The organism is Sphingobium sp. B7D2B (assembly GCF_025961895.1).
GTDB lineage: Bacteria > Pseudomonadota > Alphaproteobacteria > Sphingomonadales > Sphingomonadaceae > Sphingobium.
The window spans coordinates 2,954,046-3,010,754 of the sequence record NZ_JAOQOM010000001.1; the positions used below are offsets into that span (position 1 = coordinate 2,954,046).

The 56,709-nt window shown below is 63.8% G+C and carries 56 protein-coding genes (2 of these 56 running past the window's edge); 18 read left to right on the top strand and 38 right to left on the bottom strand.

What is annotated here, in order from left to right:
- The 4 genes from M2341_RS13630 to M2341_RS13645 form a co-directional block, all read right to left on the bottom strand.
- A protein-coding gene (locus M2341_RS13630) for a hypothetical protein (RefSeq protein WP_264585600.1) crosses the window boundary here: on the bottom strand, positions 1 to 57 show its start. Its footprint begins 1,671 nt before the window's first position; the window shows 57 of its 1,728 coding nt (coding positions 1-57); its start codon is at positions 55 to 57; the stop codon falls past the left edge of the window.
- A gap of 265 nt (positions 58 to 322) precedes the next feature.
- Positions 323 to 1,744, bottom strand: coding sequence for a hypothetical protein (locus M2341_RS13635; protein WP_264585601.1), 1,422 nt, complete (start codon positions 1,742 to 1,744; stop codon positions 323 to 325).
- Between the two features lie 95 nt (positions 1,745 to 1,839).
- Positions 1,840 to 3,288, bottom strand: coding sequence for an undecaprenyl-phosphate glucose phosphotransferase (locus tag M2341_RS13640; protein ID WP_264585602.1), 1,449 nt, complete (start codon positions 3,286 to 3,288; stop codon positions 1,840 to 1,842).
- A 24-nt stretch (positions 3,289 to 3,312) separates the two neighbouring features.
- On the bottom strand, positions 3,313 to 4,836 hold the full coding sequence (locus M2341_RS13645; RefSeq protein WP_264585603.1) for a tetratricopeptide repeat protein: 1,524 nt from the start codon (positions 4,834 to 4,836) through the stop codon (positions 3,313 to 3,315).
- A gap of 280 nt (positions 4,837 to 5,116) precedes the next feature.
- Between M2341_RS13645 and M2341_RS13650 the strand changes: the two genes are divergently transcribed.
- Genes M2341_RS13650 through M2341_RS13665 form a run of 4 tightly spaced genes read left to right on the top strand, consistent with a single transcriptional unit; the run spans position 5,117 to position 9,262 of the window.
- The gene (locus M2341_RS13650; protein WP_264571104.1) at positions 5,117 to 5,734 is read left to right on the top strand and encodes a polysaccharide biosynthesis/export family protein; all 618 of its coding nucleotides are present in this window, start codon (positions 5,117 to 5,119) and stop codon (positions 5,732 to 5,734) included.
- Positions 5,731 to 6,924: a hypothetical protein gene (locus M2341_RS13655; RefSeq protein WP_264585604.1), complete on the top strand. Its 1,194-nt coding sequence runs from the start codon at positions 5,731 to 5,733 to the stop codon at positions 6,922 to 6,924. The genes M2341_RS13650 and M2341_RS13655 overlap by 4 nt, the downstream gene beginning before the upstream one ends.
- Positions 6,924 to 8,426 carry a GumC family protein gene (locus tag M2341_RS13660; protein ID WP_264571106.1) on the top strand — a complete coding sequence of 501 codons (1,503 nt, stop codon included), beginning with the start codon at positions 6,924 to 6,926 and terminating at the stop codon, positions 8,424 to 8,426. Before M2341_RS13655 ends, M2341_RS13660 begins: the two co-directional genes overlap by 1 nt.
- Before the next feature lie 32 nt (positions 8,427 to 8,458).
- A complete protein-coding gene (locus M2341_RS13665) occupies positions 8,459 to 9,262 on the top strand; it encodes a CpsD/CapB family tyrosine-protein kinase (RefSeq protein ID WP_264585605.1) in 804 nt (267 codons plus the stop codon).
- A 410-nt stretch (positions 9,263 to 9,672) separates the two neighbouring features.
- Here the strand turns inward: M2341_RS13665 and rfbB are convergent, their stop codons facing one another.
- From rfbB to rfbA, 4 genes are read right to left on the bottom strand one after another with little or no spacing between them, the layout of a single operon-like run.
- Positions 9,673 to 10,743 carry a dTDP-glucose 4,6-dehydratase gene (gene rfbB / locus M2341_RS13670; protein ID WP_264585606.1) on the bottom strand — a complete coding sequence of 357 codons (1,071 nt, stop codon included), beginning with the start codon at positions 10,741 to 10,743 and terminating at the stop codon, positions 9,673 to 9,675.
- Positions 10,736 to 11,602 (bottom strand): dTDP-4-dehydrorhamnose reductase, encoded by an 867-nt coding sequence (rfbD, locus tag M2341_RS13675; RefSeq protein WP_264585607.1) that lies wholly within the window; start codon positions 11,600 to 11,602, stop codon positions 10,736 to 10,738. Before rfbD ends, rfbB begins: the two co-directional genes overlap by 8 nt.
- Complete coding sequence (rfbC, locus tag M2341_RS13680) at positions 11,599 to 12,144, bottom strand: dTDP-4-dehydrorhamnose 3,5-epimerase (protein WP_264585608.1); 546 nt, start codon at positions 12,142 to 12,144, stop codon at positions 11,599 to 11,601. The genes rfbD and rfbC overlap by 4 nt, the downstream gene beginning before the upstream one ends.
- Positions 12,144 to 13,019 (bottom strand): glucose-1-phosphate thymidylyltransferase RfbA, encoded by an 876-nt coding sequence (gene rfbA / locus M2341_RS13685; RefSeq protein ID WP_264585609.1) that lies wholly within the window; start codon positions 13,017 to 13,019, stop codon positions 12,144 to 12,146. Before rfbA ends, rfbC begins: the two co-directional genes overlap by 1 nt.
- A 237-nt stretch (positions 13,020 to 13,256) precedes the next feature.
- On the opposite strand from rfbA, the gene M2341_RS13690 reads away from it, so the two are divergent.
- From M2341_RS13690 to M2341_RS13700, 3 genes are all read left to right on the top strand, one after another.
- On the top strand, positions 13,257 to 13,514 hold the full coding sequence (locus tag M2341_RS13690; RefSeq protein ID WP_264579599.1) for an XrtV sorting system accessory protein: 258 nt from the start codon (positions 13,257 to 13,259) through the stop codon (positions 13,512 to 13,514).
- Positions 13,515 to 13,585: 71 nt separating this feature from the next.
- Positions 13,586 to 14,887 carry a UDP-glucose dehydrogenase family protein gene (locus M2341_RS13695; protein ID WP_181560424.1) on the top strand — a complete coding sequence of 434 codons (1,302 nt, stop codon included), beginning with the start codon at positions 13,586 to 13,588 and terminating at the stop codon, positions 14,885 to 14,887.
- A gap of 172 nt (positions 14,888 to 15,059) precedes the next feature.
- Complete coding sequence (locus tag M2341_RS13700) at positions 15,060 to 15,923, top strand: UTP--glucose-1-phosphate uridylyltransferase (RefSeq protein WP_264579600.1); 864 nt, start codon at positions 15,060 to 15,062, stop codon at positions 15,921 to 15,923.
- A gap of 152 nt (positions 15,924 to 16,075) precedes the next feature.
- Here M2341_RS13700 and M2341_RS13705 read toward each other — a convergent pair whose 3' ends face one another.
- The 3 genes from M2341_RS13705 to petA are packed head-to-tail and all read right to left on the bottom strand — an operon-like array spanning position 16,076 to position 18,849.
- Positions 16,076 to 16,915 (bottom strand): cytochrome c1, encoded by an 840-nt coding sequence (locus M2341_RS13705; protein ID WP_181560426.1) that lies wholly within the window; start codon positions 16,913 to 16,915, stop codon positions 16,076 to 16,078.
- 15 nt (positions 16,916 to 16,930) lie between these two features.
- Positions 16,931 to 18,271 carry a cytochrome b gene (locus M2341_RS13710; RefSeq protein WP_181560427.1) on the bottom strand — a complete coding sequence of 447 codons (1,341 nt, stop codon included), beginning with the start codon at positions 18,269 to 18,271 and terminating at the stop codon, positions 16,931 to 16,933.
- A gap of 11 nt (positions 18,272 to 18,282) precedes the next feature.
- Positions 18,283 to 18,849: a ubiquinol-cytochrome c reductase iron-sulfur subunit gene (gene petA / locus M2341_RS13715; protein ID WP_181560428.1), complete on the bottom strand. Its 567-nt coding sequence runs from the start codon at positions 18,847 to 18,849 to the stop codon at positions 18,283 to 18,285.
- Between the two features lie 298 nt (positions 18,850 to 19,147).
- Here petA and M2341_RS13720 point away from each other — a divergent pair, with 298 nt between their 5' ends.
- Together M2341_RS13720 and hemF are read left to right on the top strand one after the other, a co-directional pair.
- A complete protein-coding gene (locus M2341_RS13720) occupies positions 19,148 to 19,606 on the top strand; it encodes a tRNA (cytidine(34)-2'-O)-methyltransferase (RefSeq protein WP_264585610.1) in 459 nt (152 codons plus the stop codon).
- The gene (gene hemF / locus M2341_RS13725; protein ID WP_264585611.1) at positions 19,603 to 20,484 is read left to right on the top strand and encodes an oxygen-dependent coproporphyrinogen oxidase; all 882 of its coding nucleotides are present in this window, start codon (positions 19,603 to 19,605) and stop codon (positions 20,482 to 20,484) included. Before M2341_RS13720 ends, hemF begins: the two co-directional genes overlap by 4 nt.
- Here the strand turns inward: hemF and M2341_RS13730 are convergent.
- On the bottom strand, positions 20,471 to 21,232 hold the full coding sequence (locus M2341_RS13730; protein WP_181560431.1) for a hypothetical protein: 762 nt from the start codon (positions 21,230 to 21,232) through the stop codon (positions 20,471 to 20,473). The genes hemF and M2341_RS13730 overlap by 14 nt on opposite strands.
- A 104-nt stretch (positions 21,233 to 21,336) precedes the next feature.
- Between M2341_RS13730 and lipB the strand changes: the two genes are divergently transcribed.
- Together lipB and M2341_RS13740 are read left to right on the top strand one after the other, a co-directional pair.
- Complete coding sequence (gene lipB / locus M2341_RS13735; protein WP_264585612.1) at positions 21,337 to 22,017, top strand: lipoyl(octanoyl) transferase LipB; 681 nt, start codon at positions 21,337 to 21,339, stop codon at positions 22,015 to 22,017.
- 146 nt (positions 22,018 to 22,163) lie between these two features.
- Entirely contained in the window at positions 22,164 to 22,442 is a 279-nt protein-coding gene (locus M2341_RS13740; protein WP_264571117.1) for a hypothetical protein, read from the top strand.
- A gap of 3 nt (positions 22,443 to 22,445) precedes the next feature.
- Here M2341_RS13740 and queE read toward each other — a convergent pair whose 3' ends face one another.
- The 12 genes from queE to nadB form a co-directional block, all read right to left on the bottom strand.
- Positions 22,446 to 23,087, bottom strand: a complete 642-nt coding sequence (gene queE / locus M2341_RS13745; protein WP_264571118.1) for a 7-carboxy-7-deazaguanine synthase — start codon at positions 23,085 to 23,087, stop codon at positions 22,446 to 22,448.
- A gap of 9 nt (positions 23,088 to 23,096) precedes the next feature.
- Entirely contained in the window at positions 23,097 to 23,801 is a 705-nt protein-coding gene (gene queC / locus M2341_RS13750; protein ID WP_264585613.1) for a 7-cyano-7-deazaguanine synthase QueC, read from the bottom strand.
- Positions 23,802 to 23,971: 170 nt separating this feature from the next.
- Complete coding sequence (locus tag M2341_RS13755; RefSeq protein ID WP_264585614.1) at positions 23,972 to 24,394, bottom strand: DUF3617 domain-containing protein; 423 nt, start codon at positions 24,392 to 24,394, stop codon at positions 23,972 to 23,974.
- 123 nt (positions 24,395 to 24,517) lie between these two features.
- The gene (locus tag M2341_RS13760; RefSeq protein WP_264575141.1) at positions 24,518 to 25,438 is read right to left on the bottom strand and encodes an Hsp33 family molecular chaperone HslO; all 921 of its coding nucleotides are present in this window, start codon (positions 25,436 to 25,438) and stop codon (positions 24,518 to 24,520) included.
- Between the two features lie 47 nt (positions 25,439 to 25,485).
- On the bottom strand, positions 25,486 to 26,628 hold the full coding sequence (locus tag M2341_RS13765; protein ID WP_264585615.1) for an acyltransferase family protein: 1,143 nt from the start codon (positions 26,626 to 26,628) through the stop codon (positions 25,486 to 25,488).
- A gap of 135 nt (positions 26,629 to 26,763) precedes the next feature.
- Positions 26,764 to 27,693, bottom strand: a complete 930-nt coding sequence (gene argF / locus M2341_RS13770; RefSeq protein WP_264585616.1) for an ornithine carbamoyltransferase — start codon at positions 27,691 to 27,693, stop codon at positions 26,764 to 26,766.
- On the bottom strand, positions 27,690 to 28,889 hold the full coding sequence (locus M2341_RS13775) for an aspartate aminotransferase family protein (protein WP_264585617.1): 1,200 nt from the start codon (positions 28,887 to 28,889) through the stop codon (positions 27,690 to 27,692). Before M2341_RS13775 ends, argF begins: the two co-directional genes overlap by 4 nt.
- A gap of 116 nt (positions 28,890 to 29,005) precedes the next feature.
- Positions 29,006 to 29,521 (bottom strand): serine O-acetyltransferase, encoded by a 516-nt coding sequence (locus M2341_RS13780; RefSeq protein ID WP_264571125.1) that lies wholly within the window; start codon positions 29,519 to 29,521, stop codon positions 29,006 to 29,008.
- On the bottom strand, positions 29,518 to 30,558 hold the full coding sequence (locus M2341_RS13785) for a glycosyltransferase family 2 protein (RefSeq protein WP_264571126.1): 1,041 nt from the start codon (positions 30,556 to 30,558) through the stop codon (positions 29,518 to 29,520). The genes M2341_RS13780 and M2341_RS13785 overlap by 4 nt, the downstream gene beginning before the upstream one ends.
- Complete coding sequence (locus tag M2341_RS13790; protein WP_264585618.1) at positions 30,555 to 31,595, bottom strand: glycosyltransferase family 2 protein; 1,041 nt, start codon at positions 31,593 to 31,595, stop codon at positions 30,555 to 30,557. The genes M2341_RS13785 and M2341_RS13790 overlap by 4 nt, the downstream gene beginning before the upstream one ends.
- A gap of 86 nt (positions 31,596 to 31,681) precedes the next feature.
- Positions 31,682 to 32,905: a class A beta-lactamase-related serine hydrolase gene (locus tag M2341_RS13795; protein WP_264585619.1), complete on the bottom strand. Its 1,224-nt coding sequence runs from the start codon at positions 32,903 to 32,905 to the stop codon at positions 31,682 to 31,684.
- Positions 32,906 to 33,228: 323 nt separating this feature from the next.
- A complete protein-coding gene (gene nadB, locus M2341_RS13800) occupies positions 33,229 to 34,833 on the bottom strand; it encodes an L-aspartate oxidase (RefSeq protein WP_264585620.1) in 1,605 nt (534 codons plus the stop codon).
- A 228-nt stretch (positions 34,834 to 35,061) separates the two neighbouring features.
- Between nadB and M2341_RS13805 the strand changes: the two genes are divergently transcribed.
- Positions 35,062 to 35,730 carry a PEPxxWA-CTERM sorting domain-containing protein gene (locus M2341_RS13805; protein WP_264575133.1) on the top strand — a complete coding sequence of 223 codons (669 nt, stop codon included), beginning with the start codon at positions 35,062 to 35,064 and terminating at the stop codon, positions 35,728 to 35,730.
- An 89-nt stretch (positions 35,731 to 35,819) separates the two neighbouring features.
- Here the strand turns inward: M2341_RS13805 and M2341_RS13810 are convergent, their stop codons facing one another.
- From M2341_RS13810 to M2341_RS13845, 8 genes are all read right to left on the bottom strand, one after another.
- The gene (locus M2341_RS13810; protein WP_264573451.1) at positions 35,820 to 36,740 is read right to left on the bottom strand and encodes an ABC transporter ATP-binding protein; all 921 of its coding nucleotides are present in this window, start codon (positions 36,738 to 36,740) and stop codon (positions 35,820 to 35,822) included.
- A gap of 39 nt (positions 36,741 to 36,779) precedes the next feature.
- On the bottom strand, positions 36,780 to 37,478 hold the full coding sequence (locus M2341_RS13815) for an ATP12 family chaperone protein (protein WP_264585621.1): 699 nt from the start codon (positions 37,476 to 37,478) through the stop codon (positions 36,780 to 36,782).
- Positions 37,479 to 37,486: 8 nt separating this feature from the next.
- Positions 37,487 to 37,777 carry a purine permease gene (locus M2341_RS13820; protein WP_264575130.1) on the bottom strand — a complete coding sequence of 97 codons (291 nt, stop codon included), beginning with the start codon at positions 37,775 to 37,777 and terminating at the stop codon, positions 37,487 to 37,489.
- The gene (locus M2341_RS13825) at positions 37,774 to 38,433 is read right to left on the bottom strand and encodes an HAD-IA family hydrolase (protein WP_264585622.1); all 660 of its coding nucleotides are present in this window, start codon (positions 38,431 to 38,433) and stop codon (positions 37,774 to 37,776) included. The genes M2341_RS13820 and M2341_RS13825 overlap by 4 nt, the downstream gene beginning before the upstream one ends.
- Positions 38,434 to 38,569: 136 nt before the next feature.
- On the bottom strand, positions 38,570 to 39,160 hold the full coding sequence (locus M2341_RS13830; protein WP_264585623.1) for a nuclear transport factor 2 family protein: 591 nt from the start codon (positions 39,158 to 39,160) through the stop codon (positions 38,570 to 38,572).
- 44 nt (positions 39,161 to 39,204) lie between these two features.
- Positions 39,205 to 40,692: a carotenoid oxygenase family protein gene (locus M2341_RS13835; RefSeq protein WP_264585624.1), complete on the bottom strand. Its 1,488-nt coding sequence runs from the start codon at positions 40,690 to 40,692 to the stop codon at positions 39,205 to 39,207.
- Between the two features lie 44 nt (positions 40,693 to 40,736).
- Positions 40,737 to 41,051, bottom strand: a complete 315-nt coding sequence (locus M2341_RS13840) for a hypothetical protein (protein WP_264585625.1) — start codon at positions 41,049 to 41,051, stop codon at positions 40,737 to 40,739.
- A 140-nt stretch (positions 41,052 to 41,191) separates the two neighbouring features.
- Positions 41,192 to 41,656: a MarR family winged helix-turn-helix transcriptional regulator gene (locus tag M2341_RS13845; protein WP_264585626.1), complete on the bottom strand. Its 465-nt coding sequence runs from the start codon at positions 41,654 to 41,656 to the stop codon at positions 41,192 to 41,194.
- A 260-nt stretch (positions 41,657 to 41,916) separates the two neighbouring features.
- Here M2341_RS13845 and M2341_RS13850 point away from each other — a divergent pair, with 260 nt between their 5' ends.
- Positions 41,917 to 43,473, top strand: a complete 1,557-nt coding sequence (locus M2341_RS13850; protein ID WP_264585627.1) for a carboxylesterase/lipase family protein — start codon at positions 41,917 to 41,919, stop codon at positions 43,471 to 43,473.
- Positions 43,474 to 43,596: 123 nt separating this feature from the next.
- Here the strand turns inward: M2341_RS13850 and M2341_RS13855 are convergent, their stop codons facing one another.
- Positions 43,597 to 44,514: a hypothetical protein gene (locus tag M2341_RS13855; protein WP_264585628.1), complete on the bottom strand. Its 918-nt coding sequence runs from the start codon at positions 44,512 to 44,514 to the stop codon at positions 43,597 to 43,599.
- Positions 44,515 to 44,551: 37 nt separating this feature from the next.
- Entirely contained in the window at positions 44,552 to 45,556 is a 1,005-nt protein-coding gene (locus M2341_RS13860) for a helix-turn-helix domain-containing protein (RefSeq protein WP_264585629.1), read from the bottom strand.
- Positions 45,557 to 45,890: 334 nt separating this feature from the next.
- On the opposite strand from M2341_RS13860, the gene M2341_RS13865 reads away from it, so the two are divergent.
- From M2341_RS13865 to M2341_RS13885, 5 genes are all read left to right on the top strand, one after another.
- A complete protein-coding gene (locus M2341_RS13865) occupies positions 45,891 to 48,494 on the top strand; it encodes a TonB-dependent receptor (protein WP_264585630.1) in 2,604 nt (867 codons plus the stop codon).
- Between the two features lie 235 nt (positions 48,495 to 48,729).
- On the top strand, positions 48,730 to 50,184 hold the full coding sequence (locus M2341_RS13870) for a cytochrome ubiquinol oxidase subunit I (protein WP_264579629.1): 1,455 nt from the start codon (positions 48,730 to 48,732) through the stop codon (positions 50,182 to 50,184).
- Positions 50,181 to 51,179, top strand: a complete 999-nt coding sequence (cydB, locus tag M2341_RS13875; protein ID WP_181560456.1) for a cytochrome d ubiquinol oxidase subunit II — start codon at positions 50,181 to 50,183, stop codon at positions 51,177 to 51,179. The genes M2341_RS13870 and cydB overlap by 4 nt, the downstream gene beginning before the upstream one ends.
- Complete coding sequence (locus M2341_RS13880) at positions 51,176 to 51,298, top strand: DUF2474 domain-containing protein (RefSeq protein ID WP_264585631.1); 123 nt, start codon at positions 51,176 to 51,178, stop codon at positions 51,296 to 51,298. Before cydB ends, M2341_RS13880 begins: the two co-directional genes overlap by 4 nt.
- Positions 51,299 to 51,399: 101 nt before the next feature.
- Positions 51,400 to 51,819 (top strand): hypothetical protein, encoded by a 420-nt coding sequence (locus M2341_RS13885; RefSeq protein ID WP_181560458.1) that lies wholly within the window; start codon positions 51,400 to 51,402, stop codon positions 51,817 to 51,819.
- Positions 51,820 to 51,992: 173 nt separating this feature from the next.
- On the opposite strand, the gene M2341_RS13890 is transcribed toward M2341_RS13885, so the two are convergent.
- The 4 genes from M2341_RS13890 to M2341_RS13905 all read right to left on the bottom strand — a co-directional run.
- On the bottom strand, positions 51,993 to 52,580 hold the full coding sequence (locus tag M2341_RS13890) for an urea carboxylase-associated family protein (RefSeq protein WP_264585632.1): 588 nt from the start codon (positions 52,578 to 52,580) through the stop codon (positions 51,993 to 51,995).
- On the bottom strand, positions 52,580 to 53,263 hold the full coding sequence (gntA, locus tag M2341_RS13895) for a guanitoxin biosynthesis heme-dependent pre-guanitoxin N-hydroxylase GntA (protein WP_181560460.1): 684 nt from the start codon (positions 53,261 to 53,263) through the stop codon (positions 52,580 to 52,582). Before gntA ends, M2341_RS13890 begins: the two co-directional genes overlap by 1 nt.
- A gap of 119 nt (positions 53,264 to 53,382) precedes the next feature.
- Complete coding sequence (locus tag M2341_RS13900) at positions 53,383 to 55,476, bottom strand: M3 family metallopeptidase (protein ID WP_264585633.1); 2,094 nt, start codon at positions 55,474 to 55,476, stop codon at positions 53,383 to 53,385.
- 171 nt (positions 55,477 to 55,647) lie between these two features.
- Positions 55,648 to 56,709: the 3' portion of a porin family protein gene (locus M2341_RS13905; RefSeq protein ID WP_264585634.1), read on the bottom strand. The gene runs 225 nt beyond the window's last position; 1,062 of the gene's 1,287 nt are visible here — the last part of the coding sequence; its start codon lies beyond the right edge, outside the window; it ends in the stop codon at positions 55,648 to 55,650.

The following is a 56,709-nucleotide window of genomic DNA, read 5'->3' on the forward strand; positions in this document are numbered from 1 at the left end:
CGAACTCAGTGCCATCGCACCGATCAACCTGAGTTTCGTCTTACGCACCCGGTTCATACGCTTCAACTTCCTGCCAACCCCGTAGGGATTCATTGCGTCCCGAAGCGAACCTAGGAGAGAGCCAAAAAGCTTCGATTGCCAAGTGTGGTTAAATTCCTGCTTACCACCCCGCTGAACGCATCGCGTTACCGATCCGCTATATATTGCTCTGTAGATTATCTGCAGCCCGCCGTTGTACACCGGTTGACCGATCTTTCGGTTTTGCCAAGAGCAAAGCTACCAACAGGTTTCCATCTGCGGCGATCAGCGGCACACCATGCTGCTAGGCGCGCGACAACGCCTTTGATGGCGGGTGAATGTCGCGGGATGGCTCGCCTCCCGGCTGAGCATCGCGCGGGCCTCTCCGGGACCTTTTGTCCAAGCGCAGACCGGCGATCGCTCCCGCAACCAGCCATGTAATCGGCTGGATCGACGAATTCGGGATCAAGTCCAGCACATTATACATGTGGACCGCCACCAGCGCGAGACTGGCTGTCGGCACCGCGCTGCGGCGCAAACGGAAAGCGCGCCAGAAGGGATAGGACAGCAAACCGAAGAATAGCACATAGCCGACCCAGCCCAGCATGCCGATGACGATGATCCATGTGCCATCGGTCACCGCGACATCGAGCGTGCCGCCCCAATGCGCGACCACGATCACGCGATTCCGGCCAAATGTTCCCCAGCCGAACAAAGGCCGTTGCTCCGCTCTGTCGAGCAGCAGTTCTTCATTCCTCAGCCGGAAATCGAAGGACTCCGCCCGCTCAGCGCTCAACGAGGCAGCGGTCTGTACGATGTCCTGCAACGGCAGCAGATTGGCGCCGCGCAAGGCGGGATAGGTCACCACCATCATGGCCAAGCCGGCGATCGCGATCAGGAACATGCGCCGCTTGAGCAGCAACAGCATCGGTGCCAGCAAGGCGACCAGGACGACTGCGCCGACGGATTTGTTAAGGATCAGGATGCCCGCCAGATAAGCCGCGATGAGAGCCATCGGGAGTCCGAACAACTTCATTCGCATCTTCATCAGGCCGAGCGCGGCCAGAAGTGCCATGCCGAGCAGCGTGGACACCAGCAGGCCATGGCCGAGGAACACCATCGAGCGGAAGCCGCCGAACCGCATCTGTTGCAGGAAATATTCGGCGTCTTCGATGCCGTAGACCCATCGCTGCAAAAACGGACTGAGCCTGACTTCGAGCATGATTGGGATGGAATAGGCTAGCGCGCCGATCACCAGCGCGAGCAGGATCTGCCGATGGCCACGCTCATTGCTGAGCAGACCGGCGCCGAGCACGAACGGCGCCAGCGTGATCATATGGCCGACCGACATGGACAGGCCTTCTCTGAAACCGAGTGCCGGGAAGGCCATGCTCCCAATCATGTAGAAATCGCGGTTGGTCAGAGCCGTGGCAAAGGGCGTGAGGACAAAGCCCAACATCAGCAGGTTCAGCGCCTTGCTGCGCGGCCATTTGAACTCACCCCGCCGCGAGGTCGCCAGCGCAAGCACGAACGCTGCGAGGCTGGGAACGGTGGACTTGTCGAAGGCCGGGATGCCCGGAAGGTCGAACGCAACCCCGCGCGGCAGCAGCAGATAGCCCGCGAGCAACGTCCAGATCGTAGCCCGTCCGGCCGACATGGTCATATAAAGGACCAGAGCCACCAGAGGCCAGAGGATGAGAACGCCCTGAGCGATCAACGCCTGCATCGCTTCACCCCCTCCACGCGATGCAGTTGAGCCCACTCATCAACGCGCCGCCCATGGCAGCCCGCTCGAACGACCCTTCAGCCTGGCGGACAGCCTCAATAGGCATGCTTGTCCCAGATCAGGCGCACGACAGTCTCGAGGATGATCCGCAGATCAAGCAAGGGCGACCAGTTCTCGATATAATAGATGTCATATTCGACACGTTTCTTGGCTCTCTCGATCGTATCGATCTCCCCGCGCAAGCCCCTCACCTGCGCCAGGCCGGTGATCCCGGGCTTCACGCGATGCCGCGCCGCATATCCACGAACCGCGTCGTGATAATAGGCATCGCCCACGCGCATCGCCAAGGCGTGGGGCCGCGGCCCGACCAGAGACATCTCACCCCTGAGCACATTCCACAACTGCGGCAGTTCGTCGATGCTGGTGCGACGAATGATGCGCCCCACCGGGGTGATCCGCGGATCGCCCTTGCGCGTCCGTTCGCCGCCGCTGACATCCTGACGATCGGTATACATCGACCGGAACTTGAGAACCTCGATTTCCAGATTGTTGAAGCCGAGGCGCTTCTGGCGGAACAGGATCGGCCCCTTGCTCTCCAGCCGGATGGCGAGCGCGGTGAGGATGAGCAGCGGCGCCAGCACGATCACGCCGATGAGCGCAAGAAGGCGATCCTGGATCTCCTTCAGAACGCCGTCGAAATCCCGCATCGGCAGTTGCCACACGCTGAGCACCGGCAGGGAGCCGATATAATTGACGCTGTACCGATCCCGCAGCACCAGGAACTCGCGCGGCATGATGCAAATGTCGATCGCGCCGGCACTGAGTTGCTCAATGATCTGGTTGAGACGCTCCTGTCGCACCAGAGGCAGCGCCACGATCACCTGGTCCAGCATGCCCTGCTGCGCGAGACCCAGCATCTCGTCGAACCCGCCGAGATACGGAAACCGCCCGATCATGCCCGTCTCGACCCGAGAACGCCGGTCGTCCGCAAAACCCACGATGTTGATATGGGGCAGCCGCTCGATCTCCAGCAGTTCCAGCAGCCGGCTCGTCACCTCCCGGTCCGCGCCATAGATCGCCACGCGCTGCCCGATGATCTTGTGCTTCATCGCCACGCGAACGAGCTGCCGGAACAGCAGGCGCGAAAACACTAGAAAGATCAGGCAGACCAGCGAGAAGACGAGCGCGAAGCGGAGCGACAGATCGCCGCCTTTGCCAAACTGGACGAGGATGAATCCGGTCAGCGTCAAAGCCACGAGGAAGTCGAGGAATGTGCTGCCACCAAGATCATCGCCCTGCCCCCGGAAGCCGGAATAGGCGTCGCGGGAAATCCGGATCAGGAAAAAGTTGATCGCCATGACGACCACGACGGTCGAATGGAGGCGTGCGTCCAGATAATAGCCCAGGAAACTGCGATAAAAGGCGACCGTGATCAGATAGGACAGCAGGAAGCACAGGCTATCATTAATGATACCGCCCGAGCGCAACACGTTGGACGTGAAGCGGACATATTTGTTACGCGCAGGACGCTGAAAGCTGATCATGGTTCGCCGAATTACAAAACGGTGTCAAAAGCGACCAAACAGGCCGCGATCGGCCGGTTTGCCTGGGGGATCATCCACGAGATAGGCTGTCCGGGCATTGTCCAATCCATTCTGAGCCACGCTCGCGCAGGTCCCATCTTGTATGGCCGCGCATTGCGCCACGAGCAGGCTCCACGCCTTTTCCGACGACGGCAAAGCCCGGGCAAAATTGCGCGCGACCGACATACTCCGCGCCCTATCCCCCGAGTCATGAAGATATTGCATATAAGATTGCACCAGAGGAAAATTCTGGGGAATCTGCTTCAATCCCTCTTCGTAGATCTGGCGGGCACGCCAGTTCTCGCCGCGCGCCCGATAAAGCTGCGCCACGGCCTGATAGGCGTCGGGATTGCGCGGATCGTTCGCCAGCGCCAGCTGCGCCGCTTCCAGCGCAGCGCGTGCGTCGCCTCTTTTCGCGGCATAGTGCGCGCGCAGCAGCAGCGCGTCGACATTCTCGGGATCCTGCTTGAGCAGCGATTCGACCTGCCCCTCGACTCCCTTATCCTTACCGGTTTCCATGAGCAGGCGCAGCTTGAGCGGTGCGATCAAATCCTTGGCGCGCCCATCCGGCACGGAATTCAAAAGCAGATTGGCCGTCTCGCGATTTCCGCGCGCCAGCAGATAGCGCGAAACCGTCAGGACGGCGAGCGGGTCACGCCAATCCGTCGGCCCGCGCGCGACGTCGGGCGACAGCGGCGTGGGGTCGAACTCCCACCAGATTCGGGTGAGAACCTCATAATCCGACGGCTCTCGCAAACCCTCGCGGAGCAGCGCCAGGTTGGCCTCGCGGGCCTGCGGCAGCCGGCCCATCTTGTAGAGCAGGTTGATGCGGTCCAGCTTCATGGCCGTCCCGGCATTGCCGGTCGCGACCAGCCGGCCCAGCGCCTCAGCCATCGGCTCGGGCTTGCCCAGATAGCGGTAGAGATTGACCTTGTTGGTCAACAGCGCCGAGGAATCACCCGAGACACGCAGCGCATTGTCGATCAGGGCAATAGCCTCTTCCGCCTGCCCCCGCCGCGCCAGCACCCGCGCCTTCACGATAACGCCGGCCTCGTCCGTTGCCGAGCGCGCCAGAATCCGGTCCGCATAAGACATCGCATCGTCCAGTTGCTCGCGGGCCAGGGCGATCATGCCCTTCGTCTGGAGCGCGGGCATGGCATCGGGTTCCAGCGTCAACAGTCGGTCCGCTGCCGCTTCGGCATCTGCGATCTGCCCGAGCTGAACGCCGAGATTCGCCACATAGGCGAGGGCCAGGCGGTTCGTGGCATCGAACTCCAGCGCCCTCTGGAACGCCCGATAGGCCCCCGCAGGATCGCCCGACTGCAAGTCAATCATGCCAGCCAATTGCTGGAAATTGGGTCCATCTTCCCGCAGACGGATCGCCTCGCCAATCGCCCGTTGGGCACCGGCAAGGTCGCCCGCCTGCAGCAGCGCTTCCGCCGCCTGTGCCCGCTCGGCGGCCTGCTCACTCGGGCTCTTGCAGCCGCCCAAGGCCGCGAGGATCAGCAAAGCTCCCAAAGCGTTCGACGATAGGCCTCGGCCCGAGGCCTTCGGCATTCTGCCGCCGAAACGGGCGGCGCTGCCATGAGCGAAAGTCAGCCTGCCAAACCCGGTCATATCGCCCTGTCGTGAATATCGCCCAACCCGCGTCGCGTTACAGGGCTTAACCCCAGCAAGCAACGAAAGTAACCATTGCCCCCACATCATTAACCCAGCTTTTACGTAGTGACGGCATAGGGTTTTGGTATATGAAGCCTGCATTCCCGGCCAAGTAGAAGGATCCTCAACCGTGCGGTTTCCCGTAATTTCATGGTCCATGGCGGGCCTTCTTGCCGCCGTCGCAACGCTGCCAGCGATGGCGCAGCAGAACGCCGCTGCGGCAGGCGGTGCATCCAATCAGGTCGCCCGGCCCTATACAATTAACCCCGGCGACCAGATCGAGGTTTATGTATGGGGCGAGGAGCGTCTGCAGCGCTCGATCCGCGTGCTTCCGGATGGCAGCTTCTCCTTCCCGCTGGTCGGCCGCATCGTCGCGCAGGGCATGCTGCCCGAGCAGGTCCAGACCGCGATCTCGAACGGATTGGCCAGCCAATATCGCGGCGAGCCCCCTCAGGTGACCGTCTCGGTCGAAACGCCCTCGGGCTTCACCTTCTCGGTGGTGGGCCGGGTCCGCGGCCCCAGCTCGTTCACACCGGGTCGCTATGTGAACCTGGTCGAGGCCATCGCCATGGCCGGTGGACCGGACGAGTTCGCCAATCTCGATAACGTCACCATCATCCGCAAGAACGGCAATGAGCTGTCCGCGCTGCGCTTCCGGCTCGGCGGCGCGATGAAGGGCAATCTTTCCGAAGAGGCCGCCCGCGCCATTCCCCAGATCCAGACCGGCGACACGGTGATCGTTCCATGAATAAGACGAAGCTGATCGGCTCGGCAGCCATCGCCGCCCTCATGCTCGGCAGCGCCGCGCAGGCTGACACCCGCATTGGCGCGGAACTCGGCGTCACCGGCGGTGTCGCCAGCAATCCCTACGGCACGGTGGGCGGCGATAGCGCGGCTGCCACGCTGGCCGGCAGCTTCGCCCCCACCGTCACGATCAATTCGCCGACGGGCACGACCCAGTTGCGCGGATCGGTGACGCATACGGAATATTCGCGGCTCTACGACGGCACCACCGACTACGGTCTTTCCGGCAACATCAGCCGCCAGATCAGTCCGCTAACCTCGCTGACTGCAGGTCTCTCCTACAGCAGCTACGTGCGCAACGGCCTGTATCCGGTCTACGATCCGATCGTGGGCGGCCCGGTCGATCCTGGCTCCCCGATCATCGTCGATCCGAGCGGCAGCGTGAACTATCGCCAGCGGTCCGACGTGTTCTCCGGCCAGCTTGGCCTCGGCTTCACCCTCTCGCCCCGCGACACGCTCAACGTGTCAGCCAACGGCACGCGCGTGCGGTTCCCGGACAATATGGGCCTCTCCAAGGAATATGACACCTACGGCGGCGGCTTGACCTACATGCGCGCAATCGGCGCAAACACCTCGGTGGGCGTGGGTTTCAATGCAGCTCGCAGCGATTATCTCGATCCCGCCTTCGGCAAGACGACCCAATATACGCCGACCGCACAGCTCAACACGCGGCTGGCGCCCCGGCTGAGCCTGAAACTCGCGGCGGGCTTGACCTTCAGCGAGACGCAATTCCCCGCCGTGTCGATCAACAACACGTCCTTCTACGCCTCGGCCGATCTGTGCCGTGAAGGGGATCGCACGAGCTTCTGCCTCACGGGTTCGCACGGGGTTTCCCCCTCGTCGATCGCCGGCTCCTCACGAGTCACGGCCATCGGCGCGCTTTATAATTACAAGATCGATCAGCGGAGCAGCTTCAACGCCAGCGCCTCTTATTCCCGGTCGAGCAGCCTTGTGGGAACCGGCGGCAATGACAGCGATTATGCGCGGGCGAGCGTCGGTTACGAGCGTTTGCTGCGTCCTCGGCTGTCTGCTGTCATTTCGGTAACCTATAGTGACACATATAGCTCGCTCGTCTCACGCAACGCAAACATCCACGGACTCGTTGGATTGCGGTACAGGCTCGGTCAGAACTGATGAACAACGTCCACGCCAATTACGACACGGCTGAGGAGTCCGGCGGGGCATCGTTCCTGCCGCATATCCCGACGATTCTTATGCAGCGCAAATGGCTGGTCATCGTGCCCGCCCTCCTGCTGCTCCTGGCCGGCATCGCCACGGCATTCCTTCTGCCGGTGCAGTACCAGTCCAAGGCGGTTCTGCTGGTCGAGGCCTCGCTTCTTCCCGAGGATGTGGCGGGCGATCCCCGCAGCGCCGACGGCACGAGCGTTGTCGACCAGCGCATGGCGCGCATTCGCCAGCAGGTCCTCAGCCGTCCGCAGTTGGTGGAACTCATCCAGAGGAACGGGCTGTACCAGACCGAGTTGCGGACCCAGTCGCTCTCCGAAGTCATCACTACGATGCGCGAAGCGATTGCCATCGAACCGGTCACAGCGGACATTCAGGCCGCCAATGGCGGGCGGCGCAGCACCATCGCCTTCTCGATGAGCTTCAACTATTCCGACCCGGTGAAGGCCCAGGCCGTCGCCCAGGCGCTGACCGACCAGGTGCTGCAGCTGGACGCCAGCACCTCGGCGGCGCAATCGGTGAACACCATTCAGTTCCTCACTGACCAGCAGGCCGATTTGCAGACGCAGATCGCCGCGCTGGACAAGCAGATCGCCGACATCCAGCTGAAGAACGGCCTCACGCTGGCCAGCAGCACCATGGCGACGACCGGCGGCGGCACCATCGGCATCGACAGCCGCATCGCCGCGCTCCAGTCCGCCAATGCGCAATTGCAGGCGCAGCGTGAACTGACGCAAAGCGCGGCTGACCGCGATCCGGTGATCGCCGAAGCGGAAGCCGCTGTGGCCACCGCCCGGGCGCGTTACACCGAGCAGCATCCGGACGTGGTTCTGGCCAAGCAGCGGCTCGCCGAGGCGCGGGAGCTGGCGAAATCCAATCAGTCGCGCATCCCGACTTCCGCTATTTCCGCGCAGATCGCCGCCAATAATCGCGAGATTTCTCGCCTTGAATCCGCACGGGCCGCCGAAGAAGGCCGCAGCGCCTCCATTCTGAGCGCCCAGATTCGCGCGCCGGTGGTGCAGCAGGAACTGGCGCAGCTGCAACAGCGCATGACGGGCCTCAACGAGCAATATCAGAAGGTGTCCAACCAGCTGATGAACGCCAAGGCTGGCAAGCGTGCCGAGGACGAGCAGCAGGGCGAGCGTCTTTCCGTGATCGACCCGCCGGTGGTGCCGGACGATCCCTATTCGCCCAATCGCCCGAAGATCATCCTGCTCGGCGCCTTCGCAGGCTTGGGTCTCGGCTTTGGCCTGATCTTCCTGATCGAAATGCTCACGCGGCCGATCCGTGGCGCTGACGCCGTCCTGCAAGCGACCGGTGCGTTGCCGCTGGTGGTCATTCCCACGATCATGTCGCGGGCCGAGCAGCAGCAGCGCGGTTTGAAGCGCCTGTGGCCCTTTGGCGGGCGCAAAGGCCGCACGAAGCCCGATGACGATGATGACGACGACTGATCCGCGCGCACTGTATCCAAGGAGTTTGAGCATTGTCTGATCAGCTTGCGCCATCGGCCCTGCAGGGCGCGCCTTTCCGCATTCCCGCGCCCAACGAGACGGCGCTGTTCACGCCCGACCCGAAGCTTCTCGAAGCCCAACATGTCGTGGCGTTCAGCAACCGGCACCTCGCCTCCCGTCCGTTCAGCCTGCTGCGCTCGCAGGTGGTCAAGCGGATGGCAGCCGGCGGCCACCGGATCATTGGGGTCACTTCCCCGGCGCCCGGTGCCGGCAAGTCGTTCCTGACCGCCAATCTCGCCGCCACGCTGAGCCGCCTGCCCGGCAAGCAGGTCCTGGTGTTCGACCTCGACATTCGCCGGGCCTCGCTCGCGCAGAATTTCGGCCTGGTTGGCGAAGCCGGGCTGGAGCGCTTTCTCGCGGGTGAAACCGACGATCTGCGCAAGATTGGCCGCCATGTCGAAGGCACCAACCTGACGCTTTATCCCTGCTATTCGAACGATCTCGACAGTATGCCGCTGCTCGCCGGCGACCGCTTCGACCGGTTCGTCAAAGCCCTGCGCACGCTGGACGAGGATACGATCATCCTGTTCGACATGCCGCCCGTGTTCGCCAATGACGATGCGATGGTGATCGCTGGCCATGTCGACGCCTATCTGATGGTGATCGAACAGGGCCGGACCAACCAGAAGCAGGTCACCGACTCGATCCGCCTCCTCGACCCCGCCGAATGCCTCGGTTCCGTCCTCAACCGCTACGATGGCGGCGTGACCGACCCCTATGGCTATTCCTACGGCGGCTACGGCAAATATACGGATTACTTCAGCAAGGAAGACTGAACGGCGAGGCAGGTTCACGCATCCCGCGCTGACTGACTGGTCGCACTGGAAGGACTGTCCTCGCTAAAGGGCTAGAGTGCCCCCAGTTCCCCACCGTCACCCCGGGCTTGACCCGGGGTCCAGCTTCCTAACGCTCAATTACATTCCGGCGCTCGAATGCACGGTTTGGTTGCAACTCCCTCGTTTGCAAGAAGGCTGGCGGAACCCCGGGGTGACGAGGGTTGTGGGCCGGCTCGTCGGACGTCAGACCGATGTCATGAGTTCAATCTAGGCCGCGATGGCTTAGCATTCCAAACCCTCTCCCCTTGAGGGAGAGGGATGCGCACTTGGCAGCCTGCTGCCTTAGTCGAAGCTGGGAGAGGGGTAAGCGATCCTGTAGATCGCGCGGATCAGAGATCCGCCTCCCCCCATCACCGGCCAGCGGCGGCCTTCTCAAGCAACGGCCGCCACCACTGCTCATTCTTCAGATACCAGTCCAGCGTCTGCGCGAAGCCTTCACTGAAGGTGCGGCGGGGCGCATAGCCAAGTTCCGAGCGCGCCTTGGTTTCGTCGATCGCGTAGCGCCGGTCGTGCCCGGCGCGATCGGTGACGAAGGTCTTCAGCGTGTCCGATGCCTGTCCCCGCGCGGCTGGCGCATCGGGGAAGCGCTGCGCGAGCTGCGGATCGGCAGCGAAGGCGCGATCCACCGTCGCGCAAATCTCCTCGATAACGGTGAGATTGGGCAATTCCTGACCGCCGCCAATATTGTAAGTCTCGCCCGGTCGCCCGACCTGGAGAACCTTCTCGATGCCGTGGCAATGGTCCTCGACATGCAGCCAGTCGCGCACATTCATGCCGTCGCCGTAGATCGGAAGATTACGACCATAGAGGCAGTTGAGCAGGAACAGCGGGATCAGTTTCTCGGGAAACTGATAAGGGCCATAATTGTTCGAGCAATTGCTCGTCGTGACCTCAAGGCCATAAGTGTGGTGATACGCGCGCACCAGATGATCCGAACCCGCCTTGCTGGCCGAATAGGGCGAGTTGGGCGCATAAGCGGTAGTCTCGCTGAACGCCGGATCGTTTGGCCCGAGCGAGCCATAGACCTCATCGGTCGAGACATGATGGAAGCGGTGCGGACGGCCCGTGCCGGTATCAAGCCACAGCTTGCGCGCAGCCTTGAGCAGGCTGTGCGTGCCGATGACATTGGTTGTCACGAAGGCGTCCGGCCCTGTGATCGAGCGATCGACATGGCTCTCGGCAGCGAAGTGGACGATGGTGTCGATCTGCTTGCGGGCCAGCAGATCCTCGACCAGCGGCGTATCGCAGATATCGCCCACCACCAGTTCGACATCGCTCAGGCCATCGAGATTGGCTGGATTGCCCGCATAAGTGAGCGCATCCAGAACCGTGACAACGTCGCTGGCATGATGGGTGCGCCAATAATGCACGAAGTTCGCGCCGATGAAGCCGGCACCGCCGGTGACGAGCAGATTAGCCATTCGCCTTGATCACTCCGAGCATGTCACGAAGATGGACGCGCCAATGCGGCGCGGGTGCGCCGATGTGCGCAACGGTGCTGCTCTTGTCCAGAACCGAATAAGAGGGTCTTTGCGCCGGCGTAGGATAATCGCGGGTGCTGATCGGCACGATCGGAACGGCCCGGTTCAGCAGGCCGAGCACGACCGCTTCCTCCTGAATCGCCACGGCAAAATCATACCAACTCGCCGCACCGCTGTCGGTCCAGTGATGGAGGCCGCTTGCCCCTGCGGTTTGCAACCGCCAGAGGACGTCGGCCAGCCCGGCGGCATAAGTCGGCGTGCCGATCTGGTCGGCGACCACCCGGACCTCGTCCCGCTCCGCCATCAGGCGCAGCATCGTCCGCACGAAATTATGGCCGGTGTCGCCATAGACCCAGGCCGTCCGCACGATGAGGGCTTGCGGAGACACCGCAAGCACCGCCTCCTCCCCTGCCCGTTTGCTGGCTCCATAGACACCCAGCGGTGCAACGGGGCTGTCCGGCCGATAGGGCGTGCCAGACGTGCCGTCGAACACGAAATCGGTCGAGACATGCACTAAGTTTGCGCCGCTTGACGCTGCCGCACGAGCCAGATTCCCCGGCCCGTCAGCATTGATGCGCCACGCCAGGTCGCGGTCGCTCTCTGCCTTGTCCACGGCGGTATAGGCGGCCGCATTAAGGATGAGCGCGGGTTGGACCTCGGCGACGCAGGCCGAAACAGCCGCCGCGTCCCCGATATCCAGCGCGGCCCGGTCCAGCGCGACAATGTCCGCATCCTCGGGCGCGCATCGCTGCAGAGCCTGGCCGAGCTGACCGCCGGCCCCTGTGATGATGACCTTCACGGAAAAGTCACCGCATCCGCCAGCGGCTTGCCCGCCATATCCTTGGCTGAAAGCTGCGGCACGATGTCCCCCAATGGCCAGTCGATGCCGAGCGCCGGATCGTTCCAGAGCAGGCTGTGCTCATGGCTGGGATCGTAAAAGCCGCGGCATTTGTAGAGAAAGTCCGTGCCATCCTCCAGGCACAGGAACCCGTGCGCCATGCCTTCGGGCACCCAGAGCATCCGCTTGTTGGCCGCGCTCAATTCGACGCCCACCGATTTGCCGAAGGTGGGCGAGGACCGGCGCATATCCACAGCGACATCGAAGACCGCGCCCGCCGTGACCCGCACCAGCTTCCCCTGTGGGCCAGGCTGCTGATAGTGCAGCCCGCGCAGCACCCCGCGCGAGGAACGGCTGTGATTGTCCTGCACGAAGTCGATCTCGAGCCCGGCCTCCTTGAACGCCCGCGCGTTCCAGCTTTCCAGAAAGAAGCCGCGCTCATCGCCGAAAACCTTCGGCTCGATGATGAAGACGCCATCAATGGCCGTCTCTATGAGGTTCATCAGGCTTTGCCGTCCAGCAGATTGAGGAGATACTCGCCATAGCCGGACTTGCGCAGCGGCTCGGCGATCTCAAGCAGCTGCGCATCATCGATAAATCCCATGCGCCAGCACAGTTCTTCCGGGCAGCAGATTTTAAGACCCTGACGCTCCTCGGTAATGCGCACATAATTGGCCGCGTCGATCAACGAACCATGCGTGCCGGTATCGAGCCAGGCATAGCCGCGCCCCATCAGCTCGACATTCAGCTCGCCGGCTTCCAGATAGACGCGGTTGAGATCGGTGATCTCCAGCTCGCCCCGAGCGGACGGCGCCAGCCCGGCCGCGCGCTCCACCGCCTGCCCGTCGTAGAAATAAAGACCGGTGACGGCATAATTGGATTTGGGCTGCGCGGGCTTTTCCTCGATCGTCTGCGCCTTCCCGTCGGCGTCGAAGGAGACGACGCCATAGGCTGTGGGGTCGCTGACATTATAGCCGAACACCGTCGCGCCCTGATCGCGCGCATTGGCGGCCTGCAATAGCTCGGTGAGCCCGTGGCCATAGAAGATGTTGTCGCCGAGGATCAGCGCGGAGGGGTCCGTGCCGATGAAATCCGCACCGATATGATAAGCCTGCGCCAGGCCACGGGGCTCTGGCTGCACGGCATAATGCAGGTCGAGACCCAGCGCGCTCCCGTCGCCCAGCAAAGCCTGGAATGCCGCCTGATCATGCGGCGTGGTGATGATCATGATCTCCCGAATGCCCGCCATGATCAGCACCGAGAGCGGATAATAGATCATCGGCTTGTCGTAGACTGGCATGAGCTGCTTGGAGACGGCCTTCGTCAGCGGATAGAGCCGCGTGCCCGATCCGCCTGCCAGAATGATTCCCTTACGCAATAGCAACACTCCATGGCTGTGCCCGGACGGGCGCTCCGAGGTAACGCATCATCTTCACAATGCAAGGCGACCATTTTCAGCCGGTCCCGAGCCTGAACCATTTTGGCATGGGGGGATTATGCAGCGATACGACGAAAAGATCGTGAATCGCTTTGCGTTTTCATTTCAGAAAAATTAGCGGTTTCGAACCGATCGATCCTGCGATCAAAATTGTGCCGCCTGACGGGAGAAGACTGCATGGAAACAGTTTATGACTGGCTCTCTCTGGCGATATTTGCTGGCATCATCGTGCTGTTCCTCCAGCGTTCCTCGATGGAAAATCCGCCAGACCGGATGATCGACTATCTGCCGCCGGCGCTTGGCTGCGCCATTGCCAACCAGGCCGGCAATTATGCGATCGAGCATGACAGCATGATCATGCATGCCGCCGGGATTTTGCTGCTGGTCGGCGTGGTGGCCTATGTTTGGCTGGTGTTGAAGCCCAGTTTTAAATAGGCCTTGCGCCTGTTGGCGGCGTCGGGCTGCCGGCGCATCCACCGTGATTACGGCAAAAAGGGCGTGTTCCTGTGAGAATTACAATGATCGGCTCGGGGTATGTGGGCCTCGTCTCTGGCGCGTGCTTCGCGGATTTCGGCCATGACGTCATCTGTTTCGACAAGGACGAGGCGAAGATAACCGCCCTCCAGGAAGGCCGCATCCCGATCTTCGAACCTGGCCTCGATCATCTCGTCGCCAGCAATGTCGCGGCCGGCCGGCTGTCCTTTACGACGCAAGCGGCAGACGCCCTCGCCGACCCCGACGCGATCTTCATCGCCGTTGGCACACCCTCGCGGCGCGGCGATGGCCATGCGGACCTGAGCTATGTCTATGGCGCGGCCGCGGAAATCGCGCCATTCCTCAAGCGCTTCACCGTGGTGGTCGACAAGTCCACCGTGCCCGTCGGTACCGGCGACGAGGTCGAGCGGATCATTCGGGAGACCAACCCCGACGCCGATTTTGCCGTAATCTCCAATCCGGAGTTCCTGCGCGAAGGCGCGGCGATCGACGACTTCAAGCGCCCCGACCGCGTCGTGATCGGCGGCGATGATCGCCGGGCCCTGGACGTGATGCGGCAGATCTATCGCCCGCTCGTCATCGGCCGCTCACCGGTGATCGAGATGAGCCGGCGCGGTGCCGAGCTGACCAAATATGCCGGCAATGCCTTTCTTGCGACCAAGATCACCTTCATCAACGAGATTGCCGATCTGTGCGAGAAGGTGGGCGCGGACGTTCATGAGGTCGCCCGCGGCATCGGCCTGGACAATCGGATCGGCGCCAAGTTCCTTCACCCCGGCCCCGGCTTTGGCGGCTCCTGCTTCCCCAAGGACACGCTCGCCTTGTTGAAGACCGCGCAGGACTATGAGGCGCCGCAGCGCATCGTCGAGACGGTCGTCGCCGTGAACGATTCGCGCAAGCGGGCCATGGGGCGCAAGGTCATTCAGGCGATGGGCGGGGAAGTACGTGGCAAAACCATCGCGGTGCTCGGCCTCACCTTCAAGCAGAATACGGACGACATGCGCGATTCGCCCGCCATCGCGATCATCGAGACGCTGCAGGACGCGGGCGCCGAGATCCACGCCCATGATCCCGAGGGCATGGAGCAGGCCAAGCTGGTGCTGCGTGACGTCACCTATTTCGGCAATGCCTATGACACCATGGCCGGCGCCGATGCGCTGGTGTTCATCACTGAGTGGGACGCCTTCCGCGCGCTCGATCTCGCACGCATCAAGTCGCTGCTGAAGACGCCGGTGATGATCGATTTGCGCAACCTCTACCCGCGCGATCTGGTCGAGGAGGCCGGCTTCTCTTACACGGCCGTCGGTCGGTAATTCGGCGGAACCGAGTTTCCCACCGACCGTTCTGACCTCGGCCTGATGGATGCCACCACAAAGCGGGGCTTTTCATCCGGCCTTTGGGGCGGCCAATCGAACAATATGCGGTATCTTTACCTTAATGCTCGATAGGCACGTCCACGACTGACAGAGCAATCAGGGGGTTCATTTGACGATACGCAAAGCTGTCTTCCCGGTCGCCGGGCTTGGCACCCGCTTCCTGCCCGCCACCAAGGCGGTGCCGAAGGAAATGCTTCCCGTCGTCGATCGCCCGCTGATCCAATATGCCGTCGATGAAGCGCTGGAAGCCGGCATCGAGACGATGATATTCGTCACCGGGCGCGGCAAGGGCGCCATCGAGGACCATTTCGATATCGCCTTCGAGCTGGAGCGGACGCAGGCCGACCGCGGCAAGAGCGTCGCGGCGCTGGAAGGCACGCGCCTGACGCCCGGCAATGCGATCTTCGTGAGGCAGCAGGAACCCCGCGGCCTTGGCCATGCGATCTGGTGCGCGCGCGATATCATCGGCGACGAGCCCTTTGCCATCATCCTGCCGGACGAGCTTCTCGTCGGCCGTCAGAAGGGATGTCTGGCCCAAATGATCGAGCAATATGAGAAAGTCGGCGGCAATCTGGTCTGCGCGCTTGAAGTGCCGATGGACGAGACGCCCAGCTATGGGGTGATTGATCCGGGCGCCCGCGACGGCGTGCTGACCGAAGTTCGGGGCCTGGTCGAGAAGCCGGCGCTGGGCACGGCGCCCTCCAACCTGATGCTGCCCGGCCGCTATATTCTGCAGCCCGAGGTCATGGCCCTGCTGGCGACGCAAGAGGCTGGGGCGGGCGGCGAAGTGCAGCTCACCGATTCCATGGCGAAGCTGATTGGCCAGCAGCCCTTCCACGGCGTGACCTTCGATGGCGAGCGTTTCGACTGTGGCTCGAAGCTCGGCTTTGCCCAAGCCAATTTCGCGCTCGCCTGTCGCGACGATGCCATGGGCGGCGATCTCAAGAGCTGGGCTCGCGATTTCCTCGCCTGAGAGGCGCCAACTCCGACGCAACGACCCTGGTCTTGCGCAGCAGAGCCTGGCGCAAGCACAATCTTCAGACCAATCGGCACATAAAAAAGGGCGGATCCTGCGATCCGCCCTTTTTCTTATCTCGTTGGGCCTGCCGACCCGGGCATGAACCCTCAGTGCTTCTTGTTCGCCCAGATGTTCTGGTACGACATGTAAGCCAGCACCGTCGCGAACAGCAGGAAGATCACCACGGCGATGCCGGTGCTCTTGCGCGCTTCCATCTTCGGCTCGGCCGTCCACATCAGGAAGGCAGCGACGTCCGTGGCCATCTGGTCGACGGTCGGCTTGGGCTGACCCTCGCCATAGGTCACCTGACCTTCGGCCGTCAGCGGCGGCGCCATCGCGAGGTTGAGATTCGCGAAGTACGGGTTGTAGTGCAGCCCCTCCGGCGTCTTCGCGTCGGGGAACTTGCGCAGCAGTTCGGCCGGCTGCTCACGATAACCGGTCAGCAGCGCATGAACATAGTTCGCACCGTCATGACGGGCCTTCGCGATCAGCGAAAGATCCGGCGGAATGGCGTTGTTGTTGGCGGCAGCGGCAGCCACGCTGTTCGGATAGACCAGCGGGAACTTGTCCGCCGGCACGCCCGGACGCGTGCTGGGTTCACCCGTGCTGGGGTCGATCGACGGCACCTGACGGGCCGCGGCGATCGCCTTGATCTCGGCTTCATTATAGCCAAGGTCGGCGAGGCTGCGGAACGCCACCTGATGGATCGAGTGACAGGCCGAGCAGACTTCCGTGTAGACCTGGAAGCCGCGCTGCAACTGCGCACGATCGAATTTGCCGAACGGCCCTTCAAAGCTGAAGCCAGCCTTTTCGGGGTGGAGGTGGAACTCCTTCTCAGCCGTAGGCTGCGGCGGCTCGCTCACATAAGCGACCCCACCCCAGATGAAGCTGAGCAGCAGCATGCCGGAGAAAAACAGGCCGACAAGGAAGGCCAGGACACGAACCATTGACGGACCCCTTAATTAAGCTGCGCCGGTGGGCTGGGTATCGCTGCCCATGCCCGGAGGTGCAGACTGTTCTCCCTCGAACTTGCCCTTGGCCAGCACCGCTTCGGTAATAGAACCGGGGAGCGGCAGCGGCCGCTCGATGGACGCAATGATCGGCAAGATGATCAGGAAGTGCGCGAAATAATAAGCCGAAGCGATCTGGCTGATCATGACATAGGGCTCTTCCGCCGGTGCACCGCCGCAATAGCCGAGCACGAGCACGTCCAGAATGAGCAGCCACCAGAACTTCTTGAACAGCGGGCGGTAGTTGCCCGAGCGGACCGGCGAGGTGTCGATCCAGGGCAGGAAGAACAGCAGCAGAATGGACGAGAACATCGCCATCACGCCGAGGAGCTTCGCGGGAACCAGCACGATACCGGTGAACGGGATCACCAGATCCATCGTGAAGGCGCGCAGAATGGCGTAGAACGGCCAGAAGTACCATTCAGGCACGATGTGCGCCGGCGTGGAAAGCGGGTTGGCCTGGATATAGTTATCCGGGTGGCCCATCGAATTCGGCGCGAAGAACAGCACCAGTGCGAAGAGGATGAGGAACACGCCGAGGCCGAAACCGTCCTTCGCCGTATAATAGGGATGGAACGGCACCGTATCCTGCGGCCCCTTCACTTCCACGCCCGTCGGGTTGGACGAGCCGGGAATGTGCAGCGCCCAGATGTGCAGGATGATGACACCCGCGATCACGAAGGGCAGCAGATAGTGGAGCGAGAAGAAGCGGTTGAGCGCGGCATTGCCAGGCGCGAAGCCGCCGAGCAGCCAGGTCTGGATCGGCTCACCCACCACCGGAATGGCGGCGAAGAGGCCGGTGATCACCTGCGCCCCCCAGAAGCTCATCTGACCCCAGGGGAGCACATAGCCCATGAACGCCGTCGCCATCATCAGCAGGAAGATGACCACGCCGAGCAGCCACACCATTTCGCGCGGCGCCTTGTACGATCCGTAATAGAGGCCGCGGAAAATGTGGAGATAGACGACGATGAAGAAGAAGCTCGCGCCGTTGGCGTGCGCATAACGCAGCAGCCAGCCCGAGTTCACATCGCGCATGATGTGCTCGACGCTATCGAACGCCACGCCGGCATTCGCCGCATAGTGCATGGCGAGGATGATGCCGGTGATCAGCTGGATCGTCAGCGCGACGCCCGCGAGGACACCGAAGTTCCAGAAATAGTTGAGGTTGCGCGGCACTTCATAGCCGCCGCCGACGGCGTTGTAGACGAAGCGCGGGAGCGGCAAGCGCTCATCCACCCACTTCATCACGGGATGCTTCGGCGTGTAATGCTCAGCCCAGGGAAAGCTCATTATCTTTATCCTCAGCCTACGAGAATGGCGGTGTCGGAGGTGTACTTATACTGCGGAACCACGAGGTTCTTCGGCGCAGGCCCCTTGCGGATGCGCGCGGCAGTATCATAGCTCGAACCGTGGCACGGGCAGAAATAACCGCCGAACTCGCCCCGGTTCTCACCCTCGCCGGCACCGAGCGGCACGCAACCCAGATGGGTGCACACGCCCATGGTGATCAGCCACTGCTTCTTGCCGTCGACCGTGCGCTCTTCCAGCGTCTGGGGATCGCGCAGGGTGGAGACGTTGACGGCGTCCGCCTCGGCAATTTCCTTGTCCGTCAGATGCCGCACGAACAGCGGCTGCGAGCGGAACACCGTCTTGATCGCCTGGCCGGCCTGGATCGCCGACAGATCGACTTCTGTCGTCGCCTGCGCCAGCACGTCCGCACTCGGACTCATCTGGGTAATCAGCGGATACAGAACGGCGAGACCGCCAACACCAGCGAAACTCACGGCTGCGATGTTGATGAAGTCGCGACGACGCACGCCTTCGCCATCGTCCATGACAGCTTCCGTCCCTTGCACTTCAGTGGCCATGCTTTGTCATTGCCTCCCTTTGTCCACGATCGCCCGAGAGCGTCGTGCACGCCGAAATCTCGATTCGGGCGTCAGTCGATCGCACGGTCGAACCGAAAGGCTTCCTTATTGGCCGGAAGTCCGCTCGTCCGCCGAATGATACGACACACCGCACGCCAGGATGGTCCCGGCGCGTTCGGGCGCCTGATAGCGCCCTTGATTGCGATTTGCCAACCTTCAATTTCGTGGCCCGCCCGCCTTTTTCCAGCCGGGCGCAAGAGGGGTGGGATTGCGCAGGGGCCGTGGCTAGGAGGTGAGGATGCGCATCGCCCTCTATCAGCCCGATATCGCCGGCAACGTCGGCACCATCCTGCGACTGGCCGCCTGCTGGCAGATCCCGGTCGACATCATCCTTCCCTGCGGCTTTCCAGTGTCCGACGCGCAGCTGCGCCGGGCGTCCATGGATTATGGCGCGCAGGCGGATGTGACGCGGCATGTGGACTTCGAGAGCTTCATCGCCGAGCGGCTGAAGGATGGCGCGCGTCTGGTGGCGCTGACCAGCGTCGGCAGCGTGCCCCTGCCCCATGCCAGCTTCCAGTGCGACGACATCCTCTTACTCGGCCGCGAGAGCGCCGGTCTGCCCGAGGCGATCCACGCACAAGCGGCTTTGCGCGTGCGGATTCCCATGGCGCCGGGCTTTCGCTCCTTGAACGTGGCGGTGGCAACTGGCATCGCGCTTGGCGAAGCTCTCAGACAGACCGGACTTTTCCCCGCATGACTTCCACCGCTCCCAACAGCCTCGACGATCAACAGCTGGCCGCCCGCGCCTGGTTCGAAAGCCTGCGGGACCGGATTTGCGCCGCGTTCGAGGCGATCGAGCGCGAGGCCGGCAGCGATGCGGCGTTCGATTATCTGTCCTGGTGGCGCGAGAGCGACGGCCAGCCGTCCGGTCCGATCGAACAGGGCGGTGGCGGTGGCGGCGTGCGCGGCGTCATGAAGGGCAAGGTGTTCGAGAAGGTCGGGGTGAATGTCTCCACGGTCGGCGGCGCCTTCTCGCCCGAATTCGCCCGGACGATCCACGGCGCAGGCGAGGAGCAGCCCGGCTTTTTCGCCACCGGCATCAGCCTCGTGGCGCATATGGCCAATCCGCATGTGCCGGCCGTGCACATGAACACGCGCATGCTGGTCACCACCAAGCGCTGGTTCGGCGGCGGCGCGGACCTCAATCCGCCCATCGTCTATGAGGAAGACACGGCGGACTTCCATGACACGCTGCGCCGCGCCTGCGACGCGCATGACGAAAGCTACTATCCGCGCTTCAGCAAATGGGCGGACGACTATTTCTATATCCCCCACCGCCAGGTTCACCGGGGCGTGGGCGGGATTTTCTACGACCATCTCGAAGGGCCGTTCGAGGAGAGCTTTGCGTTCACGCAAGCAGTGGGCGAGGCGTTTCTGGAGGCCTTTCCGCGAATCGTGCGCCGCCGCATGGGATTGCCATGGACGGCGGAGCAGGAAGCGCAGTTGCTCGAATGGCGCGGCCGCTATGTCGAGTTCAACCTCGTGCATGATCGCGGCACGCTGTTCGGCCTCAAGACCGGCGGCAATATCGACGCGATCCTGATGAGCCTGCCGCCGCGCGTCACCTGGAGCTGAACGGCGCTCCGGCTGCCGGCGCACCCGCCGTCGCCCGGTAGAGCGCGGCGCAGATCAGCACGACGAGGACCGTCCGGGCGGTTTCCACCAACGCGGAGACCATCGCGATCAGCAGGTCGGCGATGTCGGCCGGCAGCAGCAGCTCGGCGACCACCCCCACGACGGAGGTGAGCACGACCCCCAGCATGATCATCATGATGAAAATGAGGCCGAGCACGCCGAACACGCGCCACCCGTTCCCCCGCGTCAGCGCGGCACTGCGCTGGAGGATAGTGAGCGGGTTGCGCTGCGACTCCGCTGCGGCGACCGGCGCGATCAAGGCCAGCCGGCCGATCAGATAGCAGCCGGGCAGAATGAACAGCATGAAGCCGCCCATGGCGCCCAGTCCCTGCAGAAGATTCGCAAGGAAGAAACCGGGCAGGACTGGCAGTGCCATGACCAGAGCCTCCCGCACCGTCGGTCGCTCGCCACGCAGCAGCAGCGCGTGCATCGCCAGCACGGCGAAGGACGAGATGGCAGCGAAGGCTAGCAGTACCGGCCAGTTCAGCTCGGCATATTGGGTCAGCCGCGCCAGCATCATGTCGTTGGTGGCGTTCTCGGCGAGCGGCTCGGGCTGCTTGACGAGCTGCTCGGCCACCAGAGCGGGCAGGAACATGAACATGCCGGCCACGGCGCCCAGAATGTCACGGTTTGCCGCGCCCATCTGCTTGGCGTCGTCCCATATCGCTGCCAGATCGATCCTGCTCAACCGCTTGTGCTCCCGTTTCCGCGCTCGATAGGCAATATCTGCCCCGCGCGCCATAGGCGAGCCATGCCTTGCCAAATTTGGTCGCAGATCGCATCTCGGGCGGGATGACCGCACCTTCCCTCCCCGAACAGGATTTCCCGGCCAGCCCTGAGTGGCGGATCGAGCCGGGATTGCTCGATTATGAAAGCGCGCTGGCCGATATGGATGCGCGCGTCGCGGCGATTGCCGCTGGCGAGGCGCGCGAACGCATCTGGCTGGTGGAACATCCCCCGCTCTACACTGCCGGCACCAGCGCGCTCTCGACCGATCTTCTGGCGCCGGTCTTTCCCGTCCATGTCACCGGACGCGGCGGGCAATATACCTATCACGGCCCCGGCCAGCGCGTCGTCTACCTCAATCTCGATCTGGGCCGACGCGGACGCGATGTGCGGCGCTTCGTCCGCGCGCTGGAGCAGTGGATGGTCGCCGCGCTGGCCGATCTCGGCGTCGAGGCCTGGACCGTGGATGGCCGCGTCGGCGTCTGGACGCAGGGGCCGCACGGGGTGGAGGCCAAGATCGGTGCCATTGGCGTGCGGGTGCGCAAATGGGTGACGTTGCACGGCCTCTCCGTCAATGTCGCGCCGGACCTTGCGCATTATGGTGGCATCGTGCCCTGCGGCATCAGCGATCTTGGCGTCACCAGCCTCGCTGATCTGGGACGCCCGGCCGACATGCACCGCCTCGATGCCATTCTCCAATCGCATCTGCCGGCCATGCTGGCAGCGCTCGAGTCCGACGGCGGGTGAACGGCCGCAGCCACGGGGTGGTCGGGTTCCACGGCCCCTTGAGCCCTGCGGCATCCCTCTTTAAGACCGGCTCCTCGTGCTGCCGAGGGGGCCTCGACCGATCGGGAAATCGGCCACGACTAAGAAGACCAGAAAGGATGCCGCTGATGCGCAAGACCCATGTTCCCCTTCTTCTGCTTGCGGCCATGGGCGGTCTCGCGCTCGCCGGCTGCGATGGCGCGCAGGACAGCTCGGGCAATACGGTGGAAATGCGGGACATGAACGTGCTGGAAGGCACGGTGAACGATTCGATGACCGACCTCGATGCCGTGAAGGCCGATGGCCTCGGCGCCGTGGGCAATGCCGGCAGCGTCAGCCGCAAGCAGACGAGCGAGCCCGCCGCCAATGCCAGCTCTGAAGACACCGAGACGGTCGCCTCGGAGTAAGCGCTACTTCAGCCCGAGCAACTTGTGGGTCTGGAGGGACAGGCGCCAGCGGCTGTCTGACAGGACCAGCGCGATGGCGGCCTCCCGGTTTGCGGCATTGGCCTCCGGGGTGCCGCTATCCATCGGCTGCACGAGAAACTGGCCGAAGTCCCAATCCAGCAGCTCGGCCGGGTCGATTCCAGGCTGCGGCCAGACCAGCTTGAGTTCATCGCCCCGACGCTGCGTCACGCCACTGCCGGCCTTGGGGCTGATGCAGAGCCAGTCGACGCCCGGCGTCGCCGCCAGCGTGCCGTTGCTCTCCACCGCGATTTCAAAGCCGGCGGCATGGAGTGCGTCGATCAGCGCCGCATCGAGCTGCAGCATCGGCTCGCCGCCGGTGATGACGACGAACCGCTGGCCGGCCTCATCACCCCATAGATCGGCCACAGCCTGCGCGAGCGCCGGTGCCGCGCCGAAGCGGCCGCCATTCTCCCCGTCCGTCCCCACGAAATCCGTGTCGCAGAACTGGCAGATCGCGCTCGCCCGATCCTGCTCCCGCCCGGACCAGAGATTGCAGCCGGCAAAGCGCAGGAACACCGCCCGGCGACCGGCCTGCATCCCTTCCCCCTGCAAGGTGAGGAACATTTCCTTGACGGCGTAGCTCATCGGCGCGGCTCAGGGATGCGTCGCGTAACGCGTCGGGTCGGGCAAGCCGGCTTCCTGATAGCCCTTCGCGCGCAGGCGACAGCTATCGCACAGGCCGCAATGCAGGCCTTCGGGCGTCGGATCGTAGCAGGACCAGCTCATGCCGGCATCCAGCCCCAACCGCGCCGCCTCGGCGGCGATCTGCGCCTTGCTCATATATTGGAGCGGCGTGGCGATCTGCACCGGCGCGCCTTCCACGCCCTGCTTGGTCGCCAGCGATGCCATATGCTGAAACGCGGCGATGAACTCCGGGCGGCAGTCCGGATAGCCCGAATAATCCAGCGCGTTCACCCCGATGTAGATGCGCTCTGCCCCCACCACCTCGGCCAGTCCAAGCGTGAGCGAGAGGAAGATCGTGTTGCGCGCCGGCACATAGGTGATCGGAATGCCCTCGCCCACGCCCTCCTTGGGCACGTCGATGTCAGCGGTCAGCGCCGATCCACCGAACAGCGAGAGGTCGAGCGGCAGCACGACATGGCGCTCCACCTCCAGCGCGGCCGCCACCCGCTTGGCGGCCTCCAGCTCGACGCGGTGGCGCTGCTGATAATCGATGGTGAGCGCCGCCAGACGAAACCCCGCCTCGCGCGCCAGTCCGCCGGCGACCATCGAGTCGAGTCCGCCGGAAAGAAGGACAACCGCCACGGGGGCGTGCGATGCAGACGATATCGGTGACATGATGCCTCGCGCTAGCGCAAATCCCCTGCCCCTGTCACGGGATGAGATGAATTCGGGTTTCGCGAGCGGGCGCTCGGGCGGGAGAACGCCGTTGCGGCAGTGCTAGCCCCTCCTCTTTAAAGGAGGGGAGATATGCCTGTACCTTCCAGCAGCACCGAACTCGCTCAGCTTCAGCGCCCCGCAACTCCGGGACGGCAAGCCCCCACCCGTCGGGCTTCCATCTCATGCGCGAAGGGCAGTCCATCCGACACGCCCTGCGACGAAATCTGCACGAGCCGCGAGGTCTCGATCCGCAGATCAGTGCGACCACGGCCGCCCTCGCCACAGTCATAGGATGCCGCGACGGCACGCGGCGACTGGCGAATCAGGTAACGCTCGCACTGCCGATAGGGGTGCTTGGGCTGGAGCAGCTGGCTGCCATCGCTGATGCAAATCCGGCGCGCGGCCTGATTACTCCCGCGCTCCAGCAGCTCCCACTCGCCCGATTCGACCGAGTCCAGCCCACCCGCCTGCGGCGCCTGCGCCATGGACATGGGCGCCAGCAAGCTGCCCAGCGCAAGCCCTATCGCCAGCATCGCTGCCTTAAATGCCATGTCGCTTCAGCCACTTCTTCGTTTGCAGGCGGCAACGGCCGACGAGGCCGGATACCGCAATATTTCAACGATGGAAATGCACGGCTTGTCGCAGATTGTCAAATTTGCCGGCGGGCGTGCGCCTCAGTGCGGGGCCTGCAACTCGGCCAAGGTGATATCGAAAATCCGCGAACAGAACGCGCAGTCGACCGCGATCACCCCGCGCTCGTCGGCCATGGAGGTGCGCTCGGCGGGGTCGAACCGGCCCAGCACGCCGCGAATCCGCTCCGGGTCGCACCGGCAGCCCTTGCGCAAATCGGCGCTGGAGAGCGCGCGAATCTCGTCTTCCTCATGGAACAGGCGCCAGGCGATATCCTCCAGCCCCAGTGCGGGATCGGTCAGTTCTTCCTCGGACAGGGTATTGCCGAGGATCATGACATGCTCCCAATCGGGATGATCGTGCCGCACATGCAGCCGCTCCCGCCCCACCTCGCCTTCGGGCAGATGCTGCAGGAGCATGCCGCCGCCAATGCAGCCCTCTTCCGCATCGTGCCGAACCGCGATTTTCACGATGCTCGGGATCTGCTCGGATTGGGCGAAATAATGCTCCGCCGCCGCGCCGAGGCCGGTGCCTTCGAGCGGGACGATGCCCTGATAGCGCTCGCCCGTGACCGCCTGATCGAAGGTGATCGCCAGATAACCCTTGCCGAACAGACCGAAGAGCGTCGGATTCTCGCCCAACTCGGCGAGGCGCTGCTCATCGAACTGCGCATATCCGCGCACCGCGCCGCCCATATAATCGGCGACCAGCAGCGACACCGCACCCTGCTCGGTCTGCGCCTGCAGGGTGAGTTGGCCTTCATCATCCTTGAGCATAGCGCCGAGCAGAGCGGCCAACACGAGGGCCTCGGCCACCAGCTTCTCGATGACGGGCGGATAACGATGGGCGGCGAGCACCGCGTTGAGCGCAGGGCCAAGGCGCACGAGCCGACCACGGACATTGCGGGCAGGCAGGGCGAAACCGAGGACGCGGTCCTCTGTGCGGGTAGGATCGAATTCTGACATGGCACCTAGATAGGCACTCCCCTCACGAAAGTCTAAGGGGCGAGAGTCTAAGGCGCCGCCTGCGAGGAAGCTGACGGATGAGGCCGCGCCTCCAGCCGGGCCCGCAACCAGCGCCGCGATGGTGTCTCGAACAGGCGGAAGGAGAGCACCGCGATGATGACCACGCTGGTCATAAAGATCAGAAAGAAGGCCGGCTCGCGCGCCAGCTGATGGTCAGTCGCCAGACCCGGCACAGCGAGCAGCAGCACCAGCTGGACGGGAAAATGCCACAGATAAATGCCGTAGCTAGCATCCCCCAGCCAGCGCGTCCGCTGTAACAGGCTCGCCCGCAGGCAGGGCTCCAGCAGGGCAGCCAGCAGCACGATCGCCATGCTGAACAGCGGAACAGAGAGATAGCGCCGAATATCGAGACTATCGTCCCAGCTCGTCCATCCCCCTGCCCCCAGCAGCAGGACGACCAGCATGGAGAGCCAGATGGCGCGATTGGCGTGAACAGCAAACAGCGCCGCGCCGCCGAAGAAACCTGCCGCGCACATGAAGAGGATGTAGCCCTCGAACAGGAAGCATCCGGCGATGGCCCCTGCGGCCAGCAGGGCGGGCCCAAGCACGCCCGCGCGAAACAGCACCGGCAAGCTCAGCCAGAACAGCGCGTAAACAAGAATCTCGATAGACACCGACCAGATCGGCGCATTGAAGCTGTAGACCACCGTCGGCCACCAGTTGGAGGCAAGACCAAGATGCAGCAGAAAATTGCCCAGCGTATTGTGCTGGTAAACGAGGAATGCGCCGAATTTCGCCTGCGCGATTCCCTGCAAGCCCGCCACGATCAGCAGCGTCAGCACGTGAAGCGGATAGAGGCGCGCGAGCCGGTTCACGACAAAGTCGCGCGTGCTGCTTTTCCGGCCATGATAGACATGGGCGAAGACGAAGCCGGATATCACCCAGAAGAGCTGCACGGCATATTTGCCATGCTCATAGAGCCAGCTGGCCTCCTCGAAAAAGGGCTGCTGCGGGCGGAAGCCGGCCATCGCCCGCTCGGCGCCCGGCGGGTAGAAGAAATGCTGATAGTGCCAGAAGATGATGACCAGCGCGGCCACGCCACGCATCGCATCGATCAGCAGAAAATGCCCCGACGTCCGCTCGGGCGGCGCGAACAGCGCGGCAATCCGCCGTGCCCCGGCGCCGATCATGCGTGAATTATGCCAGAGCGCGCATTGGGCGCCCCGGCATATCCTGTGGAACTCCGGCGCGGCGCCGGATGTCCTGTGCCTGGTTTAGCACCGACCAACATTCAGATGATGGCCGCCGCTGAATGGCGGCTGGTCCTAGCCAATCAGGCCCGCCGCCCAGAGCAGCACCGACTTCTGGGCATGGAGGCGGTTCTCGGCCTCATCCCAGATCAGCGACTGCGGCCCATCGATCACCTCTTCCAGCACCTCTTCCCCGCGATGGGCCGGCAGGCAGTGCAGGAATTTCGCATCCGGCTTGGCACGGGCCATCAGCGCGGGCGTCACCTGATAGGGCATCATCGCGCGCAACTTGGCGTCGCCGCCGGCCTGACCCATGGAAATCCATGTGTCGGTTACGACGACGTCCGCGCCGCTGGCCGCCTCCACCGCATCGCGAGTGAGCGTGATCGTCGCACCCCCAGCTCGCGCCGCCTCGGCAAAGCGCGGATCGGGATCGAACCCTTCCGGCACGCCGATGCGCACGTCGAACTTGAACAGCCCGGCCGCCTCGATGATCGAGTGCAGCACATTATTGCCATCCCCCAGCCAGGCCCACTGGCTGCCCGGCAAGGCGAGGCCATGCTCGATGACAGTCAGCAGATCGGCCATGATCTGGCAGGGATGCGAGAGGTCGGTCAGGCCGTTGATCACCGGAACGGTCGCATGATGCGCCATTTCCTCGATCTTGGCGTGATCGTCGGTGCGGATCATGATCAGATCGACCATGCGGCTCAGCACGCGGGCGGTATCCGCCACCGTCTCGCCACGACCGAGCTGGGTCGTGCCGCTGTCCAGGATCAGCGACGAACCACCGAGCTGGCGGATCGCCATGTCGAAGCTCACGCGGGTGCGCGTGGAGTTCTTCTCGAAGATCATGGCGAGCGTGTGGCCCGCCAGCGGCGCGTCCTTGTCGACAGCGCCCTTGGGCATGCCCGCGCGCGCTGCCTTGCGGTCCATCGCATCGTTGAGAATGGCCGCGAGCGCGTCGCCGCCTGCATCCGTGAGATTGCGGAAATGCCGGATCATGATGCGTTCGCCTCTGCCTTGATGCTGGCGGCGCCTGCCGAAAGCTTGGCGATCGCTTCGTCGATATGACTCTGCTCGATCACCAGCGGCGGCAGGATGCGCACGACATTCTCGCCGGCCGAGACGGTCAGCAGGCCGTGATTGTCGCGCAGATGCGCCACGAAGTTGCGCGCCTCCACCTGCGGCTTCAGCTTCACGCCGAGCATGAGGCCGAGGCCACGCACTTCCTCGAAGACATCGTCATGATTGGGGATGAGCTGCTCCAGCGCGCCGCGCAGCCGCTCGCCGGTTGCCGCGACCTGCTCCAGGAAGCCCGGCTCCAGCAGCACGTCGAGCACCGCCATGCCCGCCGCCATCGCCAGCGGATTGCCGCCATAGGTACTGCCATGGGTGCCGAACACCATGCCCCTGGCGGCTTCTTCCGTCGCAAGGCAGGCGCCGAGCGGGAAGCCGCCGCCAATGCCCTTGGCCACGGCCATCACGTCGGGCTTCACGCCATAATGCTCATGCGCGAAGAACTTGCCGGTGCGGCCATAACCGCACTGCACTTCATCGAGCACCAGCAGCAGCCCGTGCTTGTCCGCCGCCTCGCGCAGGCCCTTGATGAAGTCGGGCTTGCCAGCGGTCAGACCGCCCTCGCCCTGCACCGTCTCCACGAGGAAGCCAGCGGTCTCATCGTCGATCTTGGAGAGCGCCGTCTCCAGATCGTTGAACGCGACATAATCGAAGCCGGGCAGAAGCGGCTCGAACCCGTCGCGCATCTTGGGCTGGTCGGTGGCACTGATCGTGCCCAAAGTCCGCCCATGGAAGGCGTTTTTGAACGTGATCAGCTTGTGCCGCTGCGGGTTGCCATTGGCGAAGTGATAGCGCCGCGCGGTCTTGATGGCGCATTCCACCGCTTCCGCGCCGCTGTTCGTGAAGAACACCGTATCGGCAAAGCTGTTCTCGACAATGCGCTGCGCAAACGCCTCACCCTGCGGCGAGCCGTAGAGGTTAGAGACGTGCATGAGCGTCGCGGCCTGTTCGGCAATCGCTTTCACGAGGTGCGGATGGCCATGGCCCAGCGCGTTGACCGCGATGCCGCTGGCAAAATCCAGATAACGCTCGCCGCGCTCGCCGATCAGATAGCAGCCCTCGCCTCGCACCGGACGCACATCGCACCGGGGATAAACGGGCATGAGCGGGGTGATAGACATAAGACTACTCTTCCTTCCTCGCACGGCTTTTCAAACAGAAAAAGGCGGCCCGTGCGAGGCCGCCATCGTCAGGGGGTGGCTATAGCTGCGTGCGCACTGGTTGGCAAGAAAAGCGCCTAGCGGACCTTCACTACCGCCGGGACGCCGACCGCGAGAGCACCGGGGGGCACATCCGTCATCACCACCGCGTTCGCGCCAATGGCGGCGCCATCGCCAATCGTGACGCGCCCCATAATCACAGCACCGGCGCCGATGTTCACATTCCGCCCGATAATCGGGGCTTCATCAAGCCGTTGCAAGGACCGCAAGCCCAGCGTGCAGTTCTGCCGAATGATCGATCCGTCGCCAATGATGCTGGCCCCGTGCACCACGATACCGCCCTGATGCTCGACGATCACGCCCCGGCCGATCGTCGCGGTGTAGGGAATCTCGATGCCATAGACATTGCGGCAATGCCGGTAGCCCCAGCGATAGATCATGCTGAGCGGTGCCCGCAGCAGCTTGGAGCGCACCGTCATCCGCCAGTTGCCGAACCGGTGCCAGAATAAGGTGCGGAAACCCGGCCGGGTCCATTCGCGCCCATGCGCCGCATAATCCTCGCGCACGAGCTGACACATGTCTTTGAAGCTCATGGCCGCGCACTCCCTTCTGCGCCCTTATATTCGATAAGCCGGGCCGGCCCTCCCCCCCGCGCGCGCAGATGATAGCGCGCCAAGCCGCCGAATTGCGCGAACTTGCCGAGCATCATCCACAGACCATAGCCCATGGCGAAGCGCAGGGGCGACCCCGCCGCGCGCTTGCGGGCCGCGATCCGCACGACCTGAGCGGGATACATCAGCAGCATCGCAAGCGCAGCCCAGATCAACGGCGCAACGCCCGATACCAGCCCGAGCAGGATCGCGCCCAGGATGAGGAGCGGGATCATACCGCCCCACAGCAGGATGCTGTTGCGCTGGCGGCGCCAGCTCGGAAATGCCGCATCGCCATGACGCGCGACATGCTCGGCAAAGGCATAGCCGGCCCGGCGCGCACGCAGCCATTGTTGGCGCGCATGGTGAATGTCGGCATCGTGCAGCGTCATTTCCGCGTCGATCCGCCGCACCTGCCAGCCCATCCCACCAAGACGCAGGCAAAGGTCAGGCTCTTCGCCGGCAATCAGGCTGCCGTCATAGCCATCGGCTTGCGACAGCGCCGCCACGCGGAACAGCACATCGCCCCCACAGGCCTCGACCAGCCCAACGGGGACATTCCATTCATCGTCGCACAGCGCGTTGTAGAAGCTGGCAGCGGGGAAGCGCTCGCGACGCCGCCCGAAGACCGCGCACAGTCCCGGCTCGGCATCCAGCGCCTGTTCGGCCCGACCGATCCAGTCCGGCGCAAGTTCGCAATCGCCATCGACGAATTGAACGAAATCGAGCGTGGGATGATCCGCCAGCAGGCGCCGCCATCCGGCATTGCGCGCACGCGCCGCAGTGAAAGGCGTCGCGACATCCAGCTCCACCACGCCAATGCCGAGGCTCTGCGCGAAGGCGATGCTGCCATCCGTCGAACCCGAATCGACATAGATCACCGGACAATCAGCCGGCGCGCTTCTGAGGCAGCGCTTCAAGCGCTCGCCTTCGTTCCGGCCAATCGCCACGATGCCCGTGCGCGGCGCCACGACGCTCATGGCGCGGTCCAGCCCGGCGCACGACCTGCTGGCTCATCCCACCGGGGGATGGAGGCGCGCCCATCCGCCCGCTTGGGCCAGAAGCCATGCCGCAAGGTCATCGACACCTCCTGCGGAACGGCGTCGGCCCTCGGCCCACGCAACGGGCGCGAGGCGAGCGCCAGCGCCCGCCCGGCAAGCCACGCAAGGTTGGCACTGAACAGCCGCGCAACGCCGCCGGTGCGCACAAAATAACGCCGCCGCGCCTCGAAACGATAAGCCGGATAGGGTCGCACCGCGACCTGCGCCCCGCTCGCGACGCCCGTGGCGGCCCCGGCAATATGGATCACGCGGCTGCCCGGCACGAACCACATCTCCCAGCCGGCGCGGCCCATGCGGTGCATCAGTTCGACTTCCTCGAAATAGAGGAAGAAGCCATCGTCGAACAATCCGGTCTCCCGAAGCGCGGCACTGCGGAACAGGACGCTGGCGCCGGTGAGCCAGTCTGCAGTGACGGGCGTCTCGCCCTCGACCAAAGTCGGTGCAATGCCGAGCATCGTCCCGAGTTTGGCCATGCCGCATCCCCGAACGAACTCCCGGCCCGGCGTCGGGAAGCGAAAAGCGGAGCCGGCCAGCGCGCCATCCGGCTCCAACAGGCGACTGCAAACGGCCCCGGCGCGCGGGCGCGCTTGCATGGCCTCCAGCAAGGCCGTGATCGCGCCGGGCTGGACCAGCGTGTCGGGATTCAGCACATGAATGAAGGCCGGCGGCGCGGGGCGCTGGAGCAGGCGCAACATCGCCTGATTATTGGCCCAGCCAAAGCCGCCATTGCGCTCCAGCGGCAGCACCGTGACCCAATCGTTCCACTCAGGTTGAGCGAAATGCTCGGTGAGTTTTTCTGCCGACCCGTCAGCCGAGCCACCGTCAACCACGATGACCTCGAATGGCCCTGCCTGCACCCGTTCCGCAACCAGCGAGTCCACGCAGCGGATGACATAATCCGCCGTCCGGTAATTGACGATGACGATCGCGAGATCGGAAAAAGAAGTGGCAGGCATGTCGGTTCCGATAAGGCATCATGGACCGGCGCGGTCGACGCCGCCCCGCCCCGCTCTTAGCGGCATTTCCTAAACGAAAGCTATGGTCAGCGCGCGGCGCTGTAGCGGGCGCCGCCCTGGTGCAGCGTGCCGACCGCACGGGAGACCGCCTGCATCAGCTCCCAGCGCTGTGGAATGCCCACCGTTGTCTCGCCGATCATCACCGCAATCGCATAGCTCGAGCCATCCGGCGCGGTCATGATGCCGACATCATTATAGCCAGTCGAGCGCGGCGCCAGATCCTGCCCGGTGCCGGTCTTGTGGAGATAGGTCCAGCCGGCCGGAACGCCGGCCTTGATCCGTTGCGGACCGGTCTTGGCGCGCTCCATCGTCGCCAGCAGAACCTGCGTCGAAGATGGTGAGAGCATCTCGCCCTTCTGGAGCCGCGCCAGCGCGCCCACGATGGCCAGCGGCGCCGCACCGTCGGGCGGATCGGCCAGATAGTTGTCGAGCGCCCGCTCGCGCACGGAGCGCGGCAGGTTGGACCGCGCGGCATAGAAATTGCGCCCGGCGGACATGTTTTGCGACCAGGTCAGCCCGGCCGTCTGGCTCTGCAACAGCCGCTCGCCGGGGCCGAACCTGATGCTGTCCGATCCGATGAACCGGCGCGCCAGATAGCTGCGCACGGCGTCCGGCCCGCCAACGGTGCGCAAAACCGAATCGTTCGCGGTATTGTCACTCTGCGTCATCGCCCGCTCGAACAGGCTGCGCAGCGAGGTGGTGTAGCCCTTCTCGCTGTTCACCAGCGCCGCAATGGGCTGATGGAAGAGCGTCAGGTCGGACGGACGGATGGTGACATCCCGGTCCAGGGTCAGCTTGCCGCGGTCCACGGCATCGAGCATGGTCATCGCCACCCACAGCTTGGAGACGCTCTGCTGCGGGAACAGCAGATCGCCATTATGCGAGACGGTCCACCCCGCATCCACGCTCTGCACGGCGATGCCGACCTTGCCATTGAACTGGCGCCCGAGCGCCTGAATGCTGGCGACCAGCGCAGGCGGCGCTGCCGTGACCGGCACGCGCGGCGTGGGAACGGCATTGCGATTGGGCAGCCAGGGCGCGCTCACCGTGCCGCCGCGCTGCACCCGCTGAACGGCGGCCTGCTGCGGGACCGGCTGCACGACTTCGCGCGGCGGCGCGTAGCGGACGGCGGGCTGCGCCGGCGCTGCGATCCGCGCGCTTGGATGTGTCGATGACGGAATGGCGGTGCACGAACTCGCCAATGCGAGCACCGCGAGCGCCGCCGACAATGGCCCCAGACCCTGCCTCACGCGCTGAAATCTTCCTTGCCGAACATAGGGATATACTGACTGAGCCCTGCGCATAATTCCAGAACGAAGCGATCAGTTGCGGTGTACCGAATCCCTTTTGCGACAAAGTGAGGATGGCGCGGGAACAAGCGCTGCCCTAATTATTGCAAATCGCAACGGTTTGATCTCTGTCAAAGCGCGCACTGCCGACGTCGCCCATAAACATCGTGACGCGACGATCCGCAGTCGAAGCGTTGAAGGCAGCTCTGCTGTTTTCCCTCCTAGTCAGAACCTCAGGGCGCGACGGCCTGGCCATCGCGCCCTTTTTTTTGCTCATTCTGACGTCAGGGCACCAGCACCGTATCGACAGCCTCCGGCAGCATGTCGGGATGATCGAGCGTGTAATGCAAGCCCCGGCTCTCCTTGCGCTTGAGCGCGCTGCGGATGATCAGCCGGGCGACTTCAAGCAGATTGCGCAACTCGATGAGGTCGGACGTCACGCGGAAATTGCCGTAATAGTCATCGACTTCGCGCGCGAGCAGATCGGCGCGGTGCTGTGCGCGCTCCAGCCGCTTGGTGGAGCGGACGATGCCGACATAATCCCACATGAACCGGCGGATCTCCTTCCAGTTGTGGGTCACCACGACTTCCTCGTCGCTGTCCGTCACACGGCTTTCGTCCCACGCCCGGATCGGCGGCGGCGCGGGCAGATCGGCCCATGTCGCCCGGATGTGATTGGCAGCCGCCTCGCCGAAGACGAAGCATTCGAGCAGCGAGTTGGAGGCCAGGCGATTGGCGCCATGCAGGCCGCTTTCGGTCACCTCACCCGCCGCATAGAGCCCCGGCAGATCGGTGCGCCCGTCGAGGTCGATCACCACGCCGCCGCAGGTGTAATGCTGAGCCGGCACCACCGGGATCGGCTCCTTGGTGATGTCGGTGCCGAGACTCAGCAGCCGCGCATAGATGGTCGGGAAATGCTCCTTGATGAACTCGGCCGGCTGGTGGCTGATGTCGAGATGGACATAATCCAGCCCAAGCCGCTTGATTTCATGGTCGATAGCACGAGCCACGACATCGCGCGGCGCAAGTTCGCCACGCGGGTCGAACCGGTCCATGAACCGCTCGCCGCCGCCGGGCACGCCCGCGGGCAGTTTGAGCTTGCCGCCTTCACCCCGCATCGCCTCGGTAATCAGGAAGTTCTTGACCTCCAGATTGTAGAGGCAGGTGGGATGGAACTGCATCATTTCCATATTGGAGACGCGGCAGCCGGCCCGCCAGGCCATGGCGATCCCGTCCCCGGTCGCGCCACGCGGCGCGGTGGAAAACAGATAGGTGCGGCCTGCCCCGCCCGTCGCGAGGATCGTCGCCCGACCCACAAAGGCTTCCACGCGCCCGGCCTTGCTGTCGAGCGCATAGACACCCCACACCCGGCCATCGCCGGAATAGCGCTCGCCATGACGGGAGGTGATCAGGTCGATCGCGACCATATTCTCCATCAGGGTGATGTTCGGGTTGGCGCGTGCGGCGGCCATCAGCGCGACCTGCACCGCATGACCGGTCGCATCATCGACATGCACGATGCGGCGGTGCGAATGCCCGCCCTCGCGCGTGAGGTGCCAGCGCTCGCCAAAGGCCTCGCCCGCATTGAATGGCACCCCCAGTGCCGCCAGCCGCTCGATCGCGGCCGGGGCTTCGGACACGACGAACTCCACCGTCGCCCGGTCGTTCAGCCCACCGCCGGCAACCATGGTATCCTCGACATGCGCCGCAAAGCTGTCCCCGCCATCGAGCACCGCAGCAATGCCGCCCTGCGCCCAGTTGGTCGAACCGGAATCGAGCGCGCCCTTGGCAAGCACCAGCACCTTGTGCGTCTGCGCCAGGTTAATGGCGGCGGTCAGGCCGGCCGCGCCCGATCCGATGATGATGATGTCATGCGTGGAAATGGTCATGCACAAAGTCCCGAGCGGCCGCGTGGTGGAATGGCGCGCAATGCCGTGTCCTAGCCTGCGCGCGGCGCTTTGCAATGCGGCAGCTCGTAATAGACTGATCGAGAACGATCTTTCCGATTATTCGGCGGAAACTCAAGGGAAGATAGTTAACGAAGAGGAAATATATCGCGAAATGGAGTACAAAGCCTCGTGTGACGCCTTGTGCGTTTGCGTGTGGGAGAAAAGATCATGAAATCACTTTATTTTCTTGGGACGGCCGTCGCGCTCGCCCTGACTGGCCCCGCCATGGCGGCCAATCTCGTCACCAATGGTGGCTTCGAGTCGGGCAGCTTCAGCGGCTGGTCGTTGAGCAATGTCGGCGGCGGCACGGCTCCGGTCGTGATCGCTTATGGTCAGGGCTCGGGTTACCCGACCGGTGCCTATGGCGAATCCATTCCCGCCCCGGCTGGCGGCGGCACCTATGGCGCCTATTTCTCGTCCGACACGGCCAACCCTGACTCGCTCTCGCAGAGCGTGAACGTGGTTGCCGGCGTGAGCTACTATCTGTCGTTCGATTACTTTGTGCCGCTGAATGGCTATGGCAATCCGTTCGACGCCTCGCTCCAGTTCCTGATCGACGATGTACCGGCGGGGCTGACTCTCACGGCGGGCAGCGTGAGCGGCACCACGCCGCAGACCTGGTACACCTTCACGACGCAGTTCACCGCGACGAACAGCGGCCCGGCCAATCTGAAGTTCAATTTCTTCGGTGACGGCAGCACGGCAGCCGACTTCGTGGTCGACAATGTGTCGATGGCTGCGGTTCCCGAGCCGGCGACCTGGGCTCTCATGATCGGTGGCTTCGCGCTCGCCGGCATGCAGCTGCGTCGTCGTCGGGTTTCGACCAGCTTCGCCTGAGCCTCGCTCAGTCTGAACACATGAAAGGCCGCCGGTGCAAATCGGCGGCCTTCATTTTGCGCATCATGTCTGACGCGTGAGAGGTTTCTTCAACCGTCCGCGCGGGTGAGAGTCAGGAAGACGTCTTCAAGGTCGGGATCGTGCGTGGAGACGTCCACGATGCTATAGCCCTGCGCCTGCACGACATTGAGCACATCGCCCGCCGTGGCCTTGTCCTTGAGATAGGTGATCTTGAGGCTCCGCGCGTCGGACCGCTCGACCCGCTCGAACCGGTCATGCGCGGGCAGCGTGCCGAGGTCGCGGTCGACGGTGACTTCCACCACCTTTTCCCGCGCCATGCCGACCAGCTCGCGCGTCGGCTTGTCCGCGATCAGCCGGCCATGATTGATGATCGCGATGCGATCGCACAGCTCCTCGGCTTCTTCCAGATAGTGCGTCGTAAGCACGATGGTCACGCCCTGCGCGTTGAGCGAGCGGACATAGGACCAGAGCTGCTGGCGAAGCTCAATGTCCACGCCTGCCGTCGGCTCGTCCAGCACGAGGATCGGCGGCGCATGGACCATCGCCTTGGCGACCATCAGCCGCCGCTTCATACCGCCCGACAGCGTGCGCGAATAAGCCGATGCCTTATCCTCAAGATGCACCGCGCGCAGCAGGTCCATCGAGCGCCGCTCCGCCTTGGGCACGCCATAATAGCCGGCCTGATTTTCCAGCGTTTCCAGCGGCGTGAAGAAAGGATCGAACAGGATTTCCTGATTGACGATGCCGATCGAGAGCCGCGCGTTGCGCGCATCCTTGTCGATATCGAACCCCCAGATCCGCGCCGTGCCGCTGGTCTTGTTGACCAGCCCGGCGAGGATGTTGATCATCGTCGACTTGCCGGCGCCATTTGGGCCCAGCAGGCCGTAGATGCTGCCGCGCGGCACGGTGAGGTTCACGCCGTCCAGAGCGCGCTTGCCGCCCTTGTAGGTCTTGCAGAGATCCTGAATTTCGAGAGCGGCTTGCGTCATGGTTCGCGCCCTAGACCAAATCGCGGAGCAAGGGAACGCTCAGCGCTCGGCCGCCAGCGCGCAATAGCGCGCCGCGTTGAGGAAATCTGTGCGACGACGTGCGAGCCGCGCGCTCTCTTCGGCATCCTCGCCCCATTGCTCGGCCTGCCAGGCCTCATCCAGGCTCGCCGCTGCAAACAGATCCTCCGCTGACAGCCTGCCTTCCATCAGCGCGAGCGAACCGACCAGCGTGCCGCTGATCTGCACGAGCGTGGCAAAGCCTGCGAGCAGCCAGGGATCAAGCGCTTCGACGGCGGCGCGCAGGCCCGCCAATGTCAGCGCGGGCTGATCCACCGGGATGATGCCCTGCGTGACGACGAAGGCGATGCCAAAGCGCTCGCTCGCCCAATCCAGCAAGGGCTGCCATTGGGCTTCCTGCCGCGCGATCAGCGTCTGCGGTCCATCGGCGCGGTAGCAGAGCAGATCGCTTTCGGCATAAGCGGCCACCTGCCCGCGAAAGTCGCCCAGCGCCGGCAGCACGCGGTCGATCGTCGCATTGGCAAAGCCGGTCATCGGCATCGTCGCGGGGTCGATCTCCTCGCCCTGCCCGTTCCATTCCTCGGCAATAGCCTGCGCCAGCGCCGCACCGGGCACGATCAGCAGCGCGCGCGCGGGCGTGCGCACCGCCCGCCCGTCCAGCCCGATCGACCAGCCGTCCTCGCTCGCGATCGCCTGCGCGGAAGTCCAGAACCGCTTCATGTCGGGGCTTAGCCTTTGTCCTTCGGCGTCGCGAACGCGCGCGCCAGCATCCGGGGCACGATGAGAAACTGGATGAAGCCGACGGTGGAGACGATCACGCCCATCCACTTCGCCTTGTCACCCTGCACCCAATCGAACCGCTCCAGCGAGATTGCCATGCCGAACAGCAGGATGAACGCGCCGGACAGCCGGAACAGGCCGATCGCGTAAAAGCGCTGCTTGGCTGCGGCCGCACGGCGGGCCTGCGCTGCGGCATCGGACGGGTCCGGACCGGCGCTGTTGGGTGTCGTCTCTGTCATGAAAGGCCGATATGACTCGCCAGCTCGGCACTGTCCATGGCCACGGATGCAGCACCGGCTTCGATCAGCTCTTCGGCGCGATGATAGCCCCAGGCCACACCCAGCGCCTGGACCCCGGCCGCCCGCGCCATCAGCATATCGAAGCTGGTATCGCCGATCATCACGGCACTGTCCCGCTCGACGCCCGCCTCGGCAAGCGCCGCGCCAATCATCGCCGGGTCCGGCTTAGAGGGATTGCGATCCGCCGTCTGCAGCGAGACGAAGCGCTTGGCCATGCCATGATGCTCCAGCAGCAGCCGCAAGCCCCGCTCCGATTTGCCGGTGGCGATGGCGAGCAGCCAGCCCTGCGCTTCGAGCCGATCCAGCAGCTTAGCGATGCCCGGATAGAGAGGCTCGCGCAGCCCGCCGGAGGCGCGCAGATGCTGAAAGCGCAGCTTATAATGGTCGCAAATTTCGTCGCGCAGCGCGTCGGAGCCATCGGGCACGAGCCGGGCAATCGCATAAGGCAAGGAGAGGCCCACGACAGAGAGGCACTGCTGGCGGTCGGGCGGCACCAGCGACACCGCGCGAAACGCGCCATCCATGGCCTCGACGATGCTGTGCTGGCTATCGACCAGCGTTCCATCGCAATCGAAAATGGCAAGACGCAGGCTCATGACAGGCGAGGCATCCGGATCAGGCGGGTGTGGCTGGACGGGCAAACCGTCCAGCCGCCCGTGCCAGACGCGCCCGAGGCACGCAAGGCCAGCGATTGCTGCCCTTGCGGGCACCGCGCACGCTCAGCACAGCCGGTCAGTCCGCCTGACGCGGGTCCTTCTCGCCCAGCTCGGGGTAGAACAATGCCCGATTGTGGCGGGATTCGTTGAACACCGCGCGCTTGGAAAACAGCCATTTGCCGTCTTCCTTCACATAATCCTCGATGACATGGCCGAAATAGAGCACCTGCACATCCGTCTGCGGCGTGTTGTTGGTCAGCGCGAACCAGTAGACCCGGCCCGACGCGGTCTTGCCGTCCGGGTTCACCGTGATGTCGTGGTTGAGCACATAATGGCGCGTGCGCGGCTGCGAACCGGCGTCCGCCGGAATCGTCGCCTTTTTCGCGATCTGGCCGCGCCACTCCTCGATGGCCTTGCGGATCGCTTCGCGCCCATGTTCCACCCCGCCGATCCAGTCCAGCACGCCGTCACTGGCGAAGCTCTCGGCATAGGTCTCGGCATCCCGCGCGTCGGACGCGATCATGAGCCGGTTCGACAGGTTGACGATCTCGGCGCGCGCGACCGCATAGTCCTCCGCCGAAAGGCTCTGAGCCTGGGCATTACCGGTCATGGCCAGCCCCATCGCTACGGCCGTCAAAGCCAGGCACCGCAGTCTCGTCATGGCCATATCTCTCTCCTCCTGTTTTTGCAGCCTCAAGGGCCTCGGTCTCATCACGCATCGATGCCTCCTGCTTTTGGAAAGGGCGCCAGTTCGTCCGGCCGCACCCAGATGCCGTGGACTTGCGGACCTGCGCGGAACGGCAGGATCACGCGGGCGATTTCGCCCTCCTCCAGCCGCTGCGCATCGGCAATGATCAGCTCGGAGCGCATCTCCGCATAATTGGAAGCCGTGCCAATCAGATAGCCATCGCCCTCCGGCGCGTCGGCATTGCGAGGAATGAAGCAGCACTCCTGCAGGCTGTGCGTATCCCCCGGGAAATAGCGATCGACCTTGTTCGTATGCAGGTCAAACCGGGCATAGCTGTTCGTCACGCGCCCGCGCAGATTGCCCGCCCGCGCCTCGTCGAACGGCCGGGTCGGATCGGTGAAGCCCGTGAAGCAGTAGCGGTTCTCCTGCGTCAGATAACGCGGATCGATCCGCCCCAGATCGCCGATGGGCAGCGGGAACAGGATCTCCTCCTCCCAGCTATCCTTCCTGGAATTCAGGTCGAACGTCAGGCGGCGGACATAGGCCTTGGCCCGCGTCGGGTCCCAGGGGGAGCCATCGACATTGGGGAAGAAGGGGAAGAAATTGGAATCGTAGAAGGGGGCGTAGAGCACGACCTTGTTGCCGATGGTCTGCGCGTTGAACGTGTGCATCATGCACCGTTCCGGGCCTTTGAACCAGCGGATGTCCTTGCCCTCGCCGTCGCGCGGCATGATGCCGATGTAGCTGTCCTTGCTGCGGTCCCACCCCCAGTGAACCTTACCTTCGCGCAAGCGCTCCATGCTGGTGACATAACCACCGAACGGGAAGAGGATGTGCTTCTCGGTCAAGGCAATGTCATGCATCACCGAGACATAGGGCACCTCGAAACGGGTCTCGCGCGTCACCCGGCCCGCCTTGTCCATCGCATAGACGAACACGTCCTTGGAGGCCGGCCCCGTCGCCTCATAACCATAAGCGATCATCTCGCCGGTGAACGGGTCGATCTTCGGGTGCGCCGTGAAGGTCTGGCTCTTATACTTGCCGTCGAAATCCCACGCGCCGATCGTGTCCAGCGTCACCGGATCGATCTGCTGCGGCAGCGAATCCTCCTTGAGCGTGAACAACTTTCCGCCATGGACCAGCGGCGTGGTGTTGGACACGGTGCCGTCGATGCCCTGCACGCTGGGATCGTCGGTAAAGCGATTGCGATAATAGCCAAAGAGCTGCCTTCCCGCCTTGAGATTGGCCTGGAAGCGCGGCGTGCGGACGAACTTGCCCTTGTAGGAGACGCGCCCATCCTTGAACCGGAAGGTGCTGACATAACCGTCGGTATGCAGCATCGCATCGTCCGGTTTGCTCGGCGGATAATACCATTCGCCGCCCAGGCGCACGAAGGTGCCGACCAGATCGGCGGGCAATGTGCCCTGCACTTCGCACTCGAGAATCTCGGCATCATAGCGCTGCGGGGAAAAGAAGCCGCGCTTGGCCGGATCAGAAGAAAAATCGACCACTTGAACCTCCGGTCAAGGGCTGCCGCACATCTCGGCAGACCCGTTCAGACATAACAATTCACTCTGCGCAGCATCTCGTCGGACAGCGGCTCCAGGCCCTCGCCGCTGCGACACCCGCGCGGCGGATGCCAGGGCGCGGCGCGGCCAGTGCGGTCGAGCCACGGTTCGTTGGAATGGAAGGACAGCACGGCATCCATCCGGGTGGGTCCAGCCGCACGCCCCAGCACGGCGGAGCCGCCCGCGCCGATCAGCAAGGCGCCCACGCACGCCCCGCGCAACATCTGGCGGCGGCTGGCCAGAAGCCCCAGTTCATGCGCCAACCGGGGACGATGCTCCCGATTGTCCGACTCCACCGACACGTGCTGCTCTCCTGCAATTGCACATGATCGTTAGAAGGGCCGGCCCCGCGGGGCTTTACTGGCGACGCATCGTGCTTTGCATTGCCGGGAACAAGCCGCCGGTGGGCAAACCGCCTTGCGCCACGTCCGGCAGCGGGCGGTCAGCCGAACCGGCGCAAGAGCTCGCAAAGCTGGGCGATCCGCTCCTGCCCGATGCGCGCATCGAAATGCGCCTCATAGGCATCGTGGCAACGCCGCAGCTCGGCCAGGAAATCCGTACCCGCCGCCGTCATCCGCAGCAGGCGCACGCGACGATCCGCCTCGCACACCTCCCGCGCCACGAAGCCGCGCTTGACCAGATCGTCGAGAAGGCGCGTCATATTGTTGGAGGTGATGCCCATGATCTCAGAGAGGTCGCCGGGCGCGCAACCGGGGTTGCTGTGGATCAGCAGGAGAACGGAATAGGCGCTCGGCGTCATGTCCGTGCCGGCGAAGAAGCGGTTGAACGTCGTCGAGGCATCGCGCCAGGCCGCATGGAGCAAAAAGCCGAAGGTGTGCTCCAGCCCGGCCAACTGGAAGCCCCTCTCTTTCAGTTGCTCTGTTCGTTCCACCGCCGCCTCGCTCATGTCCGCTCCAGCCTTGGCGCGGGCGATGCGCCCTGTCGACCCTCATGCGCGCGCGGGGGCGATCTTCGAGCGCCCAGTTCACCGGCAGACGAACAAGAGTTCCCTGTCCGCAAATTGCGAGAGGGCCGGACTTCCTAGAATGAGGCGAACCAGAGGAGCCTGCCATGCCCGCTCACCCCGGCGTCAGCAGACGAACGGCATTGAAAGCCGTCTTTGCTGCGACGACCGCTCCCGCCATCATTCTGCCAAGGGCTTTTGCGATGACATCATCCGAACCGATTGCCGACACGCAATATGGGCGCCTGCGCGGCAGCCTCGAAGGCGATGTGATGGCGTTTTGCGGCATTCGCTATGCGCGGGCCGAGCGCTTCCGCCCGCCCGTCGCGCCGGAGGCCTGGACAGGCATTGCCGATGCGCTTGCGTTCGGGGCCAGCGCGCCGCAATCCAACCCCAATCCGCCGCCCGGCCCGCCCTATGTCATCCTTGCGCAACTGCCGCGCCCGGCCAATGCGCCACCCCTACCCCCGCCGCTCCCGGAATCGGAGGACTGCCTGTTCCTGAACATCTGGACCAGCGGCCTGCGCGATGGCCGCAAGCGGCCGGTGATGGTCTCCCTGCATGGCGGCTTCTTCTATGGCGGCTCAGGCTCGGCGGTGGACGGCAGCAAGCTCGCTGCGCGCGGCGATGTCGTATTCGTCAGCCTCAACCATCGCCTCAATGCCTTTGGCTACACCCACCTCGCCGGCCTGACGGAGGCCGACGAATTCGCGCATGCCGGCAATGCGGGAATGCAGGACATCATCGCCGCGCTCGGCTGGATCCGCGACAATATCGAGAATTTCGGCGGCGATCCGGCGCGCATCATGGTGTTCGGCACCTCCGGCGGCGGAATGAAGACCAGCTTCCTGATGAGCAGTCCTGCCGCGCAGGGCCTCATCCACCGTGCCGGCGTGCAGAGCGGCCCGGCGTTGCGCTTCATGGAGCGGGAGGATGCGGCGGCCGCGACCGACCGGCTGCTGCACCGGCTGAACATCGCACGCAGCGATTGGCGGAGCCTGCTCACCCTGCCCATGCCGACCCTGCTTGCGGGCTATCATGCGGTCGCGGATGAGCTGAAGCCGCGCAACTTCACGCATCTGCCCTGTTTCGCGCCAGTGCTCGATCCCCTGTTGCTTCCACAACACCCCTTCTCGCCCCGCGCGGCGCCGCTTACCAACGCCATCCCCATGCTCATCGGCTGCAATGCGCAGGAAATGAGCTTCTTCTGGGGCAACGATCCCGGCGCCTTTGCGCTGGACGAGGCCGGCCTTGAGACGCGCTCCCAGGCGTTTCTCGGCGACCGCACCGGCACCGTCCTAAGCCGCTACCGGCAGGCCTATCCCGATGCCACGCCGAGCCGGCTCTTCCTCCAGTTGTTCAGCGACTATTCCATCCAGGCACCGATCATCGCGCAGGCCGAGCGCAAGGAAGGCGCGCCCGCCTTCATGTACCGGCTCGATTATCAGAGCCCCGCGCTCGACGGGAAGCTGGGCGCCCTCCACACCATGGAGACGCCGTTCATCCTCAACACGCCGCAGTCCGCCCGCGCCCTGCTGGGCGAGGGCGACGCCCCGGCCATGCTCGCGGCCAAGATGAGCAGCGCCTGGGTCGCCTTCGCCACCAATGGCGATCCCAATGATCAGGCGAGCGGATTGCCACACTGGCCGGCCTATGAGCGGAACGACCGCGCGACGATGCTGTTCGACCAGTCCTGCCGCGTGGAGCCCGACGCAGGCGGGCTCGCGCGCGAGATCATGGGCGATCTGGTGGAAGGCTAGGCGCGCGGGGACCGCAAGGACATTCCCTCCGTTCGTCCTGAGTAGCCGCTGAGCTTGTCGAAGCGGCGTATCGAAGGGTCGGCCCTTCGAAATGCCGCTTCGATACGCCTCTTCGGTCCGCGCCTACTTCCCGTTGCCCGGCCCCCAGGGCGACGTCGCATTATAGGGCGCCGTGATGAACGTGGCTTCCACCCCGGTAATCATGCCGCCCTGGATCTTGAACATTTCCAGCAGCGCCCAGCTATGCGGCTCACGGAAGATGGATCGACGCGGCGTGCCGTCGGTCAGGGTGTAATCGGCCAGAACGCCCTTGTGATCGATAAAGCCGCGGAACAAGGAAATGCCCCGCTCCTCATCGACGAGGATCGGTACCCGCCTGACCTTATTGTTGAAGGCATAGCGACCGAGCCGGAAATCCTTCTCGATATCGCCGAAGATCATGCCGTTTTCGTAGCGGATCGCATCGGGCGCAAAGCGCGTGTTACGGATTTCGCCGATGTTATTCTCCAGCGTCTGGAAGTAGCCATCGCCCAGGCTCAGCAATTCCTCACGGCTATTGCGGCGCGCCTGAGGCACTGGTGCGGCCCGGTCGGCGGGGCGCACGAAATCCTTGGGTTCTGCAAACGGCGTCGGCGGCGAACTCAGGTTGCGCCTGGTCGAGAGCATATGCTCGACCTCGGTAATCTTCCGGTTCTCGATCTTCAGCCGCACGGCGAGATAGCCTGGAATCTCGCTCTGGTTGATAGCCATGAACGCGGCGGCCTGCCCGGTCTGCGGGTCGGAGAGCGTCAGCGCCGTACCGACTTCCTCCGTCACAGTATCCCAACTCGCATCGGGAAACGCCATCTCGATATTGTTTTCCGTAAAGCGCACATGATCGGCAAAGGGCGCAGCCGAGACATCATGGGCGAGATAGGCCGCCCGATATTGCCCCATAATCTCTTCCAGGCAGGCTTTGTCGCAGCCAGCCTCGGCCTGCACGGCGCCACTCGACATCGCCATCATCATCAACGCTCCCACACGCGCCAGAACCAACCGCATCACACCCTCCACTCGATCGGCTGTCAGCCTAGCATCATCACGCCCCCGCGCTTGTCGGGGCGGACATGCGCGTTTTGTCCGTGCGTGAACCGGCATCCAGCATCTGCGCGCGGTACGCCTTGGGGGCGGTGCCGAATTTTTCCCGGAAGGCGCGGCTGAAATGCGCGGAACTGCTAAAGCCGTTCTCGAAGGCGATCTGCGTCAGCGTCGTCTGCGCCGCTTTGGGCGACGCCAGCGCGGCGCGGCAGCTTTCAAGCCGCGTTCCCCAGATATACTCGCTGATCGTCTCGTCACCGTTGAAGACCTTGTGCACATAGCGCTTCGAGCACTTCATCGCCTGGGCGATCATATCCACGGATAGAGCGGGATTGCCGACGTTCCGCCGCACAAAAGCACGGATGCGATCCTGGGTGAGTTCGCGCATCGGCGCCACGTCGCTACCCAGCCGCTGCTCGTGCAGCAGCATGCGCATGAAATCGATCATCGTCTCGCCAAGATCGGCATCGAGCCGGTCGTCCGTCTCGGCGGTGGTGGTAATCGCGCTATGCAGGCAGGCTTGCAGCATCCGTGCGATACCGCCGCCGACCTGCAGCGCACCGGGCAGCCGGGCGATTGCGTCCTGCTCGTGGCGCGCCAGCCGGCCGAGCGGTAGTTGCAACGCCAGCTTGCGCGAGGCTTCCAGATGCGTCGCCACATAGGGATATCGCCCGTCGCTCACAGACCATTGCCCGGCCCGCACGATATGCTCGCCATGGCGGGTCGAGACGATTGTCGAGCCGCGGTGCTGAAACCAGATGCGGACATGCGGATCGGCTTCGCCTGCGGCAATCAGGCGCCGCGTCCACGCCGCGCGATGCGGGGATGTGTCGAGCCGAAAGACCTTGGCATCGCCGAGCGCCCGCCGGACGACGACGCCCTGAAAAACGTGGTCCTCGATCCGGTCGGCTTCTACCCCGCCGATAGCCGCGGCGCCGGCATTCCAGAACCCCAGCCGGTCGCGGTCTGGGATGTCCTCAGTCGAGACTCTGCGCGCTGCGCCCACTGCCCTCTCCCGTCCTCATGTCCGGGGCCGATCGCATCCCTCTTAGGACCGGCCGCCCGCATTATCTCTTTGCGAGAGATTGTTTCGTGAGACCGCTTCCAAGTCAAGCCGCTTACAGTGCAGCCACTGTTGCGCCCGTGCATCATGAAACAAGTCCGGGTGCACCATTGGAGAAGGCAAAGGCCTTTGCCTGCCGTAATTTGGCGGCGGTCTGCCCGATCAGGGTCCCTCGACCGGTCGGAAGAAAGAAACGGCCAGTCCCGATTTTGCGCTTCGCATCCTTAGATATCCCAATTATAGTAGGACAAAATAAATTACACACAGGGGAGATGTCATGAGAAAGTTCCGTTTTGCGCTCTTGTCGTCCGCGATCGCGCTGATCTCGTCGACCAATGCTTTTGCTCAGGATGCCGCGCCGCAGGCCGGCAATACGCAGGCCGCGAGTGACGGCGACATCATCGTCACCGCACAGTTTCGCGAGCAAAATCTGCAGGATACGCCTATCGCCATCACCGCGGTGAATTCGGCGATGCTGGAGGCACGCAGCCAGACCGATATCAGCCAGGTCGCCAACCAGGCCCCCTCTGTGACACTGAAGCCACAGGGCGCTGCCTTCGGCCCATCGCTCGGCGCTAATATCCGCGGCGTCGGACAATTCGATTTCAACCCGGCGGTCGAACCGGGCGTCGGCTTCTATGTGGACGACGTCTATTACGCCACGCTCACCGGCTCGATCCTCGACCTGCTCGACCTTGATCGCGTGGAAGTGCTGCGCGGCCCACAGGGCACGCTGGCCGGCCGTAACTCCATCGGCGGCGCGGTGAAGCTCTATTCGCAGAAGCCGGAAGGCACGAACACCGGCTATGTCGCCGCAGCCTATGGCAGCCGCAACCGCATCGATCTGCGCGGCAGTGCCGACTTCAATCTGGCACAGGGCATTGACATGCGCATTGCCGGCGTCGCCAAGAAGCAGGAAGGCTATGTCGATCGGCTCGACTTTGGCTGTATGTATCCTGCTGGCGGCACCGCGACCTTTACGCCTGCCTTCGCCACCGCAGCCAATCCGACCCGCGCTCCGCAGCTGATCAATCCCGTCGGCGGTGTGCCCGCGCGCACCAATCGTCCGGACTGCGTGCTCGCCAAGGAAGGCGAGGTCAACTACATCGCAGCCCGCGCGCAGCTGCGCCTGCGCCCCAGCGACACGATCGATATCAATATCATCGGCGACTACACCGATGACGATCGCGTCGCGGCCGGCTCGGTGCTGCTGCTGCGCACTTATCCGGATGGCACGGTGGCCTCGCCGCGCTACCCGCTGCCGCTGACCCCGGCGCCCGGCTCCTCACCGGCGCAGAACTATGCGACGGCCTCGGCGCAGCGGGACATCAACCCGTTCCCGATCGGTAATACCGCCAATGCCAACCAGTTGGCCTATGACAACCGCTTCATCTGCGGCAATTACTGCAACTTCGCGACCTATGACATGCCGGCGGACACGGCGATCGGTCAGAACGGCCAGCCGATCCTCGTCGGGGGTCAGCCGCTCACCTATCGCGCCGCCTCTGGCGACGGACGCGTGCGTTTCAAGGGTTGGGGTCTCTCCGGACAGATCGACTGGGAAATCTCGCCGAATTTCCAGCTTAATTCGATCACCGCCTATCGCGAGTACACGTCCAACTTCTCCAACGACAACGACGTGTCGCCGATGGCCCACAGCCTCGGCTATGGTCCGCTGACCTTCCGCTTCTTCAGCCAGGAACTGCGCCTGAACGGAAAGGTCAACGACCAGATCAACTTCACCTTGGGCGGCTATTACAGCGACCAGAAGTCGGTCTACACATCCTTCCAGGACCTGCGCTCCTCGGGCCTGCAGTTCCAGCAGAGCGATCCGGTAGATGCAGACAGCAAGGCTGTGTTTGCTCACCTATCGTGGAACCCGGTCGAACAGCTGACCCTGACAGGCGGCATTCGCTACACCGAGGAGTCCAAGACCTACACCTATGTCCGCCAGCGGCCTTATCTGGATGCGACCTCGCTTGCGGCGAACGGCGTGTTGCCGCTGAACGGCACCGTGGGCAAGTATAGCGGAAATCGCGTCGACTATCGCGCCAACGTGCAATATGCCTTTACGCCGGACATCATGGCCTATGCCCAGTTTTCCACCGGGTTCAAAGGGGGCGGCGTGAATCCCCGTCCGTTCTTCGTCCAGCAGGCCCTCTCCTTCGGGCCGGAAACGCTGAGCGCGTACGAGCTTGGGTTCAAGACCGATCTTTTCGATCGCATGGTACGCTTCAACGTCGCGGCTTTCCTTAGCAAGTATAAGGGTATCCAGCTTACCCTCAGCAATTGCACGGCGATCACCGGCGCTGGCTTCGGTGCGCCTTGCGCGCTTCCCGTCAACGCCGGCGATGCCGACATCAAGGGCTTGGAAGCGGAGATCACCATCCGCCCGGTCGAAGGCATGACGCTTGATGGATCGCTGAGCTACATCGACTTCGACTACAAGAAGTTCGGGACCTACACGTCCGGCACCTCCACGGTGGCCGTCGGTGGGCCGACCAACCTCAACGGCCCGCAGTTTGGCGATTATGCGCCTTACACGCCCAAGTGGAAGTGGAGCATCGGCGCGCAGTATCGCATTGATCTGGGTAATTCTGGTTCGCTGACGCCGCGCATCGACGCCTCGTATCAGAGCAAGGTCTATACGGTTTCTGCCAACCGCTCGAGTAACCGCATCGACGCCTATGGCGTGGCAAACGCTCGTCTGACCTGGCGTAATGCGGATGAGGATCTCGATGTCTCGCTCGAAGTGACCAACCTGCTCGACGAATATTATCTGCTGACCATCTATGACCAGACGGTCGGTGGCCAAGGCTACTCCAACGGCCAGCCCGGTCGTCCGCGCGAATGGGCTGTGAGCGTGAAGAAGAAGTTCTGATCTTTCTCACTACGATTTAAACGGAGGCCGCGGCCAGCTCATGCTGGTCGCGGCCTTCTTCATTCCTGAGCGCTGTGTCACCCGGCCCAAGATTCCAGAACAAAAACTGTGGCTTCCGGGCAACGCTGCCGGAGAGTTCCGAGCAACCCTTCAATCTCCAGCGTCAGACTGGTAGGACCGGCCCATCGACGCGCCACGAGCCGTCGACCATGGGAACCATATAGGGACCAGTGCTATGTTCGCGGAGGCCGACGCTCTCCTGCTGGCGCGTATCCAGTTCGCTTTCACGGTGAGCTTTCACTTCATCTTCCCGGCCTTCTCGATCGGCCTGGCCAGCTATCTCGCCGTTCTCGAAGGGCTGTGGCTCAAGACCGGCAAGTCGGTCTACATCGACCTGTTCCGCTACTGGCTGAAGATCTTCGCCATCGTCTTTGCGATGGGCGTCGTCTCGGGCATTGTCATGTCCTACCAGTTCGGCACCAACTGGTCGGTCTTCTCGGATGTCGCCGGGCCGGTCATCGGGCCGCTCATGGCCTATGAAGTCCTCACCGCCTTCTTTCTGGAAGCAGGCTTCCTCGGCGTCATGCTGTTCGGCATGAACCGCGTCGGCAAGAAGCTGCATTTCTTCGCGACGTTGATGGTCGCCATCGGCACCTTCGTCTCGGCCTTCTGGATTCTCTCGGTCAACAGCTGGATGCAGACGCCGCAGGGCCACATCATGGGCGCGAACGGCCAGTTCCTGCCGGGTGACAGCTGGCTGCCGATCATCTTCAATCCCAGCTTCCCCTATCGCCTCGTCCACACCGTCACGGCTGCCTATCTCACCACGGCGCTGGTCGTCGGCGCGGTCGGCGCCTGGCATCTGCTGCGCGATCGCGCCAACGCCCATGCGCGCAAGATGTTCTCCATGGCCATGTGGATGATCGCGCTGGTCGCGCCCATCCAGATTTTCGTCGGCGACATGCACGGGCTGAACAGCTGGGAGCATCAGCGTCCCAAGGTGCTCGCCATGGAGGGCCATTATGAGAGCTATCCGGATGGCGCGCCGTTCATTCTCTTCGGCGTGCCGAACGCCAAGGAAGAGCGGGTCGATTATGCCGTGAAACTTCCCGGCATGACCTCCCTCATCCTGGAACACGACATCCACGCCCCGATCGAGGGCCTCAAGACCATTCCCGTTGACGAGCGCCCGCCGGTCGGCGTCGTTTTCTGGTCCTTCCGCATCATGGTGGGGCTGGGCATGCTCATGCTCGCGCTGGGCATGACCAGCCTGTTGGCGCGGTGGCGCAAGGGCCTGTACGACTGGTCGCTGCTCCACCGCTTCGCGCTGGTCATGGGGCCGGCGGGCTTCGTCGCCGTCATCGCCGGCTGGGTGACGACCGAAGTCGGCCGCCAGCCTTATGTGATCTATGGCCTGCTCCGCACTGCCGATGCGGCCTCGCCGCTCGCCGCGCCGGCCGTCGCCGCCTCGCTGCTGGCCTTCGTCGTCATTTACTTCGCGGTGTTCGGCGCGGGCACCTGGTATATTCTGCGCCTCATGAACATGCCGCCGCACCCCGGCGAGACGGGCGTGGAGGAGACCGAACGCGGTCCGATCCGGACCGCCGGCATCACACCTGGTCCTGCACAAGGCGACCCCAGGTCGACGTCACCAGTTCAGCCGACAGTACAGGGGAGGGCCGACTCATGATCGATCTCACGGTCATCTGGGCATTCATCATCGCCTTTGCCGTCTTCGCTTATGTGGTGATGGACGGGTTCGATCTGGGGATCGGCATCCTGTTCCCCACCATCACGGTCGGCCACGGGCGCAATCGCGCGATGAATTCGGTCGCGCCGGTGTGGGATGGCAACGAGACCTGGCTGGTGCTCGGCGGCGGCGGCCTGATGGCCGCCTTCCCGTTGGCTTATGCGATCATTCTGCCGGCCACCTACCCGCTGGTCATCGCCATGCTGCTGGGGCTCGTCTTTCGCGGCGTCGCCTTCGAGTTCCGCTGGCGCGATCCGGGCCACCGCGCCTTGTGGGACATGTGCTTCTTCGGCGGCTCGGTGGTCGCCGCGCTGGCGCAGGGCATGATCCTGGGCGCACTGCTGCAGGGCATCGACGTCACCGGGCGCTCCTATGATGGCAGCTGGTGGGACTGGCTGACGCCCTATACCCTGCTCACCGGCGCCGGCGTGGTCGCCGGCTATGCCCTGCTGGGCGCCTGCTGGATGATCTGGAAGCTGGAGGGCGAGGTGCAGGAGCATGCCTATCGGCTCGCCTTCAAGGCGGCGATCGCCACGCTGCTGCTCATGGGTGCGGTGAGCGCCTATAATCTGCTGCTGCTGTCCGATTATCGCGCCCGCTGGCTGGAAATGCCGAACATCCTGTTCGCCAGCCAGGTGCCGCTCCTCACCGCCATCGTCGCCGGCGCGCTGTTCTACGCGCTCAAGACCCGGCGCGAACTGATGCCCTTCCTGCTGGCGCTGGCCCTGTTCTTCCTCGGCATGGCCGGTCTTGGCGTCACCATCTGGCCCTATGTCGTGCCGGATCAGATCACCATCTGGGATGCGGCCGCGCCTGAAAAGAGCCAGATCTTCATGCTGGTCGGCGTCGCGATCACCCTCCCCCTCATCCTCGCTTATACCGGCTGGTCCTATTGGGTCTTCCGGGGCAAGGTTGGCCATGAGGGCTATCATTGACCCGCGCGCCGCAAGAGGCACCGCTGTGGCAGCGCCTCGGCTGGATGGCGTTCATCTGGCTGGCGAGCGTGTGCGTGCTCGGCGTCGTGGCCTGGATTCTGCGCCTCTGGATCGCCTGACACGCCGCCACGCCTAACCAGCCGGCATGATAATAATCAGCCGGCGCGCCGGGGGCCAATCCGCCTCTCGCTCATTGTGCTCCTGCAACAGGAGCACCGCCATGACTGCCAACCCCTTTTCGATGTGGTTCGATTTCGCGCAGACCTGCATTCGGGCGACCGAAACGATGGTGAGCACGCACAATGTCCTGCTCGCCCGCACGCCGATCATCATGGCGGCATGGCAGTCCCCCTTCACCGCCGATGGCCGGGAGCTCAGCCTGATGGTGACGGAAAAGACCGACGCCTTCGGCAAGGCGGCCCGCGCGCAGGATCGCGGCGCCCGCCGCTTGCGCCAGACCGGCGCGGCCAACGCCCGCGACATGCAGCGCCTCGCCTCGGGCCAGCCCTTTTGGCCCCACGACTGGATGCGGCTGATGGAGCGCAATGTGGCGACGACCGTCGCCATGATGGCCTTGCCGGGCAAGATGCTGGCGCCTTATCACAGCGCCGTGACGGCTAACGACCGTCGTTTGCGCTAAGCGCTTATCGAGGCAGAGATCGTCGGGGGCAACCTGAGCCCCTCCTCTTCAGAGGGGGGGGTTGGGGTGGTGCAACAACCCCGCAGTCATTCACAGCCTTCGCGATGCTCGCGCATCGCCACCACACCCCCGCCCCCTCCTCTAAAGAGGAGGGGAGACCGGGTCGCAACGTCCTAAACCAGATCTTCAACCATATAATCGATCGGCCGAAAGCTCCCGCCATTGCTCGCATAAGCCGAGCAGGCCGTCAGGCCGATGATCAGATCCATCTCCGCCTTGAGGACAATCCGGTCGCCCGCCGAGCTGAGCGGCGGCAGAACGCTGATCTTGCCGTCCGCCCCCACCGGCACATTCATGAAGCAATTGAACGCAACCGGGATCATATCGGCCGTGATGCCATAAGGCGCCAACGCCGCTGCCAGATTGCCGAAACAACCCGGAACGACCGGCTTGTCCGGATAAAAATGCAGGAAGGTATCGGTGCTGCACGGCGTCAGCAGAAAATCATGGCAGCCGACCGTATCCTGCTCGATCGTCAGCAGCACATTGGACCGGTTCGACCACAGCCGGTTGCCCGTCGTCAGGCGAATGGTCTCCTCATAATCCAGCGTGCGACCATTGCTGAGCACCTCGCCGATGTCCGCGCGATTATAGGCCAGCAGGTCCGCCACCTGGCACCCTTCCGGATCGATCACGGTCAGATGCTGGCCGGCACGCAATTCGAACGCCACGCCCGAACGGGGCGGAATACGCTCTGCCATCACGCGACCTCGCGGGGGTCATGGAACGGGCATTTCCAGTCCTCGCCGACGTGCCGCCCGCTATACTGCGCGGCCTCGCTGCTCGTGCCGTGGCGTGCAAGCATCGGATTGGCCTCACCGGCAAGATCGACATCGCGGGCGATGATCGTCTCGCGGATCTTTTCGTAGCGCCCTTCCTGACGCAACTGCTCGAACTGATCGTGCAGGTTGAACACGATCACCGGCCGCTCGAAACGCCGCGCGGGGCGGCTTGCCGCCGGATGCAGGCCCACTGCGAAAAAGGCTTCCCCGCCAAAGCTCAGCGAGAAATGGGGATCGTCAGGATCGCGGCTCACCCGCTCATCATAGGGCAGGCCAAGCCATGCATCCTTGTCGGCCAGCGATTGCAGGCGGTCCCACATCGCCTGCTCATAGGCCTTCTCATCTAGCGGCGCCGCATGCGCGAAAATGATCGCGAGGCTGCGGAACAGCCCCGGATCGCTCGCATAGGATTGCGCCCAGGCCATCAATTCGCCGTGCAGGCGCAAATCGTCCCAGCCGCTGTCGATGGACCAGCCCACGAGAATGTTAAGCGTCCCGCGCGAGAGAGCCGATTTGGCCCCCACGCACGGAAAACTTCGGTCCATGATAAACGCCTCGAAAGAGGCGCGCAGCCGCGCTTCTTCCGCATGTGAAATCAGCATCCGTCCAAAATCCGCTATCTACTCAGTCTAATTCAGAAATCCTGCCCAAGGCATTCGTTCCAAATCGAGGCGGACCCTTCGCACTAACAAAAAGCAAAGCAGACGGACCTGCTGCGCGATTACTCCGCCGGAACCGGAAAGCCACGCTTGCGCAGCAGCGCATTCACATCCGGGTCGCGGCCGCGGAATGCCCGATAGGCTTCGGCCCGGTCGGTCTCGTTGCCGGTCGAGAGCAGCGCCTTGTTAAAGCGCGCGGCCAGCGCAGGGTCCCAGACATTGCCGGTCTCTTCGAAAGCGGCCCAGGTGTCCGCGTCCATCGTCTCGGACCACAAATAGCTGTAGTAGCCGGCCGAATAGGCATCGGACGAGAAGAGGTGATTGAACTGCGGCAGGCGGTGCCGCATGATCATCTCCTTGGGCATCCCGATTTCCGCCAGCGTCTCGCGCTCGAACGCGTCGATATCGGTCGGCGCGTCGGGGCGATTATGCAGCTTCATGTCGACGATGGCCGAGGAAAGATATTCGACCGTGGCAAAGCCCTGGTTGAAGGTGTCGCTGGCCTTGATCTTGTCGACCAGAGCCTTGGGGATCGGCGCGCCGGTCTGGAAATGGCGCGCATAGGTCTCGAGAATATAGGGTGTCAGCACCCAATTCTCATGAACCTGGCTCGGATATTCCACGAAGTCGCGCGGCGTCGTGCCCAGCCCCGGCCAGGTGATGTCATAGCTCAGATAATGCAGCGCGTGGCCGAACTCGTGGAACAGCGTGGTCGCATCGTCGAGGCTGATCGTCGTCGGCGCCCCGGCGCTGCCCTTGGCGAAATTGTTATTGTTGGACGCCAGCACATACTCATTGCCGTTCAGATGATCCTGCCCCTTGTAGGTGGTCATCCACGCCCCTGACCGCTTGCCGCTGCGCGCCCAGGTATCGAGGTAGAACAGCCCGACGACCTTGCCGCCGCGCGTCACCTCGAAGGTCCTCACATCGGGGTGAAAGACCGGCACCGCGCCGGTATTCTCGGTGAAGGTGAAGCCGTAGAGCCGGTTCGCCATGTCGAACATGGCGGAGACCATCTTGTCGAGCTGGAAATAGGGCTTCACCTCGTTCTGGTCGAGGTCGTACTTCGCCTTGCGGACCTTCTCGGCGTAGAAGCGGTAGTCCCATGGCTCGATGGTGATCTTCGGCCCCTGCCCAGCCTTCGCCTCGGCATCGGCGATGGCCTGCATGTCCGCCACTTCCTCGCGCACGCGGGCCACGGCTGCCGGCCACACCTTCATCATCAGGGCCATCGCCTTATCCGGCGTCTGCGCCATAGTGTCGCGCATGCGATATTCGGCATGTGTCTTGAACCCGAGCAGCTTCGCCCGCTGGGCGCGCAGCGCCACGATCCGCGCGATGGTCGCATTGGTGTCATTGGCATCGCCATTGTCGCCACGATTGGCGAACGCCTCGAACACGCTCTTGCGCAGGTCGCGCCGCGTCGAGCTTTCGAGGAAGGGCTGCACATAGGAGCGCGTGTTGACCAGCAGCCAGCCATCCACGCCCTTGTCTTGCGCCGCCGACTTCATCGTCGCCACGAAGTCCGCCGGCAGACCCGCGAGATCGGCTTGGCTGGTGAAGGTGATGAACTTCTCCTCATCGGCCAGCACCTTGTTCTGGAAGCTGCTGAACTCCTGCGCGAGCGCCGTCTCGATCCCGATCAGTTCCTTCTTCTGCGCGGCATCCAGCATGGCGCCGTTGGCGACCAGATCCTCATAAGTGCGGGTCAGCAGCCGCATCTGCTTGGCATCAAGGCCCAGCCTTTCGCGCTTGTCGTAAAGCGCCTTCACCCGCGCGAAATAGCGCGGATCGAGCGTCAGTTCGTTGAAGAAGGCGCTCAGCTTCGGGCTCCACTCACCCTGAATGCGGCGGATGTCGTCATTGGACAGATTGGAGACATACACGCCCCAGATCGGCATCACCCGGTCGGACAGCGTCTCCTTCTGAAGCGCGGTGATGGTATTGTCGAACGTCGGGGCGGCCTTACTGGCCAGCACACCCTCGAACTGCGCCTTCACCGAGGCCATCACCGCCTCGAACGCGGCAGGGAATGCCGCCGGGTCCACCTTGTCCCATGCGGGCACGCCGCCATAGGGGCCGGTCCATGGCGCGGTGATGGTCTCCGCTTTTTGGGCGGCGAGCGGCGTGGACAGCGCGAGCGCGACGGCGCTCAACGGGGCAAGAACATGCTTTGAAGGCATTTGTCGGAAAACCTCAATCCTTGGGAAAACGCGGTGTCGCGTCACATGAGGCCAAACTTATCGGCTACCCGCTTGGTTTCAACCCCTTGCGGGCGACGCGACATGCACCGTCAGACGCGGACGTTACGGCGCGCGCCTATCCGGTCAGAAAATCGTCGTCACACCGATGTCGAAGCGCGTACGGCGGTAGGCGTAGAGCGCGATATTGCTCTCGTTGATCGTATGCGAGACGCCCACGCGCGGCACGAACCGGCCAAGCGTCACCTTGCGATTGAGCGCGCTCACCCCAAGACTGTAGCTCGTGTCGCTCCGCGCCGCGCCGAACGCGGCAAACACGCCATCGAAGCGGCTGTAGGAAAAGCCGGGCTGCAGCGAGAGCGAGAAGCCCATCGGCAATTCGCGCGCGTAGATCGCGCCCGCCGTGTAGGAGGTCTGCGCGAAGGCGCGGTTGGCCGCGTCGTGACGATTGATGCCGACGCGCAGATTGCCGAGGCTCTGTTTGTCTAGCGAGCGCGTGACGCCCAGCGACAGGCCGAGCAGCGCCCCATTTAGATGCGTGGCGCCCTCATGGCGCAGGTCGCTCGCGCTGGCTTGCAGGCTGATCGCCGTGCGGGTGCCCGGATAGTAAGCGACATCCGCCTGACCGCCGAGCATCCGGCTATAGGGCTGCCCCCCATACCAGCGGCGGGAGGCCGTGCCGGCGGTGGCCAGCGCGAACCGGCCCAGCGTCACGCGCGGGCCGAGATAGGCGCTCAGCACCATGTCGTCGAACTGCTGCCCCTGATAATCGCGCCGCGAGAGGAATGCGCCAAATCGCTGCCGAACCCGCGCGGACAGACGTGGCGCCCACTCCGCGCCGATCTGCCCATAGACCCCCACCCCGCTCGACCGGCGGGCTGCTTCCGACAGGTCAAACGGCAGGCCGTAGAGCTCGATCGTTTCCGCCGCCGTCGCCGCATTGATGTTGGTATCCGGCGCGAGCGCGAAGGAGGCGCTGAACGACCAGGATCGCATCTCGCGAATGGACTTGAGGTAGCGATCGACATTGGCGGAGACGATCGCGGGCAGATTGGCCGCGCCGGCCAGACGGAACTGCCGCTCGGCATTGGCATAATCCCGGGCGACATAATAAGCGCGCGCCAGCTCCAGCCGCACGCGCACCGCCTGCGGCTGATCTGCCAGTAAATGTCGGAACTGCCGGATCGC

Bases quoted from the DNA above. Each gene is read 5' to 3' on its own strand.
- hemF (WP_264585611.1), top strand. From the start codon at position 19,603: ATGACTTCCACCGCTCCCAACAGCCTCGACGATCAACAGCTGGCCGCC.
- nadB (WP_264585620.1), bottom strand. From the start codon at position 34,833: ATGACCATTTCCACGCATGACATCATCATCATCGGATCGGGCGCGGCC.
- M2341_RS13825 (WP_264585622.1), bottom strand. From the start codon at position 38,433: ATGAGCCTGCGTCTTGCCATTTTCGATTGCGATGGAACGCTGGTCGAT.
- M2341_RS13755 (WP_264585614.1), bottom strand. From the start codon at position 24,394: ATGGCATTTAAGGCAGCGATGCTGGCGATAGGGCTTGCGCTGGGCAGC.
- queC (WP_264585613.1), bottom strand. From the start codon at position 23,801: ATGTCACCGATATCGTCTGCATCGCACGCCCCCGTGGCGGTTGTCCTT.
- cydB (WP_181560456.1), top strand. From the start codon at position 50,181: ATGATCGATCTCACGGTCATCTGGGCATTCATCATCGCCTTTGCCGTC.
- argF (WP_264585616.1), bottom strand. From the start codon at position 27,693: ATGATCCGGCATTTCCGCAATCTCACGGATGCAGGCGGCGACGCGCTC.
- M2341_RS13805 (WP_264575133.1), top strand. From the start codon at position 35,062: ATGAAATCACTTTATTTTCTTGGGACGGCCGTCGCGCTCGCCCTGACT.
- M2341_RS13890 (WP_264585632.1), bottom strand. From the start codon at position 52,580: ATGGCAGAGCGTATTCCGCCCCGTTCGGGCGTGGCGTTCGAATTGCGT.
- M2341_RS13780 (WP_264571125.1), bottom strand. From the start codon at position 29,521: ATGAGCTTCAAAGACATGTGTCAGCTCGTGCGCGAGGATTATGCGGCG.
- M2341_RS13830 (WP_264585623.1), bottom strand. From the start codon at position 39,160: ATGGCCATGACGAGACTGCGGTGCCTGGCTTTGACGGCCGTAGCGATG.
- M2341_RS13820 (WP_264575130.1), bottom strand. From the start codon at position 37,777: ATGACAGAGACGACACCCAACAGCGCCGGTCCGGACCCGTCCGATGCC.
- M2341_RS13765 (WP_264585615.1), bottom strand. From the start codon at position 26,628: ATGATCGGCGCCGGGGCACGGCGGATTGCCGCGCTGTTCGCGCCGCCC.
- M2341_RS13775 (WP_264585617.1), bottom strand. From the start codon at position 28,889: ATGTCTATCACCCCGCTCATGCCCGTTTATCCCCGGTGCGATGTGCGT.
- M2341_RS13845 (WP_264585626.1), bottom strand. From the start codon at position 41,656: ATGAGCGAGGCGGCGGTGGAACGAACAGAGCAACTGAAAGAGAGGGGC.
- M2341_RS13790 (WP_264585618.1), bottom strand. From the start codon at position 31,595: ATGCCTGCCACTTCTTTTTCCGATCTCGCGATCGTCATCGTCAATTAC.
- M2341_RS13635 (WP_264585601.1), bottom strand. From the start codon at position 1,744: ATGCAGGCGTTGATCGCTCAGGGCGTTCTCATCCTCTGGCCTCTGGTG.
- M2341_RS13870 (WP_264579629.1), top strand. From the start codon at position 48,730: ATGTTCGCGGAGGCCGACGCTCTCCTGCTGGCGCGTATCCAGTTCGCT.
- M2341_RS13710 (WP_181560427.1), bottom strand. From the start codon at position 18,271: ATGAGCTTTCCCTGGGCTGAGCATTACACGCCGAAGCATCCCGTGATG.
- gntA (WP_181560460.1), bottom strand. From the start codon at position 53,263: ATGCTGATTTCACATGCGGAAGAAGCGCGGCTGCGCGCCTCTTTCGAG.
- rfbC (WP_264585608.1), bottom strand. From the start codon at position 12,144: ATGAACCTCATAGAGACGGCCATTGATGGCGTCTTCATCATCGAGCCG.
- M2341_RS13705 (WP_181560426.1), bottom strand. From the start codon at position 16,915: ATGGTTCGTGTCCTGGCCTTCCTTGTCGGCCTGTTTTTCTCCGGCATG.
- M2341_RS13640 (WP_264585602.1), bottom strand. From the start codon at position 3,288: ATGATCAGCTTTCAGCGTCCTGCGCGTAACAAATATGTCCGCTTCACG.
- M2341_RS13815 (WP_264585621.1), bottom strand. From the start codon at position 37,478: ATGAAGCGGTTCTGGACTTCCGCGCAGGCGATCGCGAGCGAGGACGGC.
- M2341_RS13760 (WP_264575141.1), bottom strand. From the start codon at position 25,438: ATGTCAGAATTCGATCCTACCCGCACAGAGGACCGCGTCCTCGGTTTC.
- M2341_RS13865 (WP_264585630.1), top strand. From the start codon at position 45,891: ATGAGAAAGTTCCGTTTTGCGCTCTTGTCGTCCGCGATCGCGCTGATC.
- M2341_RS13785 (WP_264571126.1), bottom strand. From the start codon at position 30,558: ATGAGCGTCGTGGCGCCGCGCACGGGCATCGTGGCGATTGGCCGGAAC.
- M2341_RS13850 (WP_264585627.1), top strand. From the start codon at position 41,917: ATGACATCATCCGAACCGATTGCCGACACGCAATATGGGCGCCTGCGC.
- petA (WP_181560428.1), bottom strand. From the start codon at position 18,849: ATGGCCACTGAAGTGCAAGGGACGGAAGCTGTCATGGACGATGGCGAA.
- M2341_RS13740 (WP_264571117.1), top strand. From the start codon at position 22,164: ATGCGCAAGACCCATGTTCCCCTTCTTCTGCTTGCGGCCATGGGCGGT.
- M2341_RS13655 (WP_264585604.1), top strand. From the start codon at position 5,731: ATGAATAAGACGAAGCTGATCGGCTCGGCAGCCATCGCCGCCCTCATG.
- M2341_RS13855 (WP_264585628.1), bottom strand. From the start codon at position 44,514: ATGCGGTTGGTTCTGGCGCGTGTGGGAGCGTTGATGATGATGGCGATG.
- lipB (WP_264585612.1), top strand. From the start codon at position 21,337: ATGACCGCACCTTCCCTCCCCGAACAGGATTTCCCGGCCAGCCCTGAG.
- queE (WP_264571118.1), bottom strand. From the start codon at position 23,087: ATGAGCTACGCCGTCAAGGAAATGTTCCTCACCTTGCAGGGGGAAGGG.
- M2341_RS13810 (WP_264573451.1), bottom strand. From the start codon at position 36,740: ATGACGCAAGCCGCTCTCGAAATTCAGGATCTCTGCAAGACCTACAAG.
- M2341_RS13720 (WP_264585610.1), top strand. From the start codon at position 19,148: ATGCGCATCGCCCTCTATCAGCCCGATATCGCCGGCAACGTCGGCACC.
- M2341_RS13885 (WP_181560458.1), top strand. From the start codon at position 51,400: ATGACTGCCAACCCCTTTTCGATGTGGTTCGATTTCGCGCAGACCTGC.
- M2341_RS13660 (WP_264571106.1), top strand. From the start codon at position 6,924: ATGAACAACGTCCACGCCAATTACGACACGGCTGAGGAGTCCGGCGGG.
- M2341_RS13690 (WP_264579599.1), top strand. From the start codon at position 13,257: ATGGAAACAGTTTATGACTGGCTCTCTCTGGCGATATTTGCTGGCATC.
- rfbB (WP_264585606.1), bottom strand. From the start codon at position 10,743: ATGGCTAATCTGCTCGTCACCGGCGGTGCCGGCTTCATCGGCGCGAAC.